Here is a 57,671-nt window from a genome sequence, read left to right as displayed (position 1 = left end):
GCGGCGTCGTGCTGATGCGGACGGGCTGGGTCGGCTCGGAGATGTCCCACAGCGTCATCGAGCCGTCGCTCGCGGGGGTGGCAAGAAGACGGCCGTCCGGTGAGATCGTGGCCCAGCCGCCTGGGACGTCCTGGGCGAGCGTGCGCTGCTTCGTCCCGCCCTCGAGCTCCCTGAGCGACACCAGGTGGCCGTCGCCACCGGCCACCAGTGCGCGACCGTCTGCCGGGAGCACCAGCGCGTCGACGTGCGCGACCGGCTCGCCGGTCTGAGCCGGCCGCCCCACGTCCGTGAGGTTCCACAGGATCACGCTCTCGTCGGAGCTGGCGGTCCCGAGAGATGTGCCGTCCGGCGAGAACGTCGCCGTGCCCACGAACCCCGTGTGGCCGACCAACGGGTCGCCGGTTCGGACGGGAGCGGCCGGGTCGGTGACGTCCCACAACGTGGAGGTTCCGCCGAAGCCGGTTGTCGCGACGGTCTGCCCGTCCGGGGAGAAGGCCATGCCTTCGTTGTTCCCACCCATGGTGCCGAGCCGACGCGGCGAGTCCGGCTGGTCGACGTCCCACAGCACGAAGGCGTTGGCGTCCTCGTCGCTCTTGTCGTGAGTCGCCAGTACGGGACTCGACGGTGAGAACGTGACCGGATTCCTGGCCGCCAGTGGCACGCCGACCTGGTGGGGGTGGGTGGGATCACCGACGTCCCACAGGACAACGCCCTCGTCGTCCCCTGTGGCGATCAGCCGGCCGTCCGACGAGAAGGCGACCGAGGACACCCGCTCGCGTGCGGTCGGCTGCGTGCCGAGTCGTCGCGGGTGGGCCGGGTCCCCGACGTCCCACAAAGCGAGCGAGTCGTCCTCGACGGTGGCGAGCTGACGGCCGTCCCGCGAGTAGGCCACCGCGGAGATCGTCACGTGCTGCCCAGCGTCCAGAGTGCCGAGCCTCGAGGGTCGTGCGGGGTCGGACACGTCCCAGAAGACCACGGCGTTGTTGTCGTCGTCTGAGGTGAGGAGGATCTGCCGGTCGGGCGCGAAGACCACGAACGATCGATCGGCGTTGTCGATGAGGATCGGGGCGCCCATCCGGCGTGGTGCTCCTGCCCCGGGCACGGTCCACAGCGTGATCGCGGCCTGGAACGTGGTGATGTAGGTCGGAGACGCCGATGCGCTCGGTGCCGAAGCGCTCGGTCCCGACGGGCCTGCTTCAGTGCCCAACCCGACGCTCGCGGACTGGTCCACCGCGACGCGTGTGCGCACCGTGTGGCCAGTCGCGAGCAGGTGACCGGCCGGAGCGTAGGAGACCGTCGCCTGTCGGGACAGGCCGGAGATCCGTCCCGCGTAGCGGGTGCCGGTGAGCGTGCCGACGAGGCTCGCACCTGTCTGCGGATCGGGGTGTATCCGTTGCGCGGCGATCCCGAGCTGCAACGCGAGGTTCGGGTCGGTGGCACGTGCCGCCTCAGCCTGGGACACCAGCAGTCGGGCGGTGGCGATGTGCTGCTGCTCCTGCGCCGTCCCACGTTGCGCCTGGGCGCTGCGGGTCTGCAGCCCGGCGATCCCCGAGGCTGCGAGCGCCACCACGACCAGCACACTGAGCCCGAGGGTCAGCAGGCGCAGTCGGCTGTTCTGACGGCGTTCCCCGGCGTGCCGCCGTTCCGCCTCTTCCGCAGCAGCCCGCCGTTCGGCCGAGCTCGCGTCCAGGAACTGCCGATCGAGCGGGCTCAGCTCGCGCTCGTTGTCGCGTGCCTCCCTCCACAGCTCGGCCTCGGTGAGCGCGCGGCCTCGGTAGAGCCCGCCGTCGTCCCGGCCCAGCTGCGCCCAGCGTTCAGCGGCGTCGCTGATCTGCTGGTGGATGACCAGGTCGGCGCTGTCGCGTTCGATCCACTGCCGCAGCCGCGGCCACGCACGCAGCAGAGACTCGTGCGTGATGGTGACCGTCTCGTTGTCGGCCATGGTCAGCCGGTCCCGGGCGAACGCGTCCAGGACCTGCGCGACGGTGGTGGCGTCCGCCCGGCCGGTCAGTTCTGCGGTCCGTGCTCGCCGGCGGGTGTGGTCGGCGTCGGCACTGATGTGGACCATCCGCAGCAGGGTGCGACGCGCGACGTCCTGGGCTGCGGGGGAGAGCGCGCTGTAGGTCGCCTCGGCGCGCCGGCTGACGGATTCCCAGATGCCGCCTCCCGCCTGGTAGCCGGCGAGGGTCATGGTGGTACCGGCGCGCCGCTGCCATGTGGTGAGGAGGGCGTAGGACAGCAGCGGCAGAGCCCCGGCAACGTCGAACTCGGCGTGCCCGGCGCGCAGATCTCGCAGGATCAGGTCGGTCAGCCCGGGCTCCAGCGCGAGCCCGACCTCGCGGGCCGGCTTCTCGATGACGTCCCGGAGCTCGACGTCTGTCATCGGCACCATCAGGTAGGTGCTGTCACGGAGCACGGCCACCAGCTCGGGATAGGTCATGCACCGCCCGAAGAAGTCAGCGCGCAGACCGAGCACGACGCGTACATGGTCACCCGTCGTGCTCAGCTGGTGGAGGAACGCGACTCGCTCGTCTTCGTCGGCGCACGCGGTGAACAGCTCTTCGAGCTGGTCGACGATGAGGATGGTGCGGGTGCGGTCGTCGGCGCCCCGGAGGGTCCGCTCGAGCGTGGCCGTCGGTTGCTCGCCGGGCGTCATCACGCGGCAGCGCCATCCGGCCGAGCCCGGGAGCGCTCCGCGTTCGAGCGCCGGGATGAGGCCGGCGTGCAAGAGCGACGACTTGCCCGACCCAGACGGCCCGACCACCATGAACGGGCCGGTCCCGACGGCGATGAGTCGGAGCACGTCGTCGATCGCGTCCTCGCGCCCGAAGAAGTAGTGCGCGTCCTGTGCGTCGTACCGATCCATGCCTCGGTACGGACACGGCACGTCGGCGGGCGGCTCGGCCGGGGTGGAGGTGACGGGTGTGAACGCCGGGTTGCGTGCCAGCACGAGCTGGCCGGACGTGTCGCTCGCGTGCTGTCGTGGTCGGGGGGCGCCGTGCGCCGGCAGCGTGCGGTCGAGCCACTCGTACGCGTCCAGCAGGGTCAGCGACTCCGGGCGCGTCGGATCTCCCTCGTGCAAGAGCCGAAGGAGCTGCCCCGTGAAGGCGGTGTACTCGTCGCCCGGGGGTGCGAGCGCTGACTCATCGGCGGCGGCCGACGTCAGGACATGCGTGCCCCGGACGGCACTCGCGGCGAAAGCGTCCGCCGCCGCTGCGCCGTACGCGCCATCTGCCCGCCCCGAGAAGCAACAGTCGAGCACGACGACCATCAGGCGAGCGCGGCTTCTGGCGAGTGCCTCGCGCACCGCCGAGTACGGCAGCGCCTTGTACGCGAGCCCTTCGATGAGGTCGTCGGTCGAGTACGTGCCCAGGTACAGCTGACCGTCCATGGGGCCGATCAGTCCGTGACCCACGTAGTAGACGAGGAGCACGCTCTCCGCCTGGTTCGCCGCCTCGGTGATCGCGCTCCCCAGCTGACCCGGGTCGGCCGGGTCGTGCAGCACCCGCACGTGTGCGGCATCGACACCGCACTGCTCCACGAGCGTCTGCCTGAGCGCATCGACAGACCGACCGACGGCGGGCACCGAGGGCAGTGCAGAACCCTCGACGTGCGCACTGCCGCCGATCAGCAGCACGTGCGTGCCTGGCATGTCGAGCGCCGACGACGAGGCCATGTCGCTCAGCCGCCCGCGGACTCGGTGAGGGACTCCCGCAGCTCTGTGACCAGGCTCCTGACCTGCTCCGCCGTGAGGCCACGGACGTTCTCGGAGGTCACCTCGAGGGAGTTCTCACCCACGGTCAGCGTGACCGACAACGTGCCGACGCGCCGCCGGAGCCACGCGACGAGAGCTGCCACCATGACGGTGATCGCACCGCCCTGTCCCACCGCGACGACCAGAGCCGAGTCGAGAACGCCGAGCTCGCCAGGCCGAGGCCGGCCGGCCACCGGACGTACGCGTCCGCGCAGCTCGTCGACATCCGACAGCTCCTGGTCGAGCGCGCGAAGCTGGTCCGTCGCTCCATCGCCCTGAACCGTGATCGTCACGTCCATGTCGACCCAGCCTTCAACCAGTGTGCGGACGCCGGAAGCCTGACCTCATCCTGACCTGCCACCGAGTGCTTGGTACAGAACGTGAGAGATGTCGGTGCAGATCCGTGCGGGGTCGACCCTGTCGACCGGCTTGCGCCGGAGCTGGTCGGCAGTCGCGTCCCTACGAGGAGGGGTCTGCCGATGGGCTCGGTGATACAGACGTGCGGTGGCCCGCGGCGTGTCGACGACGCCTGAACACTGAGCCGTAATCGACGGGTGAATCTTGAGCACCCCGAGTACGGCTTGGGGTGTGATCACTCTGGCCCAACGCCGACGCACCCAGACCACCCGGTCCCACCTCGACGGTCACGTGGTCGCGATCCGGGCGCTGCCGGACTACGACGCCCTGTTCGGCGTCGACTTCGACCCGGGCCCACCACGAACCGGGCCGATGACCAAGGAGCGCAGATGACCACCACCAGGACCGCCAAGACCGACGCGCCACGACCCGACCAGCTGGGGTCCAAGCTCGCCTACCTGACCCGCGTCCTGAAGACCCCCACGATCGGGCGGACCTGGGCCGACCTGGCCGACCTGGCCGACCTGGCCCGCACCGAGAACTGGTCCCACGAGGAGTACCTCGCCGCGGTCCTGGAGCGTCAGGTCGCCGACCGGGAGTCCGCCGGGTCGATCATGCGGATCCGCACCGCGCACTTCCCGGCGGTCAAGACCCTGGAGGACTTCAACCTCGAGCACCTGCCCTCACTCAGGAAGGACCTGCTCGCGCACCTGGCCACCGTCACGTTCGTGCCCAAGGCCGAGAACGTGGTCCTGCTCGGGCCGCCCGGGATCGGCAAGACCCACCTGACCATCGGCTTGGGCATCAAGACCGCCCAAGCCGGCTACTCCGTGCTGTTCGACACCGCCACCAACTGGATCGCCCGCCTCGCCGCCGCGCACCACGGCGGGGCACTGGAAGCCGCGCTGAAGAAGATCCGCCGCTACCGGCTGATCATCATCGACGAGGTCGGCTACATCCCCTTCGACCACGACGCCGCGAACCTGTTCTTCCAGCTCGTCGCCTCCCGCTACGAACAAGGCTGGATCATGGTCACCTCGAACCTGCCCTTCGGCCGCTGGGGCGAGGTCTTCGGCGACGAAGTCGTGGCCGCCGCGATGATCGACCGACTCGTCCACCACGCCGAAGTCCTCACCCTGGCCGGCGAGTCCTACCGCACCCGCGCCCGCCGCGAACTCCTTGCCAAAGACCGCGACAACTGACCTGACCTGCCCCAACTCGATTGGGCGCGATAGCCCGCCCCGGTCGACCCAGTGCCGGGGGCGCGAGCATCGCGGCATGAGCGCGCGGGTCAGTCAGGCGGTGACAACCCACCGCTGCAACGCCTCGACGACCTCCGGGGGACCGTCGCCGTCACCGCTCGCCCATGGATCGGCGGCGTTGCCCTGCAACCACGCAAGAACGTCAGATGGATCGGCGTGACCACCCGCCTCAAGCGGCGCCCGCACCATCTCCTCGTTCGGAAGATCGTCCGGCCAGCGCCGCCATCCGATGCCATCGACCGTGTCGAAGATGATCCAGTCGGGCGACTCATCGAGCGTGACGCAGGCGCAGATGGTCAGGACGTGCCGAGCACGTCCCTGCCAGGAGCCCGCTGGGTTGCGCAAAGCCGCACCACCCAGCAGGACCTCAATCCCCTCGACTGCTGGATCCCGCCCTGGCCCGCTCTGCGGTCGCTTTCCGGACATGACGACACCGTAATCCCGAGCCGACTCGCGCCCGCCTATCGCGGCGACCTGCTCAGTTTTCGGCCGTCGATACCTGCTCAGGGTTCAGCCGTCGTTGACACCGCGCTGCGTCGACGCTACACATCGCGTCACACCGGCGGCGCAGCCCACTCGCTGGACCCGGCCGGCTTCCTCGCGCGACGGCTCTCGCGCCCTTCGCGACCCACTCCACATGAAAAGTCCCAGGTCATGGAGCTCTGACCTGGGACTTCGTGGTGGGCGATACTGGGATCGAACCAGTGACCTCTTCCGTGTCAGGGAAGCGCGCTACCGCTGCGCCAATCGCCCGGGTTGTGATCCGGGGCACAACACACTGCTGATGTCCTACGAGGTGGAGATGGGATTCGAACCCACGTATACGGCTTTGCAGGCCGCTGCCTCGCCTCTCGGCCACTCCACCCTGAGACCGCAGTCCAGAGCGGCTGGCAAGCCGATCAGGATGTCTGCCTCCGAGCGGACGACGGGATTCGAACCCGCGACCCTCACCTTGGCAAGGTGATGCTCTACCACTGAGCCACGTCCGCACAGCACGTCCGCCGGTTTTCACCGGTGCTCCGTGTGCGTCCCGAACTCTAACCGACGATCTCGGCGAGAGTCCAACTGGCCCCCGGCAGACGGGTCATCGCGCGGATGTGTGGGCGTCCGATCCCGTGTCGATAGCGTGAGCAGGTGCCTGAGCAAACCGCGCGGGCGTCTGCGAGCGCATGGTTCGCCGGCGTCGAGGCGACCGACCTGATCGAGGTCGTCGACGTACGGGCCGAGCCGCACCGGATGACGGAGCCGGGCTGGTGGGCCGTCGTCGGCGACTTCGAAGGCCGCGTGCGGGCCTGGCGCTTCGCGACGGTGACGCCGGCGAAGGTCGGGGGCGCACGGTCGTGGAAGGGACCGGATGTCGGGGCGTGGACGTCGTCGCTGGACCGCGACGAGTACGCGAATGCGGTCGAGGTCGTGCGGGGGCGCATTCAGGAAGGCGATGTCTACCAGGCAAACATCTGCCGGGTGCTGTCCGCACGGCTTCCCGACGAGCCCGACGCTCGCGCCCTGGCGGCGGTGCTGGACGCCGGGAACCCGGCACCGTTCGCCGGTGGCGTGCACGTGCCGACGGGCGGTGCGCACGACGCCGTGTGGGTGGTCACGGCGTCCCCTGAGCTGTTCCTTCGGGTGGCCGACGGGGTCGTGACGTCGGGACCGATCAAGGGCACGGCAGCCACCGCGGATGCGCTGACCGCCAAGGACCGTGCAGAGAACGTCATGATCACCGACCTCGTGCGCAACGACCTGCAGCGGGTCTGCGCGCCGGGCACGGTCGAGGTGACGTCGTTGCTGGGTGAGGAACATCACCCCGGACTGGTCCACCTGGTCTCGACAGTGCAGGGCGTTCTGGACCGCTCCGTGGTCGACGCCCCCGACCTGTGGGCGCGTCTGCTGGAGGCGACCTACCCGCCGGGGTCCGTCTCGGGCGCGCCGAAGGCGTCCGCGCTGCGGATCATCGAGTCCCTGGAGCGTGAGGCCCGGGGTCCGTACTGCGGTGCGGTCGGCTGGATCGAGGTCGGAGACGACGGTTCGGTGCGGGCTGAGCTGGCGGTCGGGATCCGGACGTTCTGGTGGTCCGACGGCTTCCTGCGCTTCGGCACCGGGGCCGGGATCACGTGGGGGAGCGACCGGGAGGCCGAGTGGACGGAGACCGAGCTGAAGGCCGCCCGACTCGTCGGTCTGGCGTCCGACGTCGACGTCGGGCCGGTGCCAGAATGACCGGATGAGCGTGGTGATCTGGTCGGACGGTCGTCTGTACTCTCCCGACGAAGCCGTGGTCACCGGCGTGGACCACGGGCTCACGGTCGGCGACGGAGTCTTCGAGACCTGCGCCGTCTACGGAGGTACGGCGTTCGCCCTGAGTCGTCACCTCCAGCGTCTGCGTCGCTCCGCGTTGGGCATCGGCCTGGCGGAACCGGACCTGCACGCCGTCCGCGAGGGTGTGCGAGCCGTTCTCGCCGCGGCCGGCCCGGACACCGGCCGACTGCGGATCACGCTCACGGGCGGGGTGGGTCCGCTCGGCTCGAACCGGCTGCCGCCCGAGGACCAGCACCAGAGCCTGCTGGTCCTGGCCGGCCCGGCCGTGCCGTCGCCCGTGTCCCGCGTCGTGCGGGTGCCGTGGGTGCGCAACGAGCGATCGGCCGTGGCCGGCCTGAAGACGACGTCCTACGCCGAGAACGTCGTCGCAGTCGCCGAGGCGTACCGGCGCGGAGCCGACGAGGCGGTCCTGGCCAACACCGTCGGTGAGCTCTGCGAGGGAACGGCGTCGAACGTCTTCCTCGAACGCGCCGGCGAGCTGGTCACACCCCCGCTGTCCAGCGGGTGCCTCGCGGGGATCACCCGCGAGCTGCTGCTCGAGTGGGCCGCGCAGGAGGGTCTGCCGGTTCGGGAGGCGGCGCCGGGGGAGCTGCGCTACGAGGTGCTCGACGAGGTGGCCGACGGGTCGGCACAGCTGATGATGAGCGGGTCCATCCGCAACGTCTCGCCGGTCGTGAGCCTGGACGGCGCGGAGGTCACGGCCGGCCCGGTGTCACTCGAGGCGCAGCGACTGTTCCAGAAGCGCCTCGCCGACGACCTCGACCCGTGACATACGAACGACCGGCCCCGCCGCAGCGGAACCGGTCGTCGGAGGATGGGTGTCAGGCGGTGAGCAGCGCGGCGATCAGCGCCGTGATCTCGCCTTCCATGCGGTCGCTCTCGGTACCCAGAGGCACCAGCGCCTCGGTACCGGACAAGAAGCGTTCGATCGGCTCGGTGGGCGCGGCGAGCAGTGCGCTGCCCTCGACACCACTGAGCGAAACGAGCGTGTAGTCGGGGTCTTCGTCTCGCCACACCTGGACGTCGCCCGTACCCGCCGGTGCTTCGGCGGTTGCGTGCATTCCCAGGGAGAGCAGCTCGCGTCCGACCAGCCACGTCGACATGGTGTGCGGGCCTGTGAAGACCGCGCGTACCGTGTACGGATCGGTGGTTCGGAACGAGAACTCTGCGCTCACCGGGATGACGCTCGCGTCGGATCCGATGAGCTGCATGGCGACGACCTCGACGACGTCGTAGGTCGAGCTCGTCATCGGGTCCTCCTATTCGCAAGGGCTGGAGGCTCCATCATGGCAGGACGATTGCCGGATTGGACCGGTAACAACCCCTAGTTCACCCGGAGGGACGCGCCGCGGAACCGGGGATGGGTCACAGCACCTACGCGTGAGATGACACGAACGTGGGCGTGGGAGCGCGGGCAGGCCCTGATCAGGGCGTATTTGCCCGCACGTGATGTCCAGTTCGGAATCTCGTCGCCCGCCGGGTAACATTCCTTCGACATCACCCGCTGGTGGTGCTCCTCGGTAGACACGGTGTGTCGCACCGACGGGCACAGACGGTGGGGGATGGGCGATTGGCTCAGTTGGTAGAGCGCCTCGTTCACACCGAGGAGGTCATCGGTTCGAGTCCGGTATCGCCCACGTTCACCAGAAGGGGTCGGCCCGTGGGCCGGCCCCTTCTGGCGTCCCATAACGCGTCGGGCAGGCGTCGTCCCCGCCGGTAGCATCGAGTGGCCTGCCGCCCGGGCGGGCCGCCACGAAGGAGGCAGTACCGGTGCCCGAGCTCATCACCCTCACCGTCGACGGGATCGCGACCACGGTGGAGCCGGGGACGACGGGTACCGACCTGTACTCCGCCCGGCGCGATGTCGTCGTGGTCCGTGTGGACGGCGACCTGCGCGACCTGCACCTTCCGCTGATCGAGGGTGCGGTCGTCGAGGCCGTCACCATCGAGGAGCCCGACGGCCTGGCCGTCCTGCGGCACTCGGCGGCGCACATGCTCGCGCAGGCCGTCCAGGAGGTGGTCCCGACCGCGAAGCTGGGCATCGGGCCGCCGATCACCGACGGCTTCTACTACGACTTCGACGTGGACACCCCGTTCACCCCGGAGGACCTCAAGGCGATCGAGAAGGTCATGGGCCGCATCGTCAAGGAGGGTCAGACCTTCCGCCGGTGGGACGTCACCGAGGACGAGGCTCGCGCCGAGCTGCGCGACGAGCCCTACAAGCTCGAGCTGATCGGGCTCAAGGGTGATCCCGGCGCGGCCGAGGGGGCCTCGGTCGAGGTGGGCCTGGGCGGCCTGAGCATCTACCAGAACGTCCGTGGGGCCGGCCGGGAGACCGAGCAGGTCGTCTGGCAGGACCTGTGCCGTGGGCCGCACGTCCCGAGCACCCGCGTGCTGGGCAACGGCTTCCAGCTGACCCGGTCGGCTGCCGCCTACTGGCGCGGGTCCGAGAAGAACCCTCAGCTCCAGCGCGTCTACGGCACCGCCTGGCCGACGAAGGACGAGCTGCGGGCGTACCTCGAGCGCATCGCGGAGGCGGAGCGTCGGGACCACCGCCGGCTCGGCACCGAGCTCGACCTGTTCTCCTTCCCCGAGGAGATCGGCTCCGGGCTGGCCGTGTTCCACCCCAAGGGCGGCGTGATCCGCATGGAGATGGAGCACTACAGCCGGCTGCGCCACGTGCAGGGCGGGTACGAGTTCGTGAACACCCCGCACATCACCAAGAGCAAGCTGTACGAGATCTCGGGGCACCTCGACTGGTACGCGGACGGCATGTACCCCCCGATGACCCTCGACGAGGAGCGCGACGCCGAGGGGCACGTGCGCAAGGCGGGGCAGCAGTACTACCTCAAGCCGATGAACTGCCCGATGCACAACCTGATCTTCGCGGCCCGTGGCCGGTCCTACCGGGAGCTGCCCCTGCGGCTCTTCGAGTTCGGCACGGTCTACCGGTACGAGAAGTCCGGCGTCGTGCACGGCATGACCCGCGCGCGCGGCTTCACCCAGGACGACGCCCACATCTACTGCACCCGCGAGCAGATGGCGGACGAGCTCACCACCACGCTGAAGTTCGTGCTGGACCTGCTCAAGGACTACGGGCTGGACGACTACTACCTCGAGCTCTCGACCAAGAACCCGGACAAGTCCGTCGGCTCCGACGAGGTCTGGGAAGAGGCGACCGAGACCCTGCGCCAGGTCGCGGAGGCGTCCGGTCTCGACCTCGTGCCCGACCCGGGCGGCGCCGCGTTCTACGGCCCGAAGATCTCCGTGCAGGTCAAGGACGCCCTCGGGCGCACCTGGCAGATGTCGACCATCCAGCTCGACTTCAACCTGCCCGAGCGGTTCGAGCTCGAGTACACGGCCTCCGACGGCAGCCGCCAGCGGCCCGTGATGATCCACCGTGCCCTCTTCGGGTCCGTCGAGCGGTTCTTCGCGGTGCTGACCGAGCACTACGGCGGCGCGTTCCCGGCCTGGCTCGCGCCCGTCCAGGTGCTCGCGGTGCCGGTCGCGGAGCCGTTCGAGCCGTACCTCGACGACGTCGTGGCGCAGCTGAGGGCGCAGGGCATCCGCGCCGAGGTGGACCGGTCGGACGACCGGTTCGGCAAGAAGATCCGCAACGCCAGCACGCAGAAGATCCCGTTCGTGCTCATCGCGGGCGGCGAGGACGCCGAGGCCGGCGGCGTCTCGTTCCGCTACCGCGACGGGCGCCAGGACAACGGGGTGCCTGTGGCGGAGGCGATCGAGCGCATCGTCTCCGCGGTCCGCGATCGCGTGCAGGTCTGACGGGTGTCCGACATCGAGCCTGCCGACGACCTCGCCGGTGTGCCCGACGGCTTCGAGCGGCTCTGGACCCCGCACCGGATGGCGTACATCGGTGGGCAGGACAAGCCGACCGACGGCGAGGCGGGCCTGGGATGCCCGTTCTGCCGGGCACCGACCCGGACGGACGAGGACGCGCTGATCGTGGCTCGCGGGGAGCTCGCGTTCGTCGTCCTCAACCTGTACCCCTACAACTCGGGGCACCTGATGGTCTGCCCGTACCGGCACGTCGCCGACTACACGGACCTGACAGAGGCCGAGGTCGCGGAGGTCGCCGCCCTGACGCGTACGGCGATGGGTGTCCTGCGCGAGGTCTCGAGCCCGCACGGCTTCAACCTCGGCATGAACCAGGGCGACGTCGCCGGCGCCGGGATCGCTCACCACCTGCACCAGCACGTGGTGCCGCGCTGGGGTGGCGACTCCAACTTCCTGCCGATCGTCGGCCGGAGCCGTGCCCTGCCCGAGCTCCTGGGCGACACGCGGGCACGCCTCGCAGCGGCGTGGCCGACCGCACCGAAGGGATGATCAGCACGTGCTGAACGGACTGCGCGGTGCCATGACCCGCTTCTTCACGCCTCTGGCCACGCTCCTGCTGCGGATGGGGGTCTCGCCGGACGCGGTGACGATCGGCGGCACGCTCGTCGTCGTCGCGACGGCCCTGTGGGCGTTCCCGACCGGTCACCTGCTCCTCGGCACCCTGATCATCACGGTGTTCGTGCTGACCGACTCGCTCGACGGCGTGATGGCACGCCAGGCCGGACGGACGGGTCCGTGGGGTGCGTTCCTCGACTCGACGATGGACCGCTTCGGGGACGGTGCGATCTTCGCCGGCCTTGTCCTGTGGTTCACCGCGGGTGGTGACGACCGGCTCACCGCGATCCTCGCGCTCGTGTGCCTCGTCCTCGGTTCGATCGTGCCGTACGCGCGGGCGCGGGCCGAGGGCCTCGGGATGACGGCCTCCGGCGGGATCGCGGAGCGGGCCGACCGGCTCCTTCTTGTCCTCGTCGCCACCGGCGCCGTCGGCATCGGTGCCCCGACCGCGGTCCTGACAGTCATCCTTGCGCTGCTGGCGGTCGCGTCCGCCGTCACGATCGTGCAGCGGATGAGCAAGGTCTACCGACAGGCGGCGGGAGTCGCGCGGTGAAGGTCGACGTCGCGCGGCTCTACGCGTTCGGATGGAAGGTCGCGGGAAAGGTGCCCGGGCCCGTGCTGCGCGGCGCGTTCGCCGTCGTCGCCGACCTCGCCTGGCTGCGGCGCACGGGCGGCGTCGTGCAGCTCGAGAAGAACCTGGCCCGCGCTCGCCCCGACCTCGATGCGCGCACCCTGCGCCGGCTGGGCCGGGCGGGGATGCGCTCCTACATGCGGTACTTCGGTGAGGCGTTCACGCTCGGCTCGCTGAGCAGCGCGCAGGTCGACGCCCGTGTCCGCGGAGTCGGGCTGGAGAACCTCCGGCCCTACACCGAGAGCGGGAGGTCGGTGGTCCTGGCGCTCGGCCATGTCGGCAACTGGGACCTCGCCGGGGCCTGGGCCACCCGGGCGATCGCTCCCGTCACGACGGTGGCCGAGCGGCTCGAGCCGGAGGAGCTCTTCCAGGAGTTCCTCGCGTTCCGCGAGAGCATCGGCCTCACGATCTTCCCCCTCACGGGTTCGGGGGACGTCTTTCGTGGGCTGGTGCGCGCGGCCCGCGGAGGCCCCGGCCTGATCCCGCTCCTCGCGGACCGGGACCTGACCGCGAGCGGCGTCGAGGCGGACCTGTTCGGTCTGCGCGCGCGGTTCGCGGCGGGTCCCGCCGCACTGGCGATCTCCACGGGTGCTCCGCTGGTCACCACGGTGATCTCCTACGAGCGGCTCACCGGAGCGCGACGCAAGGCGGCGGGGTCGCCGTGGGGGATCGTCGTCGACTTCCACGAGCCGATCCCGGTCCCGACGGGTATCCCGCGTGCCGACCAGGTCCGCGTGCTCACACAGGCGTGGGTCGACGAGCTGGGCGCGGGCATCCGTCGGTACCCGCAGGACTGGCACATGCTCCAGAAGCTGTTCGTCGAGGACCTCGATCCCGAGCGCTACGCGGCCGTGCTGGAGCGCGCGGAGCGACCCGCATGAGCATGCCTGACGACGTGCGGCCGCTCCGGGTGGGCATCGTCTGCCCGTACTCCTACGACGTCCCCGGCGGGGTGCAGTTCCACGTGCGGGACCTGGCCGAGGCCCTGATCGCCCGCGGCCACACCGTCTCTGTCCTCGTCCCTGCCGACGACGACACCGAGATCCCCGACTACATGACGGCGGCCGGCCGGGCGATCCCCGTCCGCTACAACGGCGCCGTCGCCCGCATGACCTTCGGCCCCGTCACCGCGGCGCGGGTGCGCAAGTGGCTCGCGGTAGGGGAGTTCGACGTCCTCCACCTGCACGAGCCTGTGACGCCCAGCCTCGGGATGCTCGCGCTCTGGATCGCCGACGGACCGATCGTCGCCACCTTCCACACGGCGCTCATCCGCTCCCGGCCGCTCCAGATGGCCTACCCCTTGGTCCGCCAGTCGCTGGAGAAGATCTCCGCGCGCATCGCCGTCTCCGAGGACGCCCGACGCACCCTGGTCGAGCACATGGGCGGCGACGCCGTGGTGATCCCCAACGGCGTCTACACCCAGGGCTTCATCGACGCCGAGCCCGACGCCCGGTGGACCGGAACTCCCGAGGCGCCGACGATCGCGTTCCTGGGGCGCCTCGACGAGGCCCGAAAGGGACTCCCGGTGCTGCTCGACGCCGTTCCCCGGGTGCTCGCCGCCATCCCCGGTGCGCGGTTCCTCGTCGCCGGTCGTGGGGAGACGGGTCCCGACGAGGTTCGCGAGCTGCTCGGCGAGAAGGCCGCCGGTGCGGTCGAGTTCCTCGGCGGCATCTCTGACGAGGAGAAGGCCAAGCTGCTCTCCTCGGTCGACGTCTACTGCGCGCCGCAGACCGGTGGCGAGAGCTTCGGGATCGTCCTGGTGGAGGCGATGAGCGCCGGCGCGGCCGTCGTCGCGAGTGATCTGGGTGCGTTCTCACGGGTCCTGGACGACGGCGCGGCGGGGGTGCTGTTCACGACGGGCGACAGCGACGACCTGGCGCGCACGCTCATCCGCGTCCTGCTGGATCCCGCGCTGCGCGCCTCCGTGACGGCGCGGGCTCGCGAAGCCGTGCCGCAGTACGACTGGTCGGTCGTGACCGACCAGGTGCTGACCGTCTACGAGATGGTCGTTGCCGACCGCCGCGAGCCGGTGGGCGAGGACCCGTCGTCGCAGCGCGGTGCGCGGCTGCGCGGACGGAGCGCGGCCCGATGAGCTGGTCGGAGCTCTCCGTCTACATCACGATCGTCCTCGGACTGGGTCTGTGGTGGGTCTGGGTCGCCGCATCGCGCCTCGACCGGCTGCACCGGAAGGTCTCCTCGTCGAAGGCCGTCGTCGATGCGCAGCTCGTCCGGCGCGCGACGGTTGCGGCCGAGCTCGCCACGTCGGGCCTGTTCGACCCGGTCAGCTCGGTGCTCGTCGGTGAGGCCGCCTGGGCGGCGTTGTCCGCAGGCGGCCCCGATCCCACCGACGTCGGGGCGTTGCCTTCCGACCTGCGTCGGCTGCTCGAGTCCGACCGCGGCGCGCTGCCGCTGACCCTCGGCGGTCCGGCGCACGGCCAACCGGCGCCGGTCGACCGCGGGCGCATCGAGAGCGAGCTGTCCGCAACTCTGCGTGAGGTGCTCGACGACCCCGACGAGGTCGCCGTCCTGCGAGCCGACCCGACCGGCGACGAGCTCGCCGACGCGCTCGCCTCCGCCTGGTACCGGGTCCAGCTTGCGCGTCGCTTCCACAACGAGGCGGTGGCGCAGACCGCCCACGCGCGCAGCGCACCGTTCGCCCGGCTCATGCGACTGGCCGGGCACGCCCCCGTCCCGCACTCGCTCGAGCTCGACGACACGTGGCCCGAGAACCTCGGCCGTCCGGGCAGTCGGTCCGCCGCGGGCACCGAGGGGCACTAGCGGCCCCGTCAGCGGCCCGGACGCTCGTGCCGCACGGTCTACGATTGACCATCGTGGCCGGCGGAAACCGGCCCCGATTCCGTCTACGACCTACCCGTACACGATCTGTGAGGCTCGACGTGACCAGCGAGAACAGCCAGCCCACCACCGCGACGCACGCCGGCGTCATCGGCACCGCCCGTGTGAAGCGCGGGATGGCCGAGATGCTCAAGGGCGGCGTCATCATGGACGTCGTCACCGCGGACCAGGCGAAGATCGCCGAGGACGCCGGCGCTGTCGCCGTCATGGCGCTCGAGCGCGTACCGGCCGACATCCGCGCTCAGGGTGGCGTCGCACGCATGAGCGACCCTGACCTGATCGACGGGATCATCGAGGCCGTCTCCATCCCCGTGATGGCCAAGGCGCGCATCGGGCACTTCGTCGAGGCGCAGGTGCTCCAGTCGCTCGGTGTCGACTACGTCGACGAGTCCGAGGTGCTCACGCCCGCCGACTACGCGCACCACATCGACAAGTGGAACTTCACCGTCCCCTTCGTGTGCGGCGCGACGAACCTCGGCGAGGCCCTGCGCCGCATCACCGAGGGTGCGGCGATGATCCGCTCCAAGGGTGAGGCGGGCACGGGCGACGTCTCCAACGCGACGACGCACATGCGCACGCTGCGCGACCAGATCCGCCGGCTGACCTCGCTGCCGGAGGACGAGCTGTTCGTCGCTGCCAAGGAGCTGCAGGCGCCGTTCGACCTCGTCAAGGAGGTCGCACTCGCCGGGAAGCTCCCCGTGGTGCTCTTCACCGCCGGCGGCATCGCCACCCCGGCAGACGCCGCGATGATGATGCAGCTCGGCGCTGAGGGTGTGTTCGTCGGATCGGGCATCTTCAAGTCCGGCAACCCGGCCGAGCGCGCCGCGGCGATCGTCAAGGCGACGACGTTCTTCGACGACCCCGACGTGATCGCCAAGGTGTCCCGCGGGCTGGGCGAGGCCATGGTCGGTATCAATGTCGAGGACGTCCCCGAGCCGCACCGCCTGGCCGAGCGCGGCTGGTGACACAGGACCACACGACGGCCGAGGCCGCGGACGACGAGTCCGCGGCCTCAGCCGTCCCCGGTCGCACCAGCGCCGACGGCGGAGGTCCGGTCCACGGACTCGGACCGGAGTGGCGGCGCGGCGCGGACGGCCTGCTGTTCCGCGAGGCCGCGCGGGTGATCCTGCTCGACGAGCTCGACCGGGTGCTCCTCATCCGGGGGCACGACGTGGACCAGCCCGAACGCAGCTGGTGGTTCACGGTCGGCGGTGGGATCGACGACGGCGAGGACTCGGCGGCCGCAGCCATCCGGGAGGTCCGCGAGGAGACCGGGATCTCGCTGGGTGTCGACGACCTCGTCGGACCGGTGTTCACCCGCTCGGCAATCTTCGACTTCTACGCGGAGCACTGCCGTCAGGACGAGGTGCTCTACCTGGCGCGGGTGCCCGCGGCCGCGTTCGTCCCTGACAGCGCCGGCTGGACCGACCTCGAGCTGGACGTCATCGACGAGCTGCGTTGGTGGTCGCTCGACGACCTTGCCCAGGTCGACATCGAGGTCTTCCCCGACCGCCTGGTCTCCTTGGTCCGCGGCCTGCTGCCGGTCTGGGACGGGGTCATCCAGCACCTGGGGCTGGCGCGCGAGTAGTGGCGCCGGCCGCTCAGGTCACGGTGTGGCGCGTCGCCCAGGCCGGGTCGAGCTGCTCCTCGGCGAGCAGCACGGCCCGCAGGGCACGCGCCGCGGTGACCATGTCGGCGTGCGTCAGGTAGGGCGCCGCCACGCCCAGCCGCACGATGTCGGGCGTCCGGAAGTCGCCGACCACGCCCCGGACAGCGAGCGCCTGGACGATGCCGTAGGCGGCCGGATGATGGACGCCGACCTGGGATCCGCGCTCGGCGTCGTCCTTCGGGGACGCGAACGCAGCGCCGGGCACGAGAGCCTCGATGCAGGCGCGAAGGAACCCGGTGAGCGACAGCGATCGTGCGCGGACGTCGCCGATGTCGATGCCGTCGAAGGCGCGTAGCGCGGCCTCGAGCGCAAGGAGCGAGAGCAGGGGCGGAGTTCCGATCCGCGCGCGAGAGATGCCGGGCGCGCCGCGGTACTCGGTCGCCATGTCGAACGGCTCCGCATGACCGTTCCAGCCGGGTAGGACGTTGACGAACGTGTCCTGGTGCCGTCGGGCCACGTAGCCGAACGCCGGCGCACCGGGGCCGCCGTTGAGGTACTTGTATCCGCAGCCGACGGCCAGGTCGACGCCGTGCGTGTCGAGATCGACGGGTACCGCGCCTGCCGAGTGGCACAGGTCCCACACGGCGAGTGCCCCCACCGAGTGGGTCGCCGCGGTCAGGCCGGGCAGGTCGCGCAGCTCGCCGGTGCGGTAGTCGACGTGCGACAGCACGACCGCGGCGACGTCGTCGTCGAGCAGGCCCGGGATCTCGTCGACGCGCGCGTGGACCACCCGCCAGCCGACCTGGTCGGCGACGCCGTCGATCACGTACCGGTCCGTGGGGAAGCCATCTGCTTCCGTGACCACGACCGACGAGTCCGGGCGCAGGGCCGCGGCCGCGTGCAGGCTCTGGTGGAGGCGGACGCTCGTGGAGTCCCCGACGACGACCTGCCCTGGCGCCGCTCCGACGATCCGGCCGACGGCGTCGCCGACCCGGGTCGGCGCGTCCCACCAGCCGTGGGTGTTCCACGAGGCGATGAGGTCGGTGCCCCACTGACCGCGGATCACGGACGCGACGGCGTCCGCGACACCGACGGGCAGGGCGCCGAGCGAGTTGCCGTCGAGATAGACGACGCCCTCCGGCAGCTCGAACCGCGCCCGCAGGTCGGTGTCTGCGTGCGCGGTGTCGAGGGAGGCGGCGCGCTGGTCGAGATCGTCGTTCACAGGGCTGGAGCCTACGGCGCTCGATGTCAGTGCGTGCTCGTACAGTTGTTCGAGTCGACTCGTGCAGGAACGACCACAGGAGATCTAGATGAGCAACCACCCCGACGGCTCCACACCCCGCTCCGCCTTCCCAGCCCCGCCGGCGCTGCCGCGCATCAACGACGACCCGGAGCGCCTGATCGGTCTCGTCTGGCAGCTCGAGACCGAGGACGCCCGTTCCCTCGACGTGTGTGGGCTTCTCGAGAACATCTCGATCTATCAGGCGCTCATCGACCACGCCGTCGCACGGCAGGCGGAGGCGGAAGCCCTGCTGGCGCACCGTCGGTCCGGGCACGCGGGCTTCGAGGAGTGAGAGGGCCGGGTCTCGCGGCCCCCGCCCATGCGCGACTGAGAGGGCCGGGTCTCCACGGCCCCGCCCGTGGGCGGTCGAGCCCGAGGCCGGTCTCGACCGGCAGGCGGCCAGGGCCGTCCGTACGCGACACCGAGCGTAGGGCCGTGGGTGGTCGCGTCGGTCGCACGTGGCCTTCGCGAACTAAGATCGCGCGCTGTGACCGTGACCGTCGGAGTCCTCGCCCTGCAGGGAGACGTGCGCGAGCACGTGCACGCCCTGACCGCCGTCGGGGTGGCGGCCGTGCCCGTGCGCCGCGAGCGGGAGCTCGATGCCGTGGACGCGCTCGTCCTGCCGGGCGGCGAGTCCACGACCATGGACAAGCTGCTTCGGGCGTTCGACCTGTTCGAGCCGGTCCGCACCCGGCTGCGCGCGGGGATGCCGGCCTACGGGTCGTGCGCGGGCATGATCCTGCTCGCCGACCGCGTTCTCGGCGGCATCGAGGGCCAGCAGACCCTGGGTGGCGTGGACGTCACCGTCCGGCGCAACGCGTTCGGCCGACAGGTCGAGTCGTTCGAGACGGACCTCGACATCGAGGGCATCGACGGGCCTGTGCACGGCGTGTTCATCCGCGCTCCGTGGGTCGAGGAGGTGGGCCCTGCGGCCTCGGTGCTGGCGCGCGTCGAGTCGGGTCCCGCCGCCGGTAGGATCGTTGCCGTCCGCCAGGGTCCGTTGCTCGTGACCTCGTTCCATCCGGAGGTCACCGGAGACACCCGGGTGCACCAACTGTTCGTAGAGATCGTCCGCGACACCCTGTGACGACCGGCCGGAGCCGGCCACAGAGGGTGCGCGGGAGACGAAGGGGTAGCTGAAGCGATGTCGGGTCACTCCAAGTGGGCCACCACCAAGCACAAGAAGGCCGTGGTCGACGCCAAGCGGAGCAAGCTCTTCGCCAAGCTGATCAAGAACATCGAGGTCGCGGCACGCACCGGTGGGGGTGACCTCGCGGGCAACCCGACGCTCTTCGACGCGGTGCAGAAGGCCAAGAAGAACTCGGTCCCGATCGACAACATCAACCGTGCGGTCAAGCGCGGGTCCGGCCAGGAGGCCGGCGGCGCCGACTACACGACGATCATGTACGAGGGCTACGGAGCCGGTGGCATCGCCGTGCTGGTGGAGTGCCTCACGGACAACCGCAACCGGGCCGCCTCGGACGTCCGGGTCGCGTTCACCCGGAACGGCGGTCAGATGGCCGATCCCGGCTCGGTCTCGTACCTGTTCTCGCGCAAGGGCGTCGTCATCGTCCCGAAGGACGGCACGGACGAGGACTCCGTCATGGAGGCGGTGCTGGAGGCGGGGGGCGAGGAGGTCAACGACCTCGGCGAGGCCTTCGAGGTGCTGTCCGAGGCCACGGATCTCGTACCCGTGCGCACGGCTCTGCAGGACGCAGGCATCGAGTACGACTCGGCTGACGTCGTGTTCTGGCCGGCCACGCAGATCGAGGTGGACGCCGAGGGCGCCCGCAAGATCCTCCGCTTGATCGACGCGCTGGAGGACTCCGACGACGTGCAGAACGTGTACGCCAACTTCGACGCGTCCGACGAGGTCATGGCGGAGCTCGAGGACGACTGAGCTCCCGCGCCCGATCCGGAGGGACCCTGCCGCTCGTCGGCGGGGTCCCTCCGTCGTCGGGCCTGGCGTGTCGACTGCCGTCCGGCACGCCTCCCCGGCACGGACCGGGCAGGCTGCGACCATGACCCCGTGCGCGTCCTCGGAGTCGACCCCGGCCTCACCAGGTGCGGTCTGGGTGTCGTCGACGGCCTGCCGGGCCGGCGCCTGGCGATGGTCGCCGTCGGCGTCGCCACCTCCGACGCGGTCTGGGACGTCGACCAGCGGCTGCTGCACGTCGAGAAGCAGATCGAGGAGTGGCTCGAGGAGCACGCGCCGGACGCGGTAGCGGTCGAGCGCGTGTTCGCCCAGCAGAACCTCCGCACCGTGATGGGAACGGCACAGGTCGCGGGCATCGCGATGGTCGCCGCGGCCCGTCGTCGGATCCCGGTCGCGCTGCACACGCCGAGCGAGGTCAAGGCAGCCGTCACCGGGAGCGGCCGGGCGGAGAAGGCCCAGGTGCAGACGATGGTGCAGCGGCTGTTGCGCCTCGAGGACCTGCCACGTCCGGCGGACGCCGCCGACGCGCTCGCGCTGGCCATCTGCCACATCTGGCGCCCCGCGGGTGCCCTCGGGGCGCCGCAGCGCGCGCCCGGGTCGCTGACCCCGGCACAACGTGCGTGGGCCACCGCAGAGCAGGCGGCCCGGCGGCGCGGCTGAGCGTGTCACTCGTACACCTGTTCGCTTGAATGTGCCAGCATGGGCCCATGTGCAGCGACGTTCGTGAGGGAGCAGCCTGGTGATCGCCTCGGTCCACGGCACGGTGCAGGCTGTCAGGCTCGACGCGGCGGTCGTCGAGGTCGGGGGAGTCGGCCTTCTCGTGCACGCCACACCCGCGACGCTGGCCGGTCTGCGGGTCGGATCCAGCGCGCAGCTGGCCACCTCGCTGCTGGTGCGCGAGGACGCGCTGACCCTGTTCGGCTTCGCCGACAGCGACGAGCGTGAGGTGTTCGAGATCGTGCAGACGGTGAGCGGTGTCGGTCCGCGGCTCGCTCTGGCGATGCTCGCGGTCCACACGCCCGACGGCCTGCGCCGCGCCGTGCTCGACGAGGACGTCAAGGCGCTCCAGCGCGTGCCGGGCATCGGCCTCAAGGGTGCGCAGCGGATCATCCTCGAGCTCAAGGACCGGATCGGCGTGCCCGCGGCGGTGCCGTCGGCAACCCCGGCGCGGCCTGTCCCGGGGGACCGCAGGGACATGGTCGTAGAGGCGCTGGTGGGTCTCGGCTGGACGGCGCGCGCGGCCGGGGACGCGGTGTCGACCGTGCTCGAGGGTTCGGAGGGGCCGGTCGGCGAGGACGAGGTCGCAGGCGTGCTTCGCGCGGCGCTGCGGACGTTGGGCGGCGGACATGCCTGAGGACCAGCCGGGTCGCACAGACGACGAGGAGTTCGTGACGGAGCGGTTCGGGGCCGAGTCCTTGGTCCGGTCCGCTGCCGACGACATCGAGCGGGCCGCCGAGGCGGCGCTGCGGCCACGCAACCTCGACGAGTTCGTCGGCCAGCGAGTGGTCCGCGACCAGCTCTCACTGGTGCTGCAGGCCGCACGAGCTCGCGGCAGGGCGCCCGACCACGTCCTGCTCTCGGGTCCGCCCGGCCTCGGCAAGACCACGCTCGCCATGATCATCGCGGCAGAGCTGGGCACGTCCTTGCGCGTCACCAGTGGGCCGGCGATCCAGCACGCGGGTGACCTCGCCGCCGTGCTGTCCTCTCTCGAGGAGGGCGAGGTCCTCTTCATCGACGAGATCCACCGGCTGGCCCGTCCCGCCGAGGAGCTCCTGTACGTGGCGATGGAGGACTTCCGCGTCGACGTCATCGTCGGCAAGGGTGCCGGTGCGAGCGCGATCCCGCTGGCCCTCCCCCCCTTCACCGTCGTCGGCGCGACGACGCGCGCGGGCCTGCTGCCGGCGCCGTTGCGCGACCGGTTCGGATTCACCGGTCACCTCGACTTCTACGCCACCGACGAGCTGGAGCGGGTCCTGCTGCGGTCCGCCGGTCTGCTCGGCGTCCCGCTGGCGCACGAGGCGGCCGCGGAGATCGCGTCCCGGTCGCGGGGGACCCCCCGCATCTCGAACCGGCTGCTCCGGCGGGTGCGTGACTGGGCGGAGATCCGCGGTGACGGGACTCTCAGTCTCTCGGCCGCGCGGGCAGCGCTCGAGGTGTACGAGGTGGACGAGCTTGGACTCGACAGGCTCGATCGGGCGGTTCTGACCGCTCTGTGCACACGGTTCGGCGGCGGACCGGTGGGACTGACCACGCTCGCCGTCGCGGTCGGTGAGGAGCCGGAGACCGTGGAGACGGTCGCCGAGCCGTTCCTCGTGCGCGAGGGGCTCGTCGGTCGGACGCCCCGAGGCCGCATCGCCCTTCCGGCGGCATGGACGCACCTGGGTCTTGACGTGCCGCACACGGCGGGGACGCTGTTCGGGTAGGGTCCATCCGCCGTGGAGGTCCGTAGGGTCCGATCCGGCCGGGGCTCCAGCGTGGCCCGGAACCTCTGTCCGCGGTCGTGCGTTGGAGCGGCGAGCCGCTACGCCTAGACTGCGGCGGACACATCACCGTGATCGGAGCTTGTAACTGTGGAACTCTATGCGATCGTCGCCCTCGCACTGCTCGGACTGTGGTTCATGTCCAGCCGTACGAAGAAGCAGCAGCGCGCCCAGCTGGAGTTCCGGAACAACCTGGTCGCGGGTGACGAGGTGATGACGCACTCGGGTCTGCTCGGCACGGTCGTGGACGTCGAGGACGACGTCATCACGCTCGAGTCGGCTCCCGGCAGTCGGAGCCGCTGGATCCGGGCCGCGATCTCCAAGAAGATCGAACCGCCCGTCGACGAGATCGAGGCGGAGGACGAGTCGGACGTCGACGACGACGAGGTCGAAGACGCCGACGCCGTCCTGCTCGAGAAGGCGGACGACGACGTCATCGACGTCCCCGACGACCTGTCCTCGCTTCCCCCTGCTCGCAAGGACGGGGACCCCGACAAGAAGTAAGCCTTCGGTCCGGGCGCCGATGCCCGGACCTTGACCCCACCCGTTGCTCCCGCCGCGGGTGCGCGCACGAGAGAAGAACTCCGTTGGCTCCTCCAATCCGCCGCCGCAGGCCCGTTCGCACGCTGGTCGTGCTCGGCCTCATCATCGTCGCGCTCTTCGGCACCATCGCCGCCGGTGTGAAGTGGTCCGACGCGTCGTGGACTCCGAACCTCGCCCTCGACCTCGAGGGCGGCACGCAGATCATCCTGAAGCCGGTCACGGAGAACGGCGAGAGGCCTCCCAAGGGGACGGTCGACCAGGCCATCGGGGTGATCCGCCAGCGCGTCGACTCCTCGGGCGTCTCCGAGGCGGAGATCACGAGCCAGGGCGACAACATCGTCGTCTCGCTGCCGGGCCACCCGAGCGAGGAGACCCTCAAGCTCGTGCGGACGTCCGCGCAGATGGAGTTCCGGCCGGTCCTGAACGAGGGCGCTCCGACGCCGACCACGACCGATCCGTCGCCGTCGTCCACGATCCCGGCCAACGGTGTCGAGGCAGCGGCTCCGGACCCCACGCCGACGCCGAAGGACGCCGAGCCCTCCGACGAGCCGACCAAGGCCAAGCCGGACAGCCCGAGCGACGCCGCCTACTACATCACGCCGAAGGTGCAGGCGGACTACGACGCCCTGGACTGCACCGACCCCGCCAACCGCAAGGGTGGCGCGAACGGTGACCCGGAGAAGGCGCTCGTCACGTGCTCGCCGGACGGCACCGCGAAGTACATCCTCGGGCCGGTCGAGGTCGAGGGCGAGCACATCAGCGGAGCGAGCTCGGGCCTCAAGCCGCTGCCGGGCGGCGGCACCAGCAACGAGTGGGTCGTCAACATCTCGTTCGACTCCAAGGGCACGTCGCAGTTCACCGACGTGACCACGCGTCTGAAGACGCAGACCGCGCCGCTCAACCAGTTCGCGATGGTTCTCGACGGCCTCGTGATCTCGGCCCCCCGGGTCAACGACATCATCTCGAACGGCAAGGCGGAGATCTCCGGCAACTTCACGCGTGAGTCCGCCGCCGGCCTGGCCAACCAGCTCAACTTCGGGGCGCTGCCGATCCACTTCGACGTCCAGAGCGAGTCGCAGATCTCGGCGACGCTCGGCTCCGAGCAGCTGCGGATGGGCTTGATCGCCGGTCTGATCGGTCTGGCGCTGGTCGTCGTCTACTCGATGTTCCAGTACCGCGCGCTCGGCCTGGTGACGGTGTCCTCCCTCGTCGTCTCCGCGACGATCACCTACGCCGTCATCACGCTGTTGTCGTGGCTCCAGGGCTACCGGCTCTCCCTGCCGGGCGTCGCCGGCCTGATCGTGGCCATCGGCATCACCGCGGACTCGTTCATCGTGTACTTCGAGCGCATCCGCGACGAGCTCCGGGAGGGGCGCGTCCTGACAGCCGCCGTCGAGCGTGGCTGGGCACGTGCACGCCGCACGATCCTGGCGTCCGACACGGTCAACCTGCTCGCTGCCGTGGTGCTCTACGTGCTCGCTGTCGGCGGCGTCAAGGGGTTCGCCTTCACCCTCGGTCTGACGACGCTCCTCGACGTTCTCGTGGTCTTCATGTTCACGCACCCGGTCCTGGAGCTCCTGTCGAAGACGAAGTTCTTCGGTGAGGGCCACGTGCTCTCCGGCCTCGACCCGCGACGCCTCGGCGTTCCGGGCACCCGGTACGCAGGCCGCGGCCGGGTGGTCACCGTGCCGCCCGCAACTGCCGATGTGCAGGACGCCACCGAGACCCCGACCACCGTCGAAGGCTCGCGTGTGCCGGTCTCGGTCGGAGCGCCGAACGAAGCGGGTCTGACGATCGCCGAGCGGCGTGCCGCAGCGAAGAAGGCGTCGACCGAGCCGACCGACGCCCCGGTGGACAGCGCGTCGCAGGAGTCCGAGCCCGAGTCCGGGCGCACCGAGGGGAACGAGCACTGATGGCCGCCGGATTCGCCCAGTGGGGCAACGACCTCTACACGGGTCGCCGCTCGTACAACATCGTGGGCCGACGCAAGATCTGGTTCACGATCTCGACCATCCTCGTGATCCTGTCCACGATCTTCTTGATCAAGCCTGGCCTGAACCCGGGCATCGACTTCCGTGGTGGCTCCGAGTTCGTCGTCGCCGGAGTCGCCGACAAGGACCAGCAGCTCGCCATCGACACCGTGAAGAGCGTGAAGTCGAGCGAGGAGCCGCGCGTCACGACGGTCGGCGCCGACAGCCTGCGCGTCCAGACGTCGAAGCTCACCAACACGGAGGTCGAGGAGGTCAAGGGCGCACTGGCCAAGGCCTACGACGTCCCGGTCGGAGCCGTCACGAGCTCCTTCATCGGTGCCTCCTGGGGCAAGGACGTCTCGCAGAAGGCGATCATCGGCATCGTCGTCTTCCTGCTCCTCGTCACCGTCGTGATGACGATCTACTTCCGGAACTGGCGGATGGCCATCGCCGCGCTTCTCGCGCTGTTCCACGACCTGATCATCACGGTCGGCGTCTACGCCGCGGTCGGCTGGGAGGTCACACCGGCGACGGTGATCGGCTTCCTGACGATTCTCGGGTACTCGATCTACGACACGGTCGTCGTGTTCGACAAGGTGCGCGAGAACACGGCCGACACGCTCGAGCAGTCGCGGTGGACGTACGCCGAGAAGGCCAACCTGGCGGTCAACCAGACGCTGGTCCGGTCGATCAACACCTCGGTCGTCGCCCTCCTGCCGGTCGCGGCGATCCTGTTCGTGGGAGCGGTCGTCCTCGGCGCCGGGACGTTGCGAGACATCGCGCTCGCGCTGTTCGTCGGCATGCTCATCGGCACCTTCTCGTCGGTCTTCCTCGCGACGCCGTTCGAGGTGGCCCTGCGTGAGCAGGAGCCCGCGATCAAGGCCCACACCGCCAAGATCCTCGCGGCTCGTGCCGCAGCGGCCGGTGGCCTGACGACCGACGGGGGCGACCTCGCTCTCGCCGGGCCGTCGTACGTGCCGGCCGGTGCGCTCAAGGCCGGCTCGCACCAGGGCGTCGCAGCCCAGCCGAAGCGACGGCCGACCAAGAAGTGACCCGACCCGACCTCGCATCGAACCTGGCAGGGGCGTCCTCGGACGCCCCTGCTGGGCGTCCTCGTCCGGTGGACCGGGCCGACGTGCTGCGTCGTATCGACGAGCTGGTCCGCCTCGTGCCCGACTACCCCGAGCCCGGGATCCTGTTCCGGGACATCACTCCGCTGCTGGCCGACGCGCAGGCGTTCGCGGCGGTCGTCGACGCGATCGCCTCGGCTGTCGAGGGGCCGGTCGACCTCGTCGCCGGGATGGAGGCGCGCGGCTTCCTGTTCGCCGCCCCGGTCGCTGTGGCGCTCGGCGCCGGCGTGCTGCCCGTCCGCAAGGCCGGAAAGCTTCCCGGTCCGACGGCGTCGCAGTCCTACGCGCTCGAGTACGGGACGGCCACGATCGAGGTCCATCCGGACACCATCCCGGCCGGCGCACGCGTCCTGGTCCTCGACGACGTCCTGGCGACCGGCGGCACGGCCGCCGCGACGGTGGCGCTGCTCGAGCGGTGCGGAGCCGTCGTCGTCGGGCTCGCGTTCCTGGTCGAGCTCGAGGCGCTGCGTGGCCGCGACCAGCTCGGTGGCCACGCGATCGACGTGCTGGTCAGCGTTCCCTGAGGTGCCCGTCGTGCGTTCCGGGTTCGCCCGCAGTCGTAGACTGACGCCTCGAGCGTGGAGGGGGGTGCGATGACCGAGGACGTCCGCGCGCCCGAGTCCGGGGTCGACGACACGCAGCCGGGAGCCCCCTCGGGGCGGATGCGATCGCGTCTTGGTCGGTTCGGAGCGCGCAGTGGTGCAGCGTTCCCCGCGCTCGAGCCGGTGCTCCAGGCTGCCCGCACCAATCACCCGAAGGCCGACCTGGCCGTCGTCGAGCAGGCCTTCGTCGTCGCCGAGAAGGCGCACCGCGGCCAGCTGCGCAAGAGCGGCGACCCGTACATCACGCACCCGGTAGCCGTCGCCACGATCCTGGCCGACCTCGGCATGACCCCGTCGACGCTGGCCGCGGCGCTCATGCACGACACCGTGGAGGACACCGACTACTCGCTCGACCAGCTCCGCCGGGAGTTCGGGCCCGAGATCGCGATGCTCGTCGACGGCGTGACGAAGCTCGACAAGGTCACCTACGGCGACGCTGCGCAGGCCGAGACGGTCCGCAAGATGGTCGTGGCGATGTCCCGCGACATCCGCGTGCTCGTCATCAAGCTCGCCGACCGGCTCCACAACGCCCGAACCTGGAAGTTCGTCGCGGCCGCCTCTGCGGAGAAGAAGGCGCGCGAGACGCTCGAGATCTACGCCCCGCTGGCACACCGGCTCGGCATGAACACGATCAAGTGGGAGCTGGAGGACCTCTCGTTCGCGACCCTCTACCCGAAGGTCTACGACGAGATCGTGCACCTGGTCGCCGAGCGGGCCCCCGCCCGCGAGGAGTACCTGGCGACGGTCCGCGAGCAGGTCGGCGCAGACCTCGGCAAGGCGAAGATCAAGGCGACGGTCACTGGTCGTCCGAAGCACTACTACTCGATCTACCAGAAGATGATCGTCCGCGGTCGTGACTTCGCGGACATCTACGACCTCGTGGGTGTTCGCGTCCTGGTCGACACGGTCCGCGACTGCTACGCGGCGCTCGGTGCGCTGCACGCGCGATGGAACCCGGTCCCCGGCCGGTTCAAGGACTACATCGCGATGCCCAAGTTCAATCTCTACCAGTCGCTGCACACGACGGTGATCGGGCCCGAGGGCAAGCCGGTCGAGATCCAGATCCGTACGCACGACATGCACCGCCGGGCGGAGTACGGCGTCGCCGCGCACTGGAAGTACAAGGAGAGCGCCAAGGGCGCGGTTCCCGACTCCAGCGGCAACGACATGCAGTGGCTGCGGCAGCTCGTCGACTGGCAGAAGGAGACGGCCGACCCGAGTGAGTTCCTCGACTCCCTACGGTTCGAGATCGCCGGGTCCGAGGTCTACGTCTTCACGCCCAAGGGCGACGTCATCGGGCTGCCGTCCGGGTCGACGCCGGTGGACTTCGCCTACGCGGTGCACACCGAGGTGGGCCACCGGACCATGGGCGCACGCGTCAACGGCCGGCTCGTACCCCTGGACTCGTCGTTGGAGAACGGGGACGTCGTCGACGTCTTCACGTCGAAGTCCGAGACCGCGGGGCCCTCGCGAGACTGGCTCGGCTTCGTCAAGAGCCCGCGCGCGCGGAACAAGATCCGCCAGTGGTTCTCCAAGGAGCGCCGCGAAGAGGCGATCGAGCACGGCAAGGACGCCATCGCCAAGGCGATGCGCAAGCAGAACCTCCCCATCCAGCGTCTGCTTTCGCACGAGTCGCTCGTCGCGGTCGCCAACGAGATGCGCTACGCCGACGTCTCGTCGCTGTACGCGGCGATCGGCGAGGGGCAGGTGTCCGCGGCGACCGCAGTCCAGCGCCTCGTGCAGTCGATGGGCGGGGAGACCGCGAACGAGGAGGACCTCGCCGAGGTCGCGCGGCCTGGGTCGACGCAGCGCCGGGTACGCACCGGCGACCCCGGGGTCATCGTCAAGGGTGTCGACGACATCTGGGTCAAGCTGGCGAAGTGCTGCACCCCCGTCCCCGGTGACGACATCGTCGGTTTCGTGACTCGCGGCGCGGGCGTCAGCGTGCACCGCTCCGACTGCATCAACGTGGCCAGCCTGCGCGCCGAGCCCGAGCGCATGGTCGACGTGAAGTGGAGCCAGACGAGCTCGTCGCTGTTCCTCGTCCAGATCCAGGTCGAGGCGCTCGACCGCAGCAGGCTCCTCTCGGACGTGACGCGCGTCCTGTCGGATTCCCACGTCAACATCCTGTCCGCCTCCGTCTCGACGTCCCGGGACCGCGTCGCCCTCTCGAGGTTCGTCTTCGAGATGGCCGAGCCGTCCCACCTGGCCTCCGTGCTTGCGGCCGTGCGCAAGGTCGAGGGTGTCTTCGACGTCTACCGCGTCACCGGCGCCAAGTCCGCAGACGGCCCGGTCACCCGAGCCTGATCGACCGACCCGTCGGCCGCAGCGCACCCGCTCACAGGGGCGGCTGCGCACCTGGGTCGGGTTCGAGGTCCTCTCCCGCGGAATCGGTCAGCCGTCGCAGGATGTTGCGGGCGCCGAGGATGCCGCGATGGCCGGCGAGGCCCTCGAGCTGCACCCGCGCGTGCACAGGGTCGAAGCCCGCCTCGAGGAGTGGCTCGAGCAGGCGTAGAGCATGCCCGGGCGGTAGGTGCCGGCAGATGTCCACACCGGTGCGTTGCACCGTCGTGGCCCGAATCGATCCCACCTGGACGACGTCGTCCGCTCCCCACGTCGACTCCGCGGTCGAGCGCAGCGGATGTGGCTCGGCACGTCGCGAACGGGTCGCGACGAGCACGTCGACGCGCCGCGGTGCGAACTGGCCGGTGTGCAGCCACACCGCGCTCTGCCGCCCCACGACGCCCCGGGAGGGAACCAGGTCGGCGATCGCACGCGACCGCCGCGCAGCCGTCTCCTCGAGGTCGGAAGCGATCGCGACATCGCCCCACAGCGGTCGGACGACTCCCACGTCGTGGAGCCACCACCACGCCGCCGCTCCGACATCAGACCGCCGCATCGTCTCGGGCAGGACGACGGTGTGCGGGCGATACGGGGCCAGGAGGTCCATGCGACGAGCATCGCTGTTCGACGAGTCTCGTGGGGCGATCGGGCCCCCTTGTGGACGAGAGGTGACCGGGAGCAACGACGGAGGGACCGAGCATGCTCGGTCCCTCCGTCCACTCACTGACGAGCTGCGTCAGCCACGCGCATCCTGTGCGGCGCGCTGGACCTGCTCCAGCCACGCCCGCCGGGCGTCGAGGGCCGCCTGCGCGTCGGCGATCTTGCGGGCGTCACCCGCAGACTTCGCCTTGGCGAGATCGGCCTCGAGACCCGCGATCGCCTGTTCCAGCTGAGCGGCGGCACCCTCGGCGCGCGCGCGCGTCTCGGGGTTGGTGCGACGCCACTGCGCCTGGTCGTTGTCGCGGACGGCGGTCTCGACGGCGCGCAAGCGGGCTTCGATCCGCTGGACGTCGCCGCGCGGCACCTTCCCCGCCGCTTCCCAGCGGTCCTGGATGCGGTTCAGCGTCTGCTTGGCCGCAGCCAGGTTGGTGACCGGCAGCAGCGCCTCGGCCTCGGTGAGCAGCGCCTCCTTGACCTCGAGGTTCGCCCGGAACTCCTCGTCGGTCGCGGCCGTCTGGGCGTCCCGTGCCGCGAAGAAGGCGTCCTGCGCAGCACGGAACCGGGCCCACAGTGCGTCGTCGTCCGCGCGGCTGGCACGGCCTGCGGACTTCCACTGGGCCATCAGGTCCCGGAAGACACCGGCGGTCGCACCCCAGTCGGAGCTGTTCTGGAGGCGCTCCGCCTCGGCGACCAGCGACTCCTTGACCTGCTTCGCCGAGGCGTTGCGCGTCTCGAGCTCGGCGAAGAAGTGTCGGCGCTCACGGTCGAACGTCGTGCGCGCGTGGCTGAACCGCTTCCAGAGCGACTCCTCCGTCGGACGGTCGAGACGCGGACCCGAGCGCTGCGCTTCCTTCCACTGGTCCAGCAGCACGCGCAGCTGTTCGCCGGCGGGTCGCCACTGGATGCGGGACGGATCCGTGCCCGCGATCTTCTCGGCCTGCTCGACGATCTGCGTCCGCGCGACGACAGCAGCCTCACGCGCGGCCGCCCGCTCCGCCTCGGCGATCGCCCGACGCTCGGCCGCCATCGCGCGCAGCGCCTCCAGCCGGGCCCGGAGTCCGTCCAGGTCACCGACGGCAGCCGGCTCGGCGACCTCCTCGGTGAGCTTGGCCAGGGTCTGGTCGATCTCCTTGACGGAAAGATCCGCAGCCCCCAGCCGGGCCTCGAACAGCGCGACCTTGGCCTGCAGGTCGAGGAACCGTCGCACGTAGAGCGCGAGGGCCTCGTCCTTCGTCGTCCCCGGGAACTGCCCGACCACGCGCTCACCGGCGGCCTCGCGCACCGAGACGGTGCCCTCGTCGTCGACGCTCCCGAAGGTCGCCGCGAGGGCGGCCTCGGCTGCGTCCTGCGGGGGTGCGACCGGGGCGGGCGCCGTGCTGGTCGCCGCGTTCGCGGTCGGGTGCGTCGGCGGGTGGGGGACCGGACGGGGACGCGGGCTCGGGCGCGGCGTGGGAGCTGGCCGCGGCTCGGGTTCGGTCGACTCCGTCGACTCCTGGGCAGCGACCTCGTCGGAAGCCTGCTCGTCGGCCACGACCACCGCGACGTCCTCAGCGACGACCTCACCATCGACGAGGACGATCTCCTCGACGACTGTGGCCTCGTCCTCGACGCCGGCGTCGTCGACCACCACGACGTCGTCGACCACCACGACCTCGTCGACGACCACGACGTCCTCGACCACGACGTCGTCGGCGACCGTGACGTCCTCGGCAGGGACCTCCTCGACCGGACGGCTCTCGTCCGCGACATCCTGCTCGCCGGTCACGTCCGCAGCGACGGTCGCCGGGGCCTCGGCGTCGTCGGGGACCGACTCGTCGATCGGGGTGCCGCCCACGGGCTCGTCGGCGGACGTCTCGTCCTCGGCGACGGTGTCGACCTCGTCGACCACCTGCTCGGCTGTCTCAGGAGCGTCGGACGCAGAGGACGCTTCGGGCGTGGCGTCGAGCGGATCGGACCCGGAGGTCTCCTCCACGTCGTCGGGCACGGCACCGGGCGTCGGGGTCTGAGTCACTTGATGTTCACTCCCTCGATGATGACGTCGGACACCGGGGACTCGGTCCCCTCCTTGATGCCTGCGTCGGCGATGGCCTGCACGACCGGCAAACCGGACGTGACCTGGCCGAACACGGTGTAGCCGCCCGCGCTGTCCGCGGGGATCGGTGAGTCCTTGTAGACGATGAAGAACTGGCTCCCCATGGACGAGCCGTCGTCCGGCACGCGGGCCATGGCGATCGTGCCGGCCGGGTAGGTGCCGTCGGAGGGTGCGTTCTCGATCGGACCCCACGTGTAGCCCGGACCACCGCTGCCCGTGCCGTCCGGGGAGCCGCACTGGAGCACGTAGATGCCGCTGGTGGTGAGGCGGTGGCACTTCGTCTTGTCGAAGAAGCCCTTGTCCGCGAGGGTGACGAAGTTCGCGACGGCCTGCGGAGCCGCCGCGCCGTCGAGCTTGACGCCGAGGTCGCCTTGCGTGAGCGAGATGTCGCCGGTCCAGGAGCGTCCCTGGGCGAGGGAGGGGTCCGGCACCGCGGCGGAGTTCGCGGCGGGTGCCGCCGCAGGCGTCGATGCCTGCGGCGTGGGGGATGCGTCGGGCGTCGAGCTGTCGTCCTTGTTGAGCAGGACCAGCGAGGCGACGCTGACGACGAGGACGAGGGCGGCGACGACGCTGCCGGCGATCCACCGCTGACGCACCTTGCGCGCCCTCGCTGCCGCCTGACGTTGCTGCCACTTCTCGTACCGCCGGCGCTCGTACTCACGCTCGCGCTTGATGGTCACGCCTACTCCTCGCATCGTTGTGCGTCGACGACAGGCACCTCACCCGCCGCACTGCACGAAGCAATCCGGGACAGTCTAGGCAAGGCGGGGCCACGTGCCGCCATCCTGGCCACTCGGCGGGACGCACGGCGCGTTACGGTGCGTCCCATGCAGGTGATCACGGTCGTCGCCCCGGTGTTCGGTGCGCGGTGCAGCGTCCTCGTCCACGACGACGGCACGTGCGTCGTCGTGGACGCCGGTGCGGGCGTGGCCGACGAGGTCGTCGACGTCGTCGCGACCCGTGGGCTGCGGCCCGCGGCGGTCCTGGCGACGCACGGCCACGTCGACCACACCTGGGACGCGGCGCGCCTCTCGAACACTTTCGACGTCCCGGTCGTCCTGCACGCCGCGGACGCCTACCGGCTCGCCGACCCGTTCGGCACCCTCGGTGTCCTCGGCCACGCGGTGCACGACCCGCGAGGACCGCTCGCGCAGGCGCTCGCCGCCGCCGACCTCGACCCGTCGACCTACAAGGCCCCCACGCGGATCGAGACGTTCGGTGCCGCGACCGGGCCGCGGCAGGCCGATGTCGCGCTCGAGCTGGGCGGCCTGCGGATCGTGGCCCGACACGCTCCGGGCCACACCGAGGGCTCCACGCTGTACCTCGTCGACGCCGACGCAGACCGGTTGGCATTCACGGGGGACGTGCTGTTCGCGGGAACGATCGGTCGCACAGACCTGCCGGGCGGTGACCTCGCGACGATGGAGCGCACGCTCCGGGAGGTCGTCGCTCTGCTCGCGCCCGACACCGTCGTGATCCCTGGGCACGGTCCGACGAGCACGATCGCCGCAGAGCTCGCGGACAACCCGTTCTTGAACGGCTGAGTCGTCTGGAAGGATCGGGCCCCATGGCACGACCCACCCCCCTGTCCGGATTCCCTGAGTGGCTGCCCGACGGCCGCCTCGTCGAGCAGCACGTCCTCGACGTCCTGCGCCGCACCTTCGAGCTGCACGGGTTCGCAGGGATCGAGACGCGCGCCGTCGAGCCGCTCGACCAGCTGCTGCGCAAGGGGGAGACCTCCAAGGAGGTCTACGTGCTGAGCCGCCTGCAGGAAGAAGAGGTGGACCGCACCGCCGGACTGGGTCTCCACTTCGACCTGACCGTGCCGTTCGCCCGGTACGTCCTCGAGAACGCGGGCCACCTCGCGTTCCCGTTCCGGCGCTACCAGATCCAGAAGGTGTGGCGCGGCGAGCGGCCGCAGGACGGCCGGTTCCGTGAGTTCGTGCAGGCCGACATCGACGTGGTCGGCGCGGGGGAGCTGCCGTACCACTACGAGGTCGAGCTGCCGCTGGTCATGGCGGCCGCGCTCGGTGCGCTGCAGGAGATCGGCGTGCCACCTGTGCGGATCCTGGTGAACAACCGCAAGGTCGCGGAGGGCTTCTACCGTGGCCTCGGTCTCGACGACGTCGAGGCGGTCCTGCGCACCATCGACAAGCTGGACAAGGTCGGTCCGGACAAGGTCGCCGCGTTGCTGGTGGCAGAGGCGGGTGCCGACGAGGCGCAGGCCCGTGCGTGCCTGTCACTGGCAGCGATCAGCGGGTCCGACGAGGGCGTCATCGACGCGGTCCGTGCGCTCGCCGAGAGTCTCGATGTGAGCAGCGAGCTCCTCGACGACGGTCTGGCCGAGCTCGGCGTGCTGATCAGGGCGGCGTCGGTGCGAGCGCCTGGCGTGGTCGTCGCCGACCTCAAGATCGCGCGCGGCCTGGACTACTACACCGGCTCCGTCTACGAGACGGTCCTCGTGGGTCACGAGCAGCTCGGCTCGATCTGCTCGGGCGGGCGCTACGACACGCTCGCGTCCGACGGTGCGGCCACGTACCCGGGTGTCGGCCTCTCGATCGGCGTCTCGCGGCTCGTGTCCCGGCTGCTTGGTGCCGGCCTCGTGCGCGCGACGCGTTCCGTGCCGAGCGCGGTGCTCGTCGCCGTGGGCTCCGAGGATGCGCGGGAACGGTCCGCCGAGGTAGCGGCACGGCTGCGTGGTCGCGGGATCCCCGTCGAGGTCGCGCCCAGCGCGGCGAAGTTCGGCAAGCAGATCCGCCACGCCGACCGGCGGGGGATCCCGTTCGTGTGGTTCGCCGGGGTCGACGGTGCGCCGGACCAGATCAAGGACATCCGCTCGGGGGAACAGGTGGACGCCGACGCGGAGGTGTGGTCGCCGTCCGACGAGGACCTGTGGCCGAGGGTCGTTCCCGTCACCGTCTCCTGAGGACGGGGATCTCGAGGCTGGGCGTCGTCTCGAACAGCACCCAGGCGGGCAGCCACGACGCGACTGGGTGTGCGGTCGCGATCAGCATGGCGTCGAAGGCCGGACAGCGTCGGCAAGCCGCGGCACGGCGGCGAGCGGGTGTTGACATGCGATAGAACACCTGTTCGACTGGGGTGCATGCGATGGGACGGTCAGAAGCTCGGAGACGACGGGACGGCGCTGCCCGGTCTCGCGCTCGCCGGACTCGTGCGGAGCGTGCGCACACCGGAGTTCGCGGGCGTGACGTTCCATGAAGTGACGTGCAAGAGCGCCCTGAACAAGGTGCCTGACGCGTCGGCGATGCCGTTCCGCTGGACCGTCAACCCCACGCGGGGGTGCCTGCACGCGTGCACCTACTGCTTCGCGCGACCGACGCACGAGTACCTCGATCTGGATGCGGGGCGTGACTTCGAGACGCAGATCGTCGTCAAGACGAACGTCGTCGACGTCCTGCGGGCGGAGCTGGCCCGGCCCTCGTGGCGTGGTGAGCACGTCGCGCTCGGCACCAACACCGATCCGTACCAACGGGTCGAGGGCCGCTACCGGTTCATGCCCGGGATCATCGAGGCGCTCGTCCACGCAGGCACGCCGTTGTCCATCCTGACCAAGGGCACGTTGCTGCGCCGGGACCTGGCCCTGCTGGCGGAGGCATCGACCCACGTTCCCGTCGGCATCGGGATCTCCCTCGCGATCGCCGACGAAACGCTCCAGCAGGCGGTCGAGCCGGGGACGCCCACGCCGCGGGCGAGGCTCGAGCTCATCAGGGCCGTGCGCGAGGCGGGGCTGCCGTGCGGCGTGATGGTCGCGCCCGTGCTTCCGTGGCTGACCGACGGGCGCGCGCACCTCGACGACCTGCTCGCGAAGCTTGCGGATGCCGGAGCGACCGGTGTCACGGTCCTCCCTCTACACCTGCGGGGAGCGGTCAAGCCGCTGTTCCTCGCCTGGCTGCGCGAGCACGCGCCCGCGCTGGCCCACCGCTACGAGGCGCTGTACGGGCGTGGTGCCTACGTCCCGCACGAGTACTCTCGCTGGCTTGACCAGCGGGTGAGGCCCCTGCTCGTCCGGCATGGCTTCGAGGGTCGCGACCGCCGTGCATTTCGCAGGCAGGGGGAGGGGTCCTACCCGGGAGGGAGCATCGTCGCAGACGCCGCGCTGCCCGCTCACGAGCCGACGATCGCGGCGGCGCAGCCGGTCCTGTTCTGAGCGTCCGCGGTATCCGAGGACGGGCGACGCGCCGCCGACCCGCCTAGCGTGGCGGGGATGACCACGAAGCGGATCTCGTTCGACGGGCACATCGCCGGATTCGGGACCGCCGAGGGCACGCGCGTGGTCGTCGGGCGGTGGTCGGCCTCACCGCTCGGCGCGTTCGTCGACGTCATGGTCGAACGCGCCGACGGCACGCGCCTGCTGCTCGCACCGCGGGACGACGTCGTGGACCTCGTCACGTCGACCTATCACTTCGACGCACTGCACGTCGTGCCGGTGCTGCTGCGCGCGGACGAGGGCCGGCGCCGGTGGAGTCTGCGAGCCGGCCCGTTGACAGCGGACCTCAGGATCGGTGCCCGGACAGCCGTGGGACGACTGCTGGCTCTCGTGCCCCACCACGCCCCGTCCGCACCGCTGGTGGCTGCGGCGATCGACCCCGTCGCGCGAGTGGTCCTGAGCGGCGTCCGCACGCGTGGGACGGCGGGCGGAGGTCGACGTGAGTGGTACACCGCCGCGGACCAGCACACGATCACCGCCGTCCGTGCCGTCTGGGGCTCGTCGGACCTGGGCGGCATCGCTCCCGTCCGCCCGGCGGTGCGGTTCGGGTTCTCCTCCGTTCCGCAGACACCCAGCGTCACGCGACTCCGCACCACCATCGAGATGACCGCAGGGCCCAGACCGCACGGGCACTAAGATCGTGCGGGCGCCCGACGGGCGTACCCGACCCCGAACCCCGAAGGACGACCCGTGCTCCGCACCCACACGGCCGGCTCCCTGCGAGCCGAGCACATCCGCACCACCGTCACCCTCACGGGCTGGGTGGACCGGCGGCGCGATCACGGCGGCGTGGCATTCGTGGACCTCCGGGACGCGTCCGGCATCGCGCAGGTCGTCATCCGCGACGAGGCCGTCGCTCACGGTCTGCGCGCCGAGTACGTGCTGCAGGTGACGGGCGAGGTCGGTCGTCGGCCCGCGGGCAACGAGAACCCGAACCTGGCCACGGGCGAGGTCGAGCTCGTCGCGGCGGAGGTCGTCGTCCTGAACGAGGCGGCTCCGCTGCCGTTCCAGGTCTCGTCGTCGCTTGACGAGACCGTGGGCGAGGAGGCCCGCCTCAAGTACCGCTACCTCGACCTGCGCCGGCCCGCACCCGCCGCCGCGATGCGGCTGCGCGCGAAGGCCAACCAGGCCGCCCGCCGCGTGCTTGACGCGCAGGACTTCGTGGAGGTCGAGACGCCGACCCTGACGCGCTCGACCCCCGAGGGTGCGCGTGACTTCCTGGTTCCCGCACGCCTCAGCCCGGGATCCTGGTACGCGCTGCCGCAGTCGCCGCAGCTCTTCAAGCAGCTCCTCATGGTCGGCGGGCTCGAGCGGTACTACCAGATCGCCCGCTGCTACCGCGACGAGGACTTCCGCGCGGACCGCCAGCCGGAGTTCACGCAGCTCGACGTCGAGATGAGCTTCGTCGAGCAGGACGATGTCATCGCGCTGGGCGAGCAGATCCTCGTCGCCCTGTGGGAGCTCATCGGGGTCACCGTTCCCACGCCGATCCCGCGCATCACGTTCGCGGACTCGATGGCTCGCTACGGCAACGACAAGCCGGACCTGCGGTTCGGGCTCGAGCTGGTCGAACTGACCGACTACTTCGTCGACACGCCCTTCCGCGTGTTCCAGGCGCCCTACGTCGGTGCCGTCGTGCAGCCCGGCGGCGGCTCGACGCCGCGTCGCGGGTTCGACGCCTGGCAGGAGTGGGCCAAGCAGCGCGGCGCGAAGGGACTTGCGTACGTCACCGTCGGCGAGGACGGCGAGCTCGGCGGGCCGGTCGCCAAGAACCTCTCGGACGCCGAGCGCGACGGACTCGTCGCGGCGGTCGGCGCCAGCCCGGGCGACGCGGTGTTCTTCGCGGCGGGCAAGGCGAGCGAGGCGCGCGCGCTGCTCGGCGCCGCGCGGCTGGAGATCGGGCGCCGCGGCGACCTGATCGACGAGAACGACTGGAAGTTCGTCTGGGTCGTCGACGCACCCCTGTTCAAGCCCACTGGCGAGGACGACGACGTGGCGGTCGGCGGGGGCGCCTGGACGGCGGTGCACCACGCGTTCACGTCACCGACGCCCGACTGGATCGACACGTTCGAGCAGGACCCGGGCGCCGCGCTGGCCTACGCCTACGACATCGTCTGCAACGGCAACGAGATCGGCGGCGGGTCCATCCGTATCCACCGCCGCGACGTGCAGGAGCGGGTGTTCGACATCATGGGCATCGGCCCCGACGAGGCGCAGGAGAAGTTCGGGTTCCTGCTCGACGCGTTCCAGTTCGGCGCCCCGCCGCACGGCGGGATCGCGTTCGGCTGGGACCGCATCCTCGCGCTCCTCACCGGCTCGGAGTCGATCCGGGACGTCATCGCGTTCCCGAAGTCGGGTGGCGGGTACGACCCGCTGACGGCCGCCCCGGGCCCGATCACGCCCGAGCAGCGTCGAGAGGCCGGCGTCGACTGGAAGCCGAAGGCTCCCCCCGCGGCATGACCGTCGACGTCCTCGACACCCTCCCTGCACGTTGGCGGGTGGATCGGATGATGATGGGCGACCGGTCCCGGTGGGGCTCGGTCGAGGTGCGGGGCGACGACGACGGGCTGCTCCTGCTGCTCGGCGACGCCGACCGACCGACGCTGTTCGGGCGTGGCGACCCCGACAGGGTCGCGGGCCTGGTCGACGGGCTGGATCTCGACGGCGCGGCCTGGATGAGCGTGCCGCGTGGTTGCACGCCCGCTCCGGATGCCCTGCAGCGACTGGGTCTCGTGGCGTTCTCGACGTGGGACTGGCTCTCGACGGATGCTGCGCCCGACGTCGTACCGGGCGAGGAGCGCGTCCGTCGCCTCGACCACGTCACCGACGCCGCGGCGATCCGTGCCTGCCTGCGCGACTCCAATCCGGGCACGTCCGCCGATCCTGCCGTTCCCGGCGAGCTGGGGTGGTGGGGCGTCGAGGCCGACGGTGCGCTCGTCGGCGTCGTGGGCGCCGCGGAGCGGGCCGGGCTCGGTGATGGCCTGTCCTGGCACGTGCACGGCCTGGGAGTCCTGCCGGGGCTGCGGGGGACGGGGACGGGAACGGCTCTGGCCGCTGTCGTGACCCGTGCCGGTCTGGCGGCCGGCGCCGACTGGGTGTCCCTGGGCATGTACGCGAGCAACGACGGCGCCCGCCGGATCTACCGGCGGCTCGGTTTCCGGACGGACGCGGAGCTCACGTCCTTCTCGCCTACCGGCGCTGGACGTCCGCCTGCCTGAGCCACCTCGGCCGGTCCCGTCGGGTGGGGGCAGAGCCATGTGGGGTCAGTGGATGATCCCGAGCCGCTCGTGCAGCCGGCGCAGGAAGCCGGGCGCCCACCAGTTCCGCGTGCCGAGGAGCGTCATCGTTGCGGGGACCAGGAGGAGTCGGACGATGGTCGCGTCGATGAGAACGGCGACCGCGAGCGAGAAGCCGACCTCCTTGATCACCAGCAGCTTGCCCGCGACGAAGCCGGCGAAGACCACGATGACGATCAGGGCCGCGGAGGTGATGATCCGGCCCGAGCGCTGCATGCCGAGCCGGACGGCGTCGTCGTTCGTCACCCCGGCGTCCACGAGCTCCTTGATCCGCGAGAGCAGGAACACCTCGTAGTCCATGGCCAGGCCGAAGCCGAACGCGACCACGAGGACGACGACGTAGGTCTCGATGCCGCCGGTCGGAGTGAAGTCCAGGAGACCCGTCAGGTGTCCGTCCTGGAACACCCAGACCATGACGCCGAGCGACGCCGCGAGCGACAGCGCGCTCGTGATGAGGGCCTTCACGGGGACGACGACCGACCCGGTCATCAGGAACAGCAGCACGAGCGTCGCGAGCGCGACGATCGCGATCGCATACGGGGCGCGCGCGACGACGGCGTCGGTGAAGTCGATCTGTGCGGCGGCCTGGCCGACCACCCAGGTCGGGAACGGTGCGTCGAGGTCGCGGATCTCCTGGACGACCTGGCGTGACGTCGCGTCACCCGGGTCGTCGCTGTCCGGTCGGACGCCGATCGTGACGTAGCCGCCGACCGTCGTCGGGGGGTCGACCGACGCGACCCCGTCGAGGTCGTCCAACGTCTCGGCCCACGCCGTCGCGTCCTCGAGGGTGGCTTGGGCGACGACCGTGACAGCCGGTGTGGATGCCGCCGCGTAGTCGCTCGCGAGGAGCTCCACGAACTCGCGCTGCGTGCTGCCTGCGGGCAGGAGCTCCGTGGTGGAGTTGCGTAGCTCGAGGTGCGCGAGCGGGACCGCCAGGACCGCGAGGACCGCGACCGTCCCGCCGAACACCCACCACGGCCGGCGTTGCACCCGCCCGGTGAGCCGCGAGAACAGGCCCTCCTCGGTCTGCACGTCGGACGTGCGGGCCAGGACGACGCGCAGGCCCGGCACCCGGTCGAGGATGCTGGGCCGGATCAGCCGCCGCCCGGCGAGGGCGAGCAGCGCGGGCATGAGCGTGAGGGCGGAGAGGACGGCGACCAGGATGACGGCGACGCCCGCCGCGCCGAACGCCCGCAGGATCGGTGGCTCGAAGACCAGCAGGCCCGCGATGGAGATGGCGACGGTCAGCGCGGAGAACGTCACCGTCCGCCCGGCTGTGGCCATCGTGTGCTCGATCGCGGTCAGCACCGCGCCGTCGCCACGTCGTCGCCGGCTGGCCCGTCCGTCGTCCTCGTCGACCAGCCGGTGCAGCTCCTCGCGGAACCGGGACACCATGAGCAGGCCGTAGTCGATCGACAGGCCGAGCCCGAGCACGGTCACGATGTTGACGACGGAGGAGTCGAGGTCGATCCAGTAGGAGAAGGCGAGCAGAGCAGCGAGGCCGCCGGAGATGGAGGCGATCGCCCCCGCCATGGGCATCGACGCCGCCAGGAAACCGCCGAAGACGAACACCATGATGACCAGGGCGATCGGCAGCGCGATCGCCTCGCCGGTGCGCAGGTCGCTCTGCACCTGGTCGGTGATGGCGCCGACGATCAGGGCGGTGCCGCCCACGATGCCGGTGACCCCGGGCGCCGCCTCCTGGAGATCCGCGGGCACCTGGTCGAGCCGGGTGTGCACCTGGGCCACCGTGTCGGCCTGCTCGGTGTCGCTCAGCCCCGGGTCGAGCTCGACGACGACGAGGAAGCCGTCGCCGTCGCTGGCCACCAGCGGCGCTGCGGCGGGGTTGGTGGCGCCACCCGGTAGCCCGAGCGGGTCGATGACGGAGTCGACGCCGTCGATCGCCGCAAGCTCGGACCGCACCGGTTCCATGGCCGTCGCCACGTCCGCGTCGGTCGGGTCGACGCCCTGCAGCGCGAGGGTCAGCGACGCGCCGCTCTGGTCGGCTTCGTCGAGGATCGCCAGGCCTTGGGCGCTCTGCGACCCGGGAACCTCGGGAGCCCCCGTGGTGAGGCGGTCGAAGAGGTTCTCGCCGTGCACACCGACCACGGCGAACCCGTAGCCGAGAACGACGAGGACCAGCCACACGGCGACGGTGAGGCGTGGGCGGTGGGCGACGAGGCGACCGACACGGACGAACACGCTGGCCATCGTCGCAGGTGATAACGCCAGCCCGCACAACCAGCGTGCTTCAGCGCGCCGCGCCGTCGGTGCTCGTGCGTACCCTGCCCGCATGGACCTCTTCGATGCGGTGACGTCGACGACCTCAGGGCTGCCTGCGGTCGGCGAGGGTGCGCCGCTCGCCGTGCGCATGCGGCCGCGCTCTCTGGACGAGGTCGCCGGCCAGGAGCACCTGCTCGTCGGAGGCTCTCCGTTGCGCCGGCTGGTAGAGCCCGCGAACGACGCGGCCCGACGAGCTGCCCCGACCTCTGTGGTCCTGTGGGGTCCGCCCGGCACGGGCAAGACGACGCTCGCGTATCTCATCGCGGCGACGTCCGGTCGCCGGTTCGTGGAGCTCTCGGCGGTGACGGCCGGCGTCAAGGACGTCCGGGCCGTGATCGAGGACGCGCGCCGACGGCTGGCGACGGGCGGAACCGAGACGGTCCTGTTCATCGACGAGGTCCACCGGTTCACCAAGGCGCAGCAGGACGCCCTGCTGCCCAGCGTGGAGAACCGGTGGGTCACCCTCGTGGCGGCGACCACCGAGAACCCGTCGTTCTCCGTGAACTCCCCGCTGCTGTCCCGGTCGTTGCTGCTCACGCTCCAGCCGCTCGGCACCGACGACGTGCGCCGGCTCGTCCGTCGGGCGGTCGACGACGAGCGTGGGCTCGCGGGCGCGGTGGCGCTGGACGAGGACGCAGAGGATCACCTCCTGCGCCTCTCGGGGGGTGACGCGCGCAAGGCGCTGACGATTCTCGAGGCGGCGGCCGGCGCTGCGCTCTCCGAGGAGGACGCGGTCCAGCCGGTCCTGGTCGACCTCGCGACGATGGAACGCGCGATCGACGTGGCCGCGGTGCGGTACGACCGCGACGGCGATCAGCACTACGACGTGATCAGCGCATTCATCAAGTCGATGCGCGGGTCGGACGTCGACGCCTCTCTGCACTACCTCGCTCGCATGATCGCGGCGGGGGAGGACCCCCGGTTCATCGCCCGCCGGATCGTCATCGCGGCGGCCGAGGACGTCGGCATGGCCGACCCGAGCGCACTGCAGACCGCCGTGGCGGCTGCCCAGGCCGTGGCGCTGATCGGCATGCCGGAGGCGCGGATCATCCTGGCCGAGGCGGTGGTCCACCTCGCGACGGCGCCGAAGTCCAACGCCGCGTACGTGGGCATCGACCGGGCGCTCGCCGACGTGCGGGCCGGCCGCATCGGTTCGGTCCCGGCACACCTGCGGGACGCCCACTACCCGGGTGCGCGGGACCTCGGTCACGGGACCGGCTACCTGTATGCGCACGACGAGCCGCACGGCGTCGCCGCACAGCAGTACCTTCCCGACGAGCTCCTGGGCACGCGGTACTACGAACCGACAGACCGTGGCTACGAACGATCGGTGACGGAACGAGTGGACCGCATCAGGAGCATCCTCGACGCCTCGGACTGACCCGTGCCGCATCCAGGCTGCGGCCATGCACGTGACCGCAGCCCGCACGCTCGCCACCTCGGCGCTGCTCCTGGCGACAGGGAGCGCGTCGCTCGCCGGATCAGCCGCCGGTGCCCGTGTCGCGCCGCTTGCCCACCATCGCGAGACTGTCCTCGTACGTGATGCTCGACGTGGCCTGTCGCGGTCGCCGGCCCTGCCCGGCGCACGACGGTCTCGGACGAGACGCCGGCGCGGAGTCGGAGCGACACGACCGAGGCGGACGTCCGTGCTGCCTACCACCGGTTCCGGACGGCGCGGGTCGGTCGGTCCCCGGTGTGCAGAGAGGCCCCCCGGCGACCGGGGTGACGTTCCTCCGCTCGGACGTGAAGTGGCTCGCGTCGCATGGGCGGACCCGGCCGACATCGCAGACGTGCCGTGCTGAGGCGCCCGACCGGTCCGCACGACCTGCTGCTGATTTCGGACCGGGGCCGCGACCCTGTAAGGTAGCGGGGTTCGCCTTCGCCGCCTCGTGCGTGCGCTGGCCTCCTGGGGCCCTAGCCGGCTCGCCCCCAGCACTGCTGGTGGGCGGCACATGGTCGGCCCCACGCCCTCCGGAAATCCTTCCGGACACGGGTGTGACGTCATTCGAGAACGACAGGAAGTACCTCTGTGAGCAGTGTGACCCGTTCGCGCCGCCAGGTTCGCCTGAGCCGCGCCCTCGGCCTGGCCCTGACGCCCAAGGCCGTCAAGCACTTCGAGAAGCGTCCGTACCCGCCCGGTGAGCACGGCCGCGCCCGTCGTCGCACCGAGTCGGACTACGCCGTCCGTCTGCGCGAGAAGCAGCGTCTGCGCGCCCAGTACGCGCTCCGCGAGAAGCAGATGGCCCGTGCGTACGAGGACGCCCGCAAGGCCCCGGGCCTGACCGGTGAGGCGCTCGTCGAGAACCTCGAGACCCGCCTGGACGCCCTCGTCCTGCGGTCGGGCTTCGCCCGCACGATCCTCCAGGCCCGCCAGGTCGTCGTGCACCGCCACATCCTCGTGGACGGCAAGATCGTGGACCGTCCCTCCTTCCGCGTGAAGCCGGGGCAGACGCTCCAGGTCAAGCCGAAGAGCCAGGCCACCGTGCCGTTCCAGGTTGCCGCCGCCGGCGCGCACCGCGACGTCCTCCCGAACCTGCCGGGCTACCTCGACGTGCAGCTCGAGAAGCTCAGCGCCGTCCTGGTGCGTCACCCGAAGCGCGCCGAGGTCCCCGTCACGTGCGAGGTCCAGCTGGTCGTCGAGTACTACGCCCGCTGACCCACCGTCAGGACACGAACGCCCCGCTGCGCCTCGGCGCACGCGGGGCGTTCGTGCGCGGGTAGGGTTTCCGCGGGGTCGATGGCCCCGGAACCGGGAGGCTGGACATGTCGGTGGGTGACGTCGCGGGGCTGATCGCCGCGATCGCGTTCGTGCTGCTCGTGGGCGTACTGGCGGTGCCGATGGTGAAGCTCGGCCGCACGTTCGACGCGACGACGGCGTCGGTCAAGGAGCTCACCGATCACACGATCCCGGTCCTGGACGAGACGGCCACCCTCGTGGCGTCATCGAACGTGCAGCTGGAGAACATCGACACGGTGACCACGGCGGCGGCTCAGGTGTCCGAGAACGTCTCCGCGCTCACGGCGCTGTTCGCCGCGACCGTCGGCTCGCCGATGATCAAGGTGGCGGCCTTCTCCTACGGCGTGCGGCGCGCGCTCGGCGGTCTGGGCGCGAGCGCCCGCAAGGCTCGCTGATGCGCCGCCTCGTCTGGATCGGCGTGGGGGTCGTCGTGACGGTCGTCGTCATCCGCAAGGGACGGGCTGTCCTCGACGCCTACGTACCGGCCGGTGCCACCGACGCCGTGAGCAGCGCGGCTCGGTTCGGCTCGGCCCTGCGCACCGTGCGCAGCGAGTTCGTCGCCGGGATGAGCGAGCGGGAGCGACAGCTGCGGCACGACCTCGTCGGCGACGTCGACGTGGACGCGATCCGCGCCGAGCGCCCCGACCGTGTCGCGGACCTCAGAGGCTCGTGGTCGTCGCGCAGGCCGGCCGCCGGGGACACAGCCGCGCCGGGGCCGACGGAAGACCCGGACGACGACGACGGTTACACCTTCTTCTGACGTCCTCCTGAGGTCAGGGAACAATGGCGTCGACTCCTGCCGACCCGCCCCGCACGATGAGCACGACCCCACGACGAGAGATGGACACGATGCGCACCGCCGAGATCCGCCAGCGCTGGCTCGACTACTTCGAGGGCCGCGGCCACACCGTCGTGCCGTCGGCCCCGCTCATCTCGCCGGACCCGTCGACCCTGTTCGTCATCGCCGGCATGGTCCCGTTCATCCCGTACATGCTCGGCGAGCAGACGGCGCCGTGGCCCCGCGCGACGAGCGTGCAGAAGTGCGTGCGCACCCTCGACATCGAGGAGGTCGGCAAGACCACCCGGCACGGCACGTTCTTCCAGATGAACGGCAACTTCTCGTTCGGGGACTACTTCAAGGAAGGCGCGATCACCTACGCCTGGGAGCTGGTCACCGGCTCGAAGGAGAGCGGCGGCTACGGCTTCGACCCGGACACGATCTGGGTCACCGTCTTCCACGACGACGACGAGGCGGCGGCGCTCTGGAAGGAGATCGCGGGTCTGCCCGACGAGCGGATCCAGCGGCGCGGCTGGAAGGACAACTACTGGTCCACCGGTGCGCGCGGACCCGCGGGCCCCTGCTCGGAGATCTACGTCGACCGTGGACCCGAGTTCGGCGCGGAGGGCGGACCTGTCGTCGACGAGGACCGCTACCTCGAGATCTGGAACCTCGTCTTCATGCAGTACGAGCGCGGAGACGGGGGCGGCAAGGAGAACTTCCCGATCCTGGGCGAGCTCAAGCAGAAGAACATCGACACCGGCATGGGACTCGAGCGCGTCGCGTACCTCCTGCAGGGCGTCGACAACATGTACGAGATCGACGAGGTGTTCCCGGTCATCCAGGGTGCGCAGGAGCTCTCGGGTCGCACGTACGGCGCGGTGCACGGGGACGACGTCCGGATGCGTGTGGTCGCGGACCACGTGCGCAGCGCGCTCATGCTCATGGGCGACGGGGTCACGCCCTCGAACGAGGGACGCGGCTACGTGCTGCGCCGGCTGCTGCGCCGCTCGATCCGGGCGATGCGTCTGCTGGGCGTCGACGACCTCGCGCTGCCGACGCTGCTTCCCCTGAGCCGCGACGCGATGAGCCCCAGCTACCCCGAGCTCGCGGCGAACTTCGAGAAGATCAGCCAGGTCGCGTACGCGGAGGAGGACACGTTCCGACGGACGCTGGCGGCGGGCACGATGATCCTGGACACGGCGGTGCGCGCAGCGAAGAAGGAGGCGTTCGCGGTCCTGTCGGGATCGCACGCGTTCCAGCTGCACGACACCTACGGCTTCCCGATCGACCTGACGCTCGAGATGGCGGCGGAGCAGGGCGTCCAGGTCGACGAGACGTCGTTCCGCAGCCTCATGAAGGAGCAGCGGGAGCGGGCGCGCGCTGACGCGCTGGCCAAGCGGGCGGGTCGCGCGGACAACGCCGCGTACCAGGACCTGCACAGCACGCTGAGCACCGAGAACGCCAAGCCCGTGCAGTTCGTCGGCTACACGGACTCGACGGCGAGGTCACGCGTGGTCGGCCTGCTGGTCGACGGCGTCCCCGCCCCGGCGGCGACGGCGCCCGCCGACGTCGAGGTCGTCCTGGACGTCACGCCGTTCTACGCCGAGGCGGGCGGTCAGCTCGCGGACACCGGCACCATCGTGCTCGACGGCGGCGCGCGCATCGAGGTGGACGACGTCCAGGCGCCGGTCAAGGGCTTGTCGGTGCACCACGGTCGGCTGGTCGACGGGACCGTGACCTTCGGGGAGTCCGGCACCGCGACGATCGACCTGTTCCGTCGCCGTGCGATCGCGCGAGCGCACACGGCGACGCACTTCATCCACAAGGCGCTGCACGAGGCGATCGGGGAGGGTGCGACACAGGCGGGCTCGCTCAACGCGCCCAGCCGCCTCCGCTTCGACTTCCGATCGCCGTCGGCGACGCCGTCCGAGGTCGTCGCGGAGATCGAGGCTCGCGTCAACGAACGGCTCCAGGACGACCTCGAGGTCACCGATGCCGTCATGCCGATCGACGAGGCGCGCGGTCGTGGCGCCATGGCGCTCTTCGGGGAGAAGTACGGCAACCAGGTGCGGGTCGTCGACATCGGTGACGGCTGGTCGCTCGAGCTGTGCGCGGGTACGCACGTCCAGCGGTCCGGAGAGCTGGGTCTCGTGACCCTGCTGTCCGAGTCGGCGATCGGGTCGGGTGTCCGACGTGTCGACGCGCTCGTCGGCGCGGGCGCGTACGGGTACCAGGCCAAGGAGCGCGCGCTCGTCGGCCAGCTCTCCGGCCTGCTGGGTGCCCGTCCGGACGACCTGACCGATCGCGTCTCGTCGTTGCTGACCAAGCTCAAGGAGTCCGAGAAGGAGCTCGCGACGCTGCGCCAGGCGGCACTGCTCGCGCAGGCCGGATCGGTCGCGGCCGGCGCCCAGACCGTGGGCGAGACCCGGGTCGTGGCGCACGACGCCGGCGAGGTCGCGTCGAGTGACGACCTGCGCACCCTGGTCCTCGACGTCCGTTCCCGCCTGGGTGACTCCACCCCGGCGATCGTCGCCGTCGGAGGCACCAGCAACGGTCGGCCCGTCGTCGTCGTCGCCACGAACGCGCCGGCCCGGGAGCGCGGCGTTCGTGCCGGCGCGCTCGTGCGGACCGCGTCCGGGATCCTCGGCGGTGGTGGCGGTGGCAAGGACGATCTCGCGCAGGGCGGCGGAACCGACGCGGACAAGCTCGGCGACGCGCTGACCGCGATCACCGACGCGGCCAACGGCTGACGTGTCGTCCCGTCGCGAACCTCCCGACCCCGTCGTACGCGGCGCTCGGCTCGCGGTCGACGTCGGATCGGTCCGGGTCGGTGTGGCTGCGAGCGACCCGGACGGCCTGATCGCCACGCCGGTGGCCACTCTCGCGCGGGACACCAGCAGCAAGGGTCGGACGCCCTCCGACATCGCTTCGCTGGTGGCCGAGGTGGAGGAGCGACGTGTGGGTGTTGTGTACGTCGGACTTCCGAGACACTTGTCGGGGTCCGAAGGTGCCGCATCGCAGGCCGCGCGCGCGTACGCTGTCCAACTGGCGCAGGCCATCGCACCGGTGACGGTGCGCATGGTCGATGAGCGGATGAGCACGGTGTCCGCACATCTCGCGCTTCATGCGTCCGGCCGATCTGGACGCAGCCATCGGCAGGTCATCGACCAGGCGGCCGCGGTGGTGATCTTGCAGTCCGCGTTGGACGCGGAGAGTGCGACGGGGCGACGTCCCGGAGAACGGGTCGTCGCGGATCCAGTTCAGCACCCTCCGACGGCGCGCGGGGGGGCTGCGGGCGACGCACGGACGACGGTGGAGTGACGCGCACGTGAGCAATCAGACCGAGTGGTGGGCCCCAGTGGAGCGAGGTGACGCGGTGACGACCGATCTCTTCGGTGGTGACCCGCACGACGCTCCCGACCCTCGTCGTTCGTCCCGGTCCCGCGGCCGCGCCAAGGAGCAGCGTGAGCGCAAGCGCCGCCGCCGCCGTTCCGTCGGCGTGCTCGTGGTCGCTCTTGTCATGGTCCTCGGTGCGGGCTACGTCGTCTTCGAGCTGATGGGCGGGTTCTTCGACGGCGGTCCCTCCACCACGGGCTCGGTCAAGGACTACCCGGGTCCGGGTCACGGAAGCGTGAAGGTCGTGGTGGCCCCGGGCCAGTCGGGCGGCCAGATCGCGACCACGCTCGTGGACGCGGGTGTCGTGGCGAGCACGGGATCGTTCGTCGACGCGTTCGCCGAGAACCCGGCGGCTGCCACGATCCAGCCGGGTACCTACAAGCTCCTGCTCGAGATGAAGTCCTCCGACGCGATCGTGGCGCTCCTCGAGCCGGCCAGTCGTGTCTCGTTCAAGGTGACGGTCCCGGAGGGCCTGAACAAGGACCAGACGATCGCGAAGATCAGCGAGAAGACCCTGATCAAGGTCGACGACCTCAAGGCTGCGATCGCGGACCCCGCGTCGATCGGGCTGCCCGCCGAGGCTGGCGGCAACATCGAGGGCTGGCTCTTCCCTGCCACCTACGACGTGCAGCCGGGCGCCACCGCGGCGAGCGTGCTGAGCCAGCTGACCTCGCAGACGGTCAAGCACCTGCAGGCTGCCGGGGTGCCGCAGGACCAGTGGGAGACGGTCATCATCAAGGCGTCGATCATCGAGCGCGAAGTCAAGCTCGACGACGACCGCTACAAGGTCGCGCGAGCCATCGAGAACCGACTGGAACGGGCCATCCCGCTGCAGATCGACTCGACCACGTCGTACTACCTGGGCAAGACCAGCGCTCCGACGGCTGCAGAGAACCATGACGCGAGCAACCCGTACAGCACCTACGAGCACGTCGGCCTGCCGCCCGGTCCCATCTCCTCGCCCGGCGCGGACTCGATCAACGCCGTGATGCACCCCGCCGACGGGCCGTGGATCTTCTGGGTCACGGTCAACCCTGACTCAGGCGAGACGCTCTTCACGACCTCGAACGACGAGCAGAACGCGAACATCCAGAAGCTGCGCGACTGGAACGCGGCGCACGGCAAGTGACGGCTACCGCTCCGCGGCGGGCGGCGGTCCTGGGGCACCCGGTCGCGCACTCGCTGTCGCCGACCCTGCACCGCGCTGCCTATGCGGCTCTGGGTCTCGACGAGTGGCGGTACGACGCCTTCGACGTGACCGAGGACGAGCTGCCGAGCTTCGTCGCAGGCCTCGACGCCGCGTGGGCGGGGCTGAGCCTGACCATGCCGCTCAAGCAGACCGTGATCCCGCTGCTCGACCACGTCGAGCCGCTGGCCCAGGTGGTCGGCGCCGTCAACACCGTCCTGTTCCAGGGCGCCGGTGGCTCGCGGGTGCTCGTGGGCGCCAACACGGACGTCCACGGGCTCGTCGAGGCGCTCCGTGAGGGTCTGCACGACCGGGCCGTCGCGACCGCAGCAGTCCTCGGAGCGGGTGCGACGGCGTCGTCGACGCTCGCGGCTCTCGCTCAGCTGGGCTGCTCGTCTCCGGTCGTGTATGTCCGGGCGTTGTCCCGCGCAGGCGGGCTCATGCGCGCCGCGCACCGGATGGGGGTCACTCCCGTCTTCCGTCCGCTGGACGCCGCAGCCGCCGAGATCGTGCGTGCGGACGTCGTCGTGTCGACCCTGCCCCCGCACGGTGCCGACGCCCTGGCCGACGACCTGGCCGGTGCGATCGAGGGCGTGCTGCTGGACGTGGCGTACGACCCGCGACCGACGGCGCTGTCCGCCGCGTGGGAGGCAGCCGGGGGAGTCGTGGTCGGGGGGGAGCGGATGCTCCTGCACCAGGCCGCCGAGCAGGTCCGGCTGATGACCGGCAGGCCGGGCCCCGTCGCGGCGATGGCAGCGGGGCTCGAGCACCAGCTCGCCGGCTGACCGACGTGGCCAAACTCATGGGCAACTTTCGACGCCTGTGACTCACGGGGGTCGACGCGCGTGCCGATGTTTCCCTCGGAGGTGCGGCAACCAACACGTGGTTGCTGCCGGCTGAGGCGGAAGGCACGCGCATGAGGCAGCTCGGGGAGATCTTGCTCGACGAAGGGCTCGTGACGGAGAGCCAGCTGCTCGCTGCGCTCGACGAGACGATGGCACGCGGCTCGTCGCTGGGCAGGACCCTGGTCGAGCTGGGTGTCCTCACGGAGGGCCAGCTGGTCAAGGCGCTCGCCGCGCAGGTCGGCATGCAGTTCATCGACCTGGACGACTACCCGGTCGACCGCACGGCGCTGAGCCTGGTGCCCGCCGCGCTGTGCCGCCGCTACACGGTCCTGCCGGTGGCCCTGGAGGGCGGCTCGATCGTGCTCGCCACGGCCGACCCGGGCAACGTCATGGCGGTCGACGACGTCCGCTCGATGGCTGGTATGCCCGTCATCTCCGTCGTGGCCACCCACGACAACCTCATGCGTGCGATCGACCGGTTCTGCCGCGCCGACGACGAGATGGAAGGTCTGTCGCAGGCGTTCGAGGAGATCGAGTCCGAGCCGCAGGCCGACCTCTCCAAGATGGGGGAGATCGCCGACGACGACGCGCCGATCGTGCGCTTCGTGAACCTGCTGGTCACCCAGGCGATCACCGACCGCGCCTCCGACATCCACATCGAGCCGTCGGAGCACGACCTGCGGGTCCGCTACCGCATCGACGGCGTGCTGCACGAGACCCAGCGCGCGCCCCGGCAGATCCAGAGCGGTGTGATCAGCCGCGTGAAGATCATGAGCGACATCGACATCGCCGAGCGCCGCAAGCCGCAGGACGGCCGCATGTCCGTGGTCCACAACGGTCGCAAGATCGACCTCCGCGTGGCGACGCTGCCGACGGTGTGGGGCGAGAAGATCGTCATGCGAATCCTGGACAACTCGACGGCGAGCCTCGACCTGCGCGACCTGTCGTTCCTCGAGTCGAACTACCAGGTCTACCGCGAGGCGTACACGAAGCCGTACGGGATGATCCTGGTGACCGGCCCGACCGGTTCGGGCAAGTCGACCACCCTCTACGCGACGCTCAATGCCGTCTCGAAGCCCGAGATCAACGTCATCACGGTCGAGGACCCGGTCGAGTACCGGCTCGCCGGCATCAACCAGGTGCAGGTCAACCCGAAGGCCGGCCTGACGTTCGCCGGTGCCCTGCGATCCATCCTCCGGTCGGACCCGGACGTGGTCCTCCTCGGTGAGATCCGTGACCACGAGACCGCCCAGATCGCGATCGAAGCGGCCCTCACCGGCCACCTCGTGCTGTCGACCCTGCACACCAACGACGCGCCCTCGGCGATCACGCGTCTGACGGAGATGGGCATCGAGCCGTTCCTCGTCGGGTCGGCGTTGGACTGCGTCGTCGCCCAGCGGCTCGCGCGCAGGCTCTGCTCGAAGTGCAAGGAGCCGTACGTGCCGACGCCTCAGGAGCTGTTCGCGGCCAGGTTCCCCTGGGTCGACGGCGAGCCGCTGCCCGAGTTCATGCGCCCCGTCGGCTGCGTGACCTGCTCGAGGACGGGCTACCGCGGACGCCTCGCGCTGCACGAGGTCATGAGCGTGACCGAGGACATCGAGCGCCACGCGGTCGCGCACTCGTCGAGCGCGGACATCATGGCCACCGCGATCCAGCAGGGCATGATCCCGCTCCGCAACGACGGCTGGCAGAAGGTCGCGAACGGCGACACGTCGGTCGAGGAGATCCTGCGCGTCGTCGCGTAGTGCGCCAGATCTGGGTCCGATGCCTCAAGTCGGGCATTGCCGGGACCGATGAATGCCTCAGAGACCGACGTGCCGTCGACCTTGGCGCGCGACCTGTCCGCCAGCCGAATGTGGAGGAATGACGTGAGCGAGTCCTTTCAGGCGCCCATGAGGGAGCCCCAGCAGGCGCTTCCTCCCTACCGCCCGGTCGGCCCGCAGCCGGGTCCGCCGACCGTTCCCGGAGCACCCGGTGCTCCGGCCGGTATGGCGATGTACTCGCCGATCCCGTCGCAGAGCACGGCGAACGCCGTGAGCTACCAGGCACCTCCCGGGGTCGGGCACCTGCCGGCACCGTCGGGTCCCCCCGTCCACGCGGCACCCCCACAGGCACCGACGTCGTTCGGACCCCAGGGACCGGCAGCGCCGGCCGCGCAGGTGTTCATGCCCGCTCAGGCCCCTGCGGCCGAGACCACCGCTCCCGCGCGGCCGCTCGAGGCTGCCCCGGCGGTGCCGCCGCAGCGCGCTGCGGCGCCCGGGCGCGATCGCTCCCCCCGGCGTGGCATGGGCCAGGAGCAGCAGGAGGGCGACCTCCCGATCGACGAGATCCTCACCGAGATGGTCCGCCGCGGCGCCTCCGACGTGCACCTCACGACCGGGACCACCCCGATGGTCCGGATCAACGGCGCACTGAAGCAGCTGGACGGCTTCGCCCAGGTCCAGCCTGAGGGCCTGCGGCGCACGCTGTACTCGTTCCTCACCCAGAAGCAGCGCGAGAAGTTCGAGGCGAACCTCGAGCTCGACCTGTCCTACGCCGTGCGCGGCCTGGCACGGTTCCGCGTGAACATCTACCAGCAGCGCGAGTCCATCGGCGCCGCGTTCCGCGTGATCCCCTACGAGATCAAGCCGCTCGAGGCGCTCGGAGTTCCGGCGGTCGTCGGCACCTTCGCGGGGCTGCCGCGTGGTCTGGTCCTCGTCACGGGACCGACGGGCTCGGGCAAGTCCACGACGCTGGCGTCGATCATCGACCTCGCGAACCGGACGCGCGAGGACCACATCATGACGGTCGAGGACCCGATCGAGTTCCTCCACCGCCACAAGAAGTGCGTGGTCAACCAGCGCGAGGTCGGACAGGACACGCACTCGTTCCAGAACGCGCTCAAGCACGTGCTCCGCCAGGACCCGGACATCATCCTGGTCGGCGAGATGCGCGACCTCGAGACGATCTCGGTCGCGCTGACCGCAGCCGAGACCGGTCACCTCGTCTTCGCGACGCTGCACACGCAGGACGCGGCACAGACCATCGACCGCGTGATCGACGTGTTCCCCGCCCACCAGCAGGCCCAGGTGCGCACTCAGCTCGCGGGCGCGATCCAGGGCGTCGTCTGCCAGGCCCTGGCCAAGCGCTCCGACGCGCCCGGCCGAGCGGTCGCCACCGAGGTGCTCATCGCCACGCCGGCCATCCGGAACCTCATCCGCGAGGGCAAGACGCACCAGATCTACTCCGCGATGCAGGCGGGCGCCAAGCAGGGCATGCACACCATGGACCAGCACCTGTCCGAGCTGGTCAAGACCGGCAAGATCAGCTACGAGACCGGACTGGAGAAGTGCCACCACGTGGAGGACTTCAACCGACTGACCGGCCGCTTCTCCGGCGGTTCGCAGGGCGCCGCAGGCATGGGTGACCAGGCCACCATGGGCGGCGCGTTCGGAAGCCAGGCCTTCTGATGGCCGGCGCGACGAAGACGTACGAGTACGCCGTCCGGAACAAGGAGGGCAAGCTCGTCAAGGGCCGCGTCGAGGCGAGCAACCAGGCGGCGGTCGCGAACCGGCTCCGGGAGATGGGCCTCGCGGCCGTCTCGATCTCCGAGGTCAGCACGGGCGGCTTCAACACCGAGATCAACATCCCCGGTTTCGGCGGCAACAAGATCACGCTCAAGGACCTCGCGATCATGTCGCGGCAGCTGTCGACGATGATCGACGCCGGCCTCTCGCTGCTGCGTGCGCTCACGATCCTCGCCGACCAGACGGAGTCGAAGGCGCTCGCCAAGGTCGTCGCCCAGGTGCGCTCCGACGTCGAGGTCGGCACCGCGTTCTCGACGGCGCTCGGCAAGCACGCCGACGTCTTCCCGCCGCTCATGATCAACATGGTGAAGGCGGGCGAGGTCGGCGGCTTCCTCGACGAGACCCTGATCTCCGTGGCGAACAACTTCGAGGCCGAGGTCAAGCTGCGCGGGAAGATCAAGTCCGCGATGACCTACCCGATCGTCGTCTTCGTCATCGCGATCCTGGCGACCACAGGAATGCTCCTGTTCATCGTCCCCGTCTTTGCGCACATGTTCGACGATCTTGGTGGAAAGCTTCCGCTGCCCACGCAGATCCTCATGTGGATGTCGCAGGCGCTGAAGATCACCATCCTGCCCCTCATTGTCGCGCTGATCATCTTCTCCATCTGGTGGGGCAAGCACAAGAACGACCGCGGGATCCGCGAGAAGCTGGACCCGTGGAAGCTCAAGCTGCCCGTATTCGGGCAATTGTTCCGAAAGATTGCGGTCTCGCGGTTCACCCGTAACTTCGGCACGATGATCCACGCCGGCGTCCCGCTGCTGCAGGCGCTCGACATCGTGGGGGAGACGAGCGGGAACCTCGTGATTGAAAAGGCCGCCAAGGCCGTGCAGGAGTCCGTCCGACGAGGAGAGTCCCTGGCCGGGCCGTTGTCCCAGCATCCGGTGTTCCCGCCGATGGTGGTGCAGATGATGGCCGTCGGTGAGGACACCGGCGCCCTGGACACGATGCTGGCGAAGGTCGCGGACTTCTACGACGAAGAGGTCGAGTCGACCACCGAGCAGCTCACGAGCCTGATCGAGCCCCTCATGATCGTCGTCATCGGCGCGATCGTGGGCTCCATGGTCATTGCCATGTACATGCCGATCTTCGGCGTCTTCAACCTCATCAACTGACGTTCTGCCCGGGATTGCTCCGAGCGAGTGAATCCCGACGAGTGGGAACTTTCCGCTCAAGGTCCCGCCCGTCGGGGTCGATGCATGACACGTAGGACCGAACCGGCTGAGCCGGACTGGCTGTGAAACTGACCATCTGTACTTGACCTCTAGGGGAGCTCACCATGATTGCTCGCATCCGCAAGTCCATCGAGGAGAAGGACAAGGGCTTCACCCTTATCGAGCTCCTCGTCGTCATGATCATCATCGGCATCCTCGCCGCGATCGCCGTCCCGGTCTTCCTGAACCAGCGCAAGAAGGCTGCTGAGACCGCCGCCAAGTCCGACGTGACGATCATCGGCAAGGAGATCCTCACGTACTACGTCGACGGCACGGCGACCCTGACGCTGGGCGGCACGGCTCCGGCCTGGACCCTCACCTCTCCCGGCGGCACGCCGGTGGTCGAGGCCAGCGGCAAGCTGTCCGGCAAGAACACCGCGGCGACCTTCCTCGCCATCACGAGCGGCACCTCCTTCTGCGTCTCGGTCGACCCGTCGCCGTCGATCGCCGGTGCCTCCGTCTGGAGCTACGGCCCGAACGGCCTGAGCAAGAGCAACAACTGCTCCTGATCGCTGTAGTGGGGTGACCCTCGGCGGACATCGTCCGCCGGGGGTCGCCCCCTTCGCAGGTCCCACCCACCCTGCGGCGACTGCACTCTCGCCGCACTGCCGCCCAGCTCCCGAGAACCACGGAGGATCCACGTGTCGAGATCGCTGGCCCGTCGTGCGACGAAGGCCGATGGCGGCTTCTCGCTGATCGAGCTCGTCGTGGCGATGGTGATCCTCGGCATGATGTCGATCGCGATCATCGGCGTCATCATGAACTCTCAGGCGCAGGGCGTGAGCAACAGGAACCGCGTCGCCGCGGCGAACCTCGCCGCCCGCGAGATCGACATGGTCCGCGAGCAGTTCACGCGGGACAGCCTCCAGCCGCAGCTCGTCGCGGACGCCGGCACGCAGGTCAACCCTCATCCCCTGCCCGGCCAGACCGCGGGGCAGCCACTGCTCGTCGACGGGCAGAAGTACACCGTCACCCGTACCGTCGCGTGGAACATCACCGGCGGCGCCTCGACCCCGTGCGACGGCGGCGGCCTGGTCAGCTATCCGACGCTGAAGGTCATCGTCTCGGTCACGTGGCCGAACATGAAGCCGGCCAAGCCGGTGCGGACCAGCGCGGCACTGGCGCCGCGCAAGGACGACAGCATCGGTGGCAACAACGGGTACGTGGCGGTCAAGGTCGTGACCGCGGCGGGCCTTCCGCAGCCGGACGTCAACGTGACGGTGACCTCGCCCTCAGAGACCAAGAACGTCGTCACCGACACGTCGGGCTGCGCGGTCGCCCAGGTGGCGCCGGCAGTCGGCGCGGGCACGACGTACGCGGCGAAGGTGTCCAACGCGGGCTACGTCGACCTCACGGGCAACCCGGCACCGACGAAGGCCGTCGGCCTCGTCGCTCGAGGGCAGCTGAACAACAGCGTCTCGTTCGCCTACGACGCGGGTGCAACCTTGCGGCTGCGGTTCGTCGACGCGGCGGGCAACCCGGTTCCGGACGCGGCGGTCGTCGGGCAGACCGTCTCGATCGAGTCGTCGGTCTCCGTCGGCGGCTCGAGCACGACCGCACTGACCATCACGGGAGCGCTCATGGACGTGACGAACCGTTGGCCTGCGCAGTACGGCGCCTACTGGGGAACGAGTCCCACCAGCTTCGTACCCCAGACCGTGACGGCCGGCTCCACGACCGTGTTCAACGTGGTCAAGCCATGACGCTGCGCAGACTGCGCGCTGCGGCGCGCCGAGACCTGGACCGCGAGGCGGGCACCACCCTCGCGGAGATGCTGGTCACGATGATGATCACGGGCATCCTGCTGGCAGCGATCGCCACGATGACCATCGGTTTCACGCGATCCACCGGACAGATCACGGCCCGGCAGGACCAGGTGGATGCCGGGAGGACGGCGAGCGAGCGG

The 57,671-nt window shown here is 70.5% G+C and carries 52 protein-coding genes and 4 tRNA genes (2 of these 56 only partly in view); 44 read left to right on the top strand and 12 right to left on the bottom strand.

Translation table 11 applies throughout. From position 1 onward, the window contains the following. On the bottom strand, positions 1-3,676 hold the 5' portion of the coding sequence (locus I847_RS0102760; RefSeq protein ID WP_028048465.1) for a WD40 repeat domain-containing protein. Its footprint begins 800 nt before the window's first position; the window shows 3,676 of its 4,476 coding nt (coding positions 1-3,676); the start codon lies at positions 3,674-3,676; its stop codon lies off the left edge, out of view. A gap of 5 nt (positions 3,677-3,681) precedes the next feature. After that, a complete protein-coding gene (locus tag I847_RS21550) occupies positions 3,682-4,053 on the bottom strand; it encodes a hypothetical protein (protein ID WP_051274390.1) in 372 nt (123 codons plus the stop codon). Between the two features lie 289 nt (positions 4,054-4,342). On the opposite strand from I847_RS21550, the gene I847_RS26505 reads away from it, so the two are divergent. Further along, on the top strand, positions 4,343-4,504 hold the full coding sequence (locus I847_RS26505) for a hypothetical protein (RefSeq protein ID WP_155855965.1): 162 nt from the start codon (positions 4,343-4,345) through the stop codon (positions 4,502-4,504). Continuing rightward, entirely contained in the window at positions 4,501-5,313 is an 813-nt protein-coding gene (gene istB, locus I847_RS0102745) for an IS21-like element helper ATPase IstB (protein ID WP_028048464.1), read from the top strand. Before I847_RS26505 ends, istB begins: the two co-directional genes overlap by 4 nt. A 93-nt stretch (positions 5,314-5,406) precedes the next feature. Here the strand turns inward: istB and I847_RS0102740 are convergent, their stop codons facing one another. The 4 genes from I847_RS0102740 to I847_RS0102725 all read right to left on the bottom strand — a co-directional run bounded on the left by I847_RS0102740 (position 5,407) and on the right by I847_RS0102725 (position 6,362). After that, positions 5,407-5,799: a hypothetical protein gene (locus tag I847_RS0102740; RefSeq protein WP_155855964.1), complete on the bottom strand. Its 393-nt coding sequence runs from the start codon at positions 5,797-5,799 to the stop codon at positions 5,407-5,409. Positions 5,800-6,051: 252 nt separating this feature from the next. Then, positions 6,052-6,126: transfer RNA gene (locus I847_RS0102735), tRNA-Val, on the bottom strand. A gap of 41 nt (positions 6,127-6,167) precedes the next feature. Next, positions 6,168-6,238 (bottom strand) — tRNA-Cys (locus tag I847_RS0102730). A 52-nt stretch (positions 6,239-6,290) separates the two neighbouring features. Then, positions 6,291-6,362 (bottom strand) — tRNA-Gly (locus tag I847_RS0102725). Positions 6,363-6,507: 145 nt separating this feature from the next. Here I847_RS0102725 and I847_RS21545 point away from each other — a divergent pair. Beyond that, positions 6,508-7,590, top strand: a complete 1,083-nt coding sequence (locus I847_RS21545) for a chorismate-binding protein (RefSeq protein WP_034608752.1) — start codon at positions 6,508-6,510, stop codon at positions 7,588-7,590. 4 nt (positions 7,591-7,594) lie between these two features. After that, positions 7,595-8,458 carry an aminotransferase class IV gene (locus I847_RS0102715; RefSeq protein WP_028048462.1) on the top strand — a complete coding sequence of 288 codons (864 nt, stop codon included), beginning with the start codon at positions 7,595-7,597 and terminating at the stop codon, positions 8,456-8,458. 52 nt (positions 8,459-8,510) lie between these two features. On the opposite strand, the gene I847_RS0102710 is transcribed toward I847_RS0102715, so the two are convergent. Continuing rightward, complete coding sequence (locus tag I847_RS0102710) at positions 8,511-8,939, bottom strand: SsgA family sporulation/cell division regulator (protein WP_028048461.1); 429 nt, start codon at positions 8,937-8,939, stop codon at positions 8,511-8,513. 314 nt (positions 8,940-9,253) lie between these two features. On the opposite strand from I847_RS0102710, the gene I847_RS0102705 reads away from it, so the two are divergent. The 9 genes from I847_RS0102705 (at position 9,254) to I847_RS0102665 (ending at position 17,174) form a co-directional block, all read left to right on the top strand. Continuing rightward, positions 9,254-9,326 (top strand) — tRNA-Val (locus I847_RS0102705). 133 nt (positions 9,327-9,459) lie between these two features. Beyond that, positions 9,460-11,472 carry a threonine--tRNA ligase gene (gene thrS / locus I847_RS0102700; protein WP_028048460.1) on the top strand — a complete coding sequence of 671 codons (2,013 nt, stop codon included), beginning with the start codon at positions 9,460-9,462 and terminating at the stop codon, positions 11,470-11,472. Positions 11,473-11,475: 3 nt separating this feature from the next. Beyond that, entirely contained in the window at positions 11,476-12,033 is a 558-nt protein-coding gene (locus I847_RS0102695; protein ID WP_028048459.1) for an HIT domain-containing protein, read from the top strand. 7 nt (positions 12,034-12,040) lie between these two features. After that, entirely contained in the window at positions 12,041-12,652 is a 612-nt protein-coding gene (gene pgsA, locus I847_RS0102690; protein WP_028048458.1) for a phosphatidylinositol phosphate synthase, read from the top strand. Next, the gene (locus tag I847_RS0102685) at positions 12,649-13,611 is read left to right on the top strand and encodes a phosphatidylinositol mannoside acyltransferase (RefSeq protein WP_028048457.1); all 963 of its coding nucleotides are present in this window, start codon (positions 12,649-12,651) and stop codon (positions 13,609-13,611) included. Before pgsA ends, I847_RS0102685 begins: the two co-directional genes overlap by 4 nt. Then, positions 13,608-14,822 carry a glycosyltransferase family 4 protein gene (locus I847_RS0102680; protein ID WP_034608749.1) on the top strand — a complete coding sequence of 405 codons (1,215 nt, stop codon included), beginning with the start codon at positions 13,608-13,610 and terminating at the stop codon, positions 14,820-14,822. Before I847_RS0102685 ends, I847_RS0102680 begins: the two co-directional genes overlap by 4 nt. After that, entirely contained in the window at positions 14,819-15,508 is a 690-nt protein-coding gene (locus I847_RS0102675) for a hypothetical protein (RefSeq protein ID WP_028048455.1), read from the top strand. The genes I847_RS0102680 and I847_RS0102675 overlap by 4 nt, the downstream gene beginning before the upstream one ends. A 119-nt stretch (positions 15,509-15,627) precedes the next feature. After that, positions 15,628-16,551, top strand: a complete 924-nt coding sequence (gene pdxS / locus I847_RS0102670; RefSeq protein ID WP_028048454.1) for a pyridoxal 5'-phosphate synthase lyase subunit PdxS — start codon at positions 15,628-15,630, stop codon at positions 16,549-16,551. Then, entirely contained in the window at positions 16,548-17,174 is a 627-nt protein-coding gene (locus I847_RS0102665) for an NUDIX hydrolase (RefSeq protein WP_034608746.1), read from the top strand. The genes pdxS and I847_RS0102665 overlap by 4 nt, the downstream gene beginning before the upstream one ends. Before the next feature lie 13 nt (positions 17,175-17,187). Here the strand turns inward: I847_RS0102665 and I847_RS0102660 are convergent, their stop codons facing one another. Then, entirely contained in the window at positions 17,188-18,417 is a 1,230-nt protein-coding gene (locus I847_RS0102660; RefSeq protein WP_028048452.1) for a kynureninase, read from the bottom strand. A gap of 88 nt (positions 18,418-18,505) precedes the next feature. On the opposite strand from I847_RS0102660, the gene I847_RS0102655 reads away from it, so the two are divergent. The 11 genes from I847_RS0102655 (at position 18,506) to I847_RS0102605 (ending at position 29,445) form a co-directional block, all read left to right on the top strand. Then, entirely contained in the window at positions 18,506-18,769 is a 264-nt protein-coding gene (locus I847_RS0102655) for a hypothetical protein (RefSeq protein WP_028048451.1), read from the top strand. Positions 18,770-18,964: 195 nt separating this feature from the next. Further along, on the top strand, positions 18,965-19,564 hold the full coding sequence (gene pdxT / locus I847_RS0102650) for a pyridoxal 5'-phosphate synthase glutaminase subunit PdxT (protein ID WP_028048450.1): 600 nt from the start codon (positions 18,965-18,967) through the stop codon (positions 19,562-19,564). Positions 19,565-19,621: 57 nt separating this feature from the next. After that, positions 19,622-20,377, top strand: a complete 756-nt coding sequence (locus tag I847_RS0102645) for a YebC/PmpR family DNA-binding transcriptional regulator (protein ID WP_028048449.1) — start codon at positions 19,622-19,624, stop codon at positions 20,375-20,377. 129 nt (positions 20,378-20,506) lie between these two features. After that, positions 20,507-21,073 carry a crossover junction endodeoxyribonuclease RuvC gene (ruvC, locus tag I847_RS0102640; RefSeq protein WP_028048448.1) on the top strand — a complete coding sequence of 189 codons (567 nt, stop codon included), beginning with the start codon at positions 20,507-20,509 and terminating at the stop codon, positions 21,071-21,073. Between the two features lie 79 nt (positions 21,074-21,152). Further along, positions 21,153-21,767 carry a Holliday junction branch migration protein RuvA gene (ruvA, locus tag I847_RS0102635; RefSeq protein WP_028048447.1) on the top strand — a complete coding sequence of 205 codons (615 nt, stop codon included), beginning with the start codon at positions 21,153-21,155 and terminating at the stop codon, positions 21,765-21,767. Continuing rightward, positions 21,760-22,836: a Holliday junction branch migration DNA helicase RuvB gene (gene ruvB, locus I847_RS0102630; RefSeq protein WP_028048446.1), complete on the top strand. Its 1,077-nt coding sequence runs from the start codon at positions 21,760-21,762 to the stop codon at positions 22,834-22,836. Before ruvA ends, ruvB begins: the two co-directional genes overlap by 8 nt. A 147-nt stretch (positions 22,837-22,983) precedes the next feature. After that, a complete protein-coding gene (yajC, locus tag I847_RS0102625) occupies positions 22,984-23,397 on the top strand; it encodes a preprotein translocase subunit YajC (protein WP_028048445.1) in 414 nt (137 codons plus the stop codon). An 83-nt stretch (positions 23,398-23,480) separates the two neighbouring features. Then, positions 23,481-25,349, top strand: coding sequence for a protein translocase subunit SecD (gene secD, locus I847_RS0102620; protein WP_028048444.1), 1,869 nt, complete (start codon positions 23,481-23,483; stop codon positions 25,347-25,349). Then, positions 25,349-26,458: a protein translocase subunit SecF gene (secF, locus tag I847_RS0102615; RefSeq protein WP_028048443.1), complete on the top strand. Its 1,110-nt coding sequence runs from the start codon at positions 25,349-25,351 to the stop codon at positions 26,456-26,458. The genes secD and secF overlap by 1 nt, the downstream gene beginning before the upstream one ends. An 83-nt stretch (positions 26,459-26,541) precedes the next feature. Beyond that, positions 26,542-27,060 carry an adenine phosphoribosyltransferase gene (locus I847_RS0102610; protein ID WP_155855963.1) on the top strand — a complete coding sequence of 173 codons (519 nt, stop codon included), beginning with the start codon at positions 26,542-26,544 and terminating at the stop codon, positions 27,058-27,060. A gap of 69 nt (positions 27,061-27,129) precedes the next feature. Then, on the top strand, positions 27,130-29,445 hold the full coding sequence (locus I847_RS0102605; RefSeq protein WP_028048441.1) for a bifunctional (p)ppGpp synthetase/guanosine-3',5'-bis(diphosphate) 3'-pyrophosphohydrolase: 2,316 nt from the start codon (positions 27,130-27,132) through the stop codon (positions 29,443-29,445). Positions 29,446-29,476: 31 nt separating this feature from the next. Here the strand turns inward: I847_RS0102605 and I847_RS0102600 are convergent, their stop codons facing one another. From I847_RS0102600 to I847_RS0102590, 3 genes are all read right to left on the bottom strand, one after another. Next, on the bottom strand, positions 29,477-30,088 hold the full coding sequence (locus I847_RS0102600; protein ID WP_028048440.1) for a hypothetical protein: 612 nt from the start codon (positions 30,086-30,088) through the stop codon (positions 29,477-29,479). Positions 30,089-30,217: 129 nt separating this feature from the next. Beyond that, positions 30,218-32,152, bottom strand: coding sequence for a DUF349 domain-containing protein (locus tag I847_RS0102595; RefSeq protein ID WP_028048439.1), 1,935 nt, complete (start codon positions 32,150-32,152; stop codon positions 30,218-30,220). Beyond that, positions 32,149-32,913, bottom strand: coding sequence for a peptidylprolyl isomerase (locus I847_RS0102590; RefSeq protein WP_028048438.1), 765 nt, complete (start codon positions 32,911-32,913; stop codon positions 32,149-32,151). The genes I847_RS0102595 and I847_RS0102590 overlap by 4 nt, the downstream gene beginning before the upstream one ends. Before the next feature lie 147 nt (positions 32,914-33,060). Here I847_RS0102590 and I847_RS0102585 point away from each other — a divergent pair, with 147 nt between their 5' ends. From I847_RS0102585 to I847_RS25305, 6 genes are all read left to right on the top strand, one after another. After that, the gene (locus tag I847_RS0102585) at positions 33,061-33,777 is read left to right on the top strand and encodes an MBL fold metallo-hydrolase (RefSeq protein ID WP_028048437.1); all 717 of its coding nucleotides are present in this window, start codon (positions 33,061-33,063) and stop codon (positions 33,775-33,777) included. A 23-nt stretch (positions 33,778-33,800) separates the two neighbouring features. Continuing rightward, the gene (gene hisS, locus I847_RS0102580) at positions 33,801-35,159 is read left to right on the top strand and encodes a histidine--tRNA ligase (RefSeq protein WP_028048436.1); all 1,359 of its coding nucleotides are present in this window, start codon (positions 33,801-33,803) and stop codon (positions 35,157-35,159) included. Between the two features lie 177 nt (positions 35,160-35,336). After that, on the top strand, positions 35,337-36,401 hold the full coding sequence (locus tag I847_RS0102570; protein ID WP_028048435.1) for an Rv2578c family radical SAM protein: 1,065 nt from the start codon (positions 35,337-35,339) through the stop codon (positions 36,399-36,401). Between the two features lie 57 nt (positions 36,402-36,458). Beyond that, positions 36,459-37,097 carry a hypothetical protein gene (locus tag I847_RS0102565; protein ID WP_028048434.1) on the top strand — a complete coding sequence of 213 codons (639 nt, stop codon included), beginning with the start codon at positions 36,459-36,461 and terminating at the stop codon, positions 37,095-37,097. 54 nt (positions 37,098-37,151) lie between these two features. Continuing rightward, entirely contained in the window at positions 37,152-38,921 is a 1,770-nt protein-coding gene (gene aspS / locus I847_RS0102560) for an aspartate--tRNA ligase (RefSeq protein ID WP_028048433.1), read from the top strand. Beyond that, positions 38,918-39,679 (top strand): N-acetyltransferase, encoded by a 762-nt coding sequence (locus tag I847_RS25305; RefSeq protein ID WP_051274389.1) that lies wholly within the window; start codon positions 38,918-38,920, stop codon positions 39,677-39,679. Before aspS ends, I847_RS25305 begins: the two co-directional genes overlap by 4 nt. A 45-nt stretch (positions 39,680-39,724) precedes the next feature. On the opposite strand, the gene I847_RS0102550 is transcribed toward I847_RS25305, so the two are convergent. After that, positions 39,725-41,968: an MMPL family transporter gene (locus I847_RS0102550; RefSeq protein WP_028048432.1), complete on the bottom strand. Its 2,244-nt coding sequence runs from the start codon at positions 41,966-41,968 to the stop codon at positions 39,725-39,727. 82 nt (positions 41,969-42,050) lie between these two features. Between I847_RS0102550 and I847_RS0102545 the strand changes: the two genes are divergently transcribed. The 14 genes from I847_RS0102545 to I847_RS0102480 form a co-directional block, all read left to right on the top strand. Then, complete coding sequence (locus I847_RS0102545; protein WP_028048431.1) at positions 42,051-43,421, top strand: replication-associated recombination protein A; 1,371 nt, start codon at positions 42,051-42,053, stop codon at positions 43,419-43,421. 648 nt (positions 43,422-44,069) lie between these two features. Then, on the top strand, positions 44,070-44,696 hold the full coding sequence (gene rpsD / locus I847_RS0102540) for a 30S ribosomal protein S4 (protein ID WP_028048430.1): 627 nt from the start codon (positions 44,070-44,072) through the stop codon (positions 44,694-44,696). A 107-nt stretch (positions 44,697-44,803) separates the two neighbouring features. Then, the gene (locus tag I847_RS0102535) at positions 44,804-45,172 is read left to right on the top strand and encodes a DUF948 domain-containing protein (protein WP_028048429.1); all 369 of its coding nucleotides are present in this window, start codon (positions 44,804-44,806) and stop codon (positions 45,170-45,172) included. Next, positions 45,172-45,537 (top strand): hypothetical protein, encoded by a 366-nt coding sequence (locus I847_RS21535; RefSeq protein WP_034608741.1) that lies wholly within the window; start codon positions 45,172-45,174, stop codon positions 45,535-45,537. Before I847_RS0102535 ends, I847_RS21535 begins: the two co-directional genes overlap by 1 nt. An 89-nt stretch (positions 45,538-45,626) precedes the next feature. Further along, positions 45,627-48,308: an alanine--tRNA ligase gene (gene alaS, locus I847_RS0102525; RefSeq protein ID WP_028048428.1), complete on the top strand. Its 2,682-nt coding sequence runs from the start codon at positions 45,627-45,629 to the stop codon at positions 48,306-48,308. A gap of 1 nt (position 48,309) precedes the next feature. Continuing rightward, positions 48,310-48,879 (top strand): Holliday junction resolvase RuvX, encoded by a 570-nt coding sequence (gene ruvX / locus I847_RS0102520; RefSeq protein ID WP_028048427.1) that lies wholly within the window; start codon positions 48,310-48,312, stop codon positions 48,877-48,879. Between the two features lie 55 nt (positions 48,880-48,934). Then, positions 48,935-50,083 carry an endolytic transglycosylase MltG gene (gene mltG, locus I847_RS21530; RefSeq protein ID WP_231384045.1) on the top strand — a complete coding sequence of 383 codons (1,149 nt, stop codon included), beginning with the start codon at positions 48,935-48,937 and terminating at the stop codon, positions 50,081-50,083. After that, entirely contained in the window at positions 50,080-50,925 is an 846-nt protein-coding gene (locus I847_RS0102510) for a shikimate dehydrogenase (protein WP_028048426.1), read from the top strand. Before mltG ends, I847_RS0102510 begins: the two co-directional genes overlap by 4 nt. Before the next feature lie 131 nt (positions 50,926-51,056). Further along, on the top strand, positions 51,057-52,730 hold the full coding sequence (locus I847_RS0102505; protein WP_028048425.1) for a GspE/PulE family protein: 1,674 nt from the start codon (positions 51,057-51,059) through the stop codon (positions 52,728-52,730). Between the two features lie 123 nt (positions 52,731-52,853). Further along, on the top strand, positions 52,854-54,434 hold the full coding sequence (locus I847_RS0102500) for a type IV pilus twitching motility protein PilT (RefSeq protein ID WP_028048424.1): 1,581 nt from the start codon (positions 52,854-52,856) through the stop codon (positions 54,432-54,434). Further along, entirely contained in the window at positions 54,434-55,666 is a 1,233-nt protein-coding gene (locus I847_RS0102495; protein WP_028048423.1) for a type II secretion system F family protein, read from the top strand. The genes I847_RS0102500 and I847_RS0102495 overlap by 1 nt, the downstream gene beginning before the upstream one ends. 164 nt (positions 55,667-55,830) lie before the next feature. Next, positions 55,831-56,274, top strand: a complete 444-nt coding sequence (locus I847_RS27595; protein WP_081680352.1) for a type II secretion system protein — start codon at positions 55,831-55,833, stop codon at positions 56,272-56,274. Between the two features lie 132 nt (positions 56,275-56,406). Continuing rightward, positions 56,407-57,468 carry a prepilin-type N-terminal cleavage/methylation domain-containing protein gene (locus I847_RS0102485; RefSeq protein ID WP_196804452.1) on the top strand — a complete coding sequence of 354 codons (1,062 nt, stop codon included), beginning with the start codon at positions 56,407-56,409 and terminating at the stop codon, positions 57,466-57,468. Next, positions 57,465-57,671: the beginning of a PilW family protein gene (locus I847_RS0102480; protein ID WP_028048421.1), read on the top strand. 591 nt of this gene lie beyond the right edge of the window; 207 of the gene's 798 nt are visible here — the first part of the coding sequence; its start codon is at positions 57,465-57,467; its stop codon lies beyond the right edge, outside the window. Before I847_RS0102485 ends, I847_RS0102480 begins: the two co-directional genes overlap by 4 nt.

The organism is Cellulomonas sp. URHD0024 (assembly GCF_000426185.1).
Lineage (GTDB): Bacteria > Actinomycetota > Actinomycetes > Actinomycetales > Cellulomonadaceae > Cellulomonas.
The sequence above is the reverse complement of the archived record's forward strand: the minus strand, read 5'-3'. Positions and strand labels throughout refer to the sequence as shown.

Coding starts and splice junctions, on each gene's coding strand:
- I847_RS0102535 (WP_028048429.1), top strand. CDS start 44,804: ATGTCGGTGGGTGACGTCGCGGGGCTGATCGCCGCGATCGCGTTCGTG.
- I847_RS21550 (WP_051274390.1), bottom strand. CDS start 4,053: ATGGACGTGACGATCACGGTTCAGGGCGATGGAGCGACGGACCAGCTT.
- I847_RS0102565 (WP_028048434.1), top strand. CDS start 36,459: ATGACCACGAAGCGGATCTCGTTCGACGGGCACATCGCCGGATTCGGG.
- I847_RS0102585 (WP_028048437.1), top strand. CDS start 33,061: ATGCAGGTGATCACGGTCGTCGCCCCGGTGTTCGGTGCGCGGTGCAGC.
- I847_RS0102545 (WP_028048431.1), top strand. CDS start 42,051: ATGGACCTCTTCGATGCGGTGACGTCGACGACCTCAGGGCTGCCTGCG.
- I847_RS0102605 (WP_028048441.1), top strand. CDS start 27,130: ATGACCGAGGACGTCCGCGCGCCCGAGTCCGGGGTCGACGACACGCAG.
- I847_RS0102675 (WP_028048455.1), top strand. CDS start 14,819: ATGAGCTGGTCGGAGCTCTCCGTCTACATCACGATCGTCCTCGGACTG.
- istB (WP_028048464.1), top strand. CDS start 4,501: ATGACCACCACCAGGACCGCCAAGACCGACGCGCCACGACCCGACCAG.
- I847_RS27595 (WP_081680352.1), top strand. CDS start 55,831: ATGATTGCTCGCATCCGCAAGTCCATCGAGGAGAAGGACAAGGGCTTC.
- I847_RS25305 (WP_051274389.1), top strand. CDS start 38,918: ATGACCGTCGACGTCCTCGACACCCTCCCTGCACGTTGGCGGGTGGAT.
- I847_RS21535 (WP_034608741.1), top strand. CDS start 45,172: ATGCGCCGCCTCGTCTGGATCGGCGTGGGGGTCGTCGTGACGGTCGTC.
- I847_RS0102655 (WP_028048451.1), top strand. CDS start 18,506: ATGAGCAACCACCCCGACGGCTCCACACCCCGCTCCGCCTTCCCAGCC.
- I847_RS0102680 (WP_034608749.1), top strand. CDS start 13,608: ATGAGCATGCCTGACGACGTGCGGCCGCTCCGGGTGGGCATCGTCTGC.
- I847_RS0102505 (WP_028048425.1), top strand. CDS start 51,057: ATGAGGCAGCTCGGGGAGATCTTGCTCGACGAAGGGCTCGTGACGGAG.
- secF (WP_028048443.1), top strand. CDS start 25,349: ATGGCCGCCGGATTCGCCCAGTGGGGCAACGACCTCTACACGGGTCGC.
- I847_RS0102740 (WP_155855964.1), bottom strand. CDS start 5,799: ATGTCCGGAAAGCGACCGCAGAGCGGGCCAGGGCGGGATCCAGCAGTC.
- ruvB (WP_028048446.1), top strand. CDS start 21,760: ATGCCTGAGGACCAGCCGGGTCGCACAGACGACGAGGAGTTCGTGACG.
- I847_RS0102495 (WP_028048423.1), top strand. CDS start 54,434: ATGGCCGGCGCGACGAAGACGTACGAGTACGCCGTCCGGAACAAGGAG.
- I847_RS0102710 (WP_028048461.1), bottom strand. CDS start 8,939: ATGACGAGCTCGACCTACGACGTCGTCGAGGTCGTCGCCATGCAGCTC.
- I847_RS0102550 (WP_028048432.1), bottom strand. CDS start 41,968: ATGGCCAGCGTGTTCGTCCGTGTCGGTCGCCTCGTCGCCCACCGCCCA.
- I847_RS0102715 (WP_028048462.1), top strand. CDS start 7,595: ATGAGCGTGGTGATCTGGTCGGACGGTCGTCTGTACTCTCCCGACGAA.
- hisS (WP_028048436.1), top strand. CDS start 33,801: ATGGCACGACCCACCCCCCTGTCCGGATTCCCTGAGTGGCTGCCCGAC.
- I847_RS0102645 (WP_028048449.1), top strand. CDS start 19,622: ATGTCGGGTCACTCCAAGTGGGCCACCACCAAGCACAAGAAGGCCGTG.
- I847_RS0102570 (WP_028048435.1), top strand. CDS start 35,337: ATGCGATGGGACGGTCAGAAGCTCGGAGACGACGGGACGGCGCTGCCC.
- alaS (WP_028048428.1), top strand. CDS start 45,627: ATGCGCACCGCCGAGATCCGCCAGCGCTGGCTCGACTACTTCGAGGGC.
- I847_RS0102600 (WP_028048440.1), bottom strand. CDS start 30,088: ATGGACCTCCTGGCCCCGTATCGCCCGCACACCGTCGTCCTGCCCGAG.